The organism is Rathayibacter tritici (assembly GCF_002932875.1).
GTDB classification, from domain to species: Bacteria; Actinomycetota; Actinomycetes; order Actinomycetales; family Microbacteriaceae; genus Rathayibacter; species Rathayibacter tritici.
The window spans coordinates 1-55,401 of record NZ_PSWS01000066.1 but is presented as its reverse complement, the minus strand read 5'-3'; the positions used below and the strand labels follow the sequence as shown (position 1 = coordinate 55,401).

The window sequence follows — 55,401 nt, the reverse complement described above, 5'->3', positions numbered from 1 at the left end:
TCCGGATCCATCTGGTGGCGGGCATGATCGAGGCCGTCGACGGCCGCCGCATCGCCAACACTCTCGTGGCGCTCGACCCCGAGGGCGCCCTCGTCGCCCGCTATCGCAAGCTGCACCTCTACGACGCGTTCGGGCAGACGGAGTCGGAGTGGGTCGCGCCGGGCGAGATCGCGGAGCCCGAGACGTTCGAGGTCGGCGGCCTCCTCGTCGGGCTGCAGACCTGCTACGACCTGCGCTTCCCCGAGGTGAGCCGCTGGCTGGTCGATGCCGGGGTCGATGTCATCGCGGCGCCCGCCGAGTGGGTGCGCGGTCCGCTGAAGGAGGCGCACTGGCGAACGCTGGTCACCGCACGCGCCCTGGAGAACACGGTGTACGTCGTCGCGGCCGACCAGACGCCGCCGATCGGGGTCGGCACGAGCATGGTCGTCGATCCGATGGGCGTTGAGATCGCGACCCTCGGCGAGGTCGAGGACGTGGCGGTCGCCTGGGTCTCACGTGAGCGGATCGATGCGGCACGCGAGAAGAACCCGGCGCTGTCGCTCCGACGCTTCCGAGTGCAGCCGCTCTGACTCCTCGCCGGCGCCTCGCGGCCTCAGCGCGCCATCGGCGCCAGGCCGGCGACAGCCGCCTCCAGCACCTCGAACCGCTTGCAGAACGCGAAGCGCACGAGCGAGCTGTATGCAGCGGCGTCCTCGGGGCGGCAGAACGCCGACACCGGCACCGCCACCACTCCGGCGAGCCCCGGGAGTGCCCGGCAGAGCGCGACGCCGTCGTCGTAGCCCAGCGGCGCGGCGTCCGCGACGACGAAGTAGCCGCCCGAGGACCCCGCGACTCCGAGTCCCGCCGCTGCTAGGCCCGAGGACAGCAGGTCCTTCTTGACCGAGAGGGTCTGCGCGACCCCGGTGAAGAAGGAGTCGGGGAGCCCGAGCCCCAGGGCGACGGCCCCCTGGAACGGCGAGCCGCTGACGTAGGTGAGGAACTGCTTCACCGCGAGCACGGCCGTGATCAGCTCGCGCGGGCCGGTCACCCAGCCGATCTTCCACCCCGTCGTACTGAAGGTCTTGCCCGCGGAGGAGATCGAGAGCGTCCGGTCGAAGGCCCCGGGGAGTGTCGCGAGCGGGACGTGCGGGGTGTCGAAGCGCAGGTGCTCGTAGACCTCGTCCGTCACGATCACGGCGTCGTGCCGCTCGGCGAGCCGCACGATCAGCTCGCGGGTCTCGGCCGGGAGGACGGCTCCGGTCGGGTTGTGCGGGTCGTTCACCAGGATGACGCGGGTGCGGTCGGTCACGGCAGCGATCAGCTCGTCGTGGTCGACCGCGAACGAGGGGCCGCGCAGGAGCACGGTGCGGTGGACCCCGCGGGCGCGAGCGATCAGGGCACCGTAGGCGTCGTAGTGCGGGGTGAAGGTGACGACCTCGTCGCCCGGTTCGAGCAGGGCCAGCAGCGCGGCGGCGAGGGCCTCGGTCGCGCCCGTTGTGACCAGGACCTCGCCGTCGGGGTCGAGGGCGATCGCGCCGAAGCGCAGCTGATGTGCGGCGATGGCCTCGCGCAGGACGGGGAAGCCCGGCCCCGGCGGGTACTGGTTCAGCCCGGATGCGATGGCGTCGCGAGCGGCGTCGAGGATTTCGCGCGGGCCGTCCTCGTCCGGGAAGCCCTGGCCGAGGTTCACTGCTCCGGTGCGCAGGGCGAGGGCGCTCATCTCGCTGAAGATGGTGGCGGCGACCTCGCCGTCGGGGGCGAGAAGACCCGCTCCTGCGGCGGCACGGGTCCAGGATCCGGGAATGCTCACGCCACCAGTGTGCCCGGTCGGGCGGCGCGACCGCTTTCATTTCCCGCTCGCAGGTCGGTCATAAGAAACCACCAGGTACGATCGCCAAGCTAACCTCGCTTGGAAGGAGCAGCACCCATGACCGAGAGTCACGAGGGTCCTCGTCAGCCGGAGGAACCCACCACGCCGACGGAGTCCGGCGCCCGAGAGGCGTCCGAGCGCACCCACGGCGAGAGCTCCGGAGCGTCGTCCTCGACCACCGGGCCCACCGAGCCGATCCACCAGGGCGCAGCGCACCGCGAGGGTGAGAACCCGACCGTCCCGTACCCCTCCTCCTCCGCCCCGCAGCCGCCGTACACGCCGAACGCGACGGCGGGCAACGAGGCGCAGCCCGCCCGCTACGGCCAGTTCGCGCCGCCCGCCGCGAGCACGTTGCACGGCTCCGAGGAGCCGCCCCGCTCGAACTCCTTCGGGCCCGCTGCCGAGTACACGCCGGCTCCCACCGCCACCAAGCGACGGGCCGGAGTGGGCGTCGTCGCGGCGCTCGCCATCGGTGCGGTCGTCGGAGGAGTCGCCGGAGCCGGTGTGTTCGGCCTCTGGTCCGCGTCCAACGGCTCGGCCACCCGCGTGGTGTCCTCCGGCGGCTCGCAGACGATCACGGTCAACAACGCCGACGCCGCCACCACCGCCACCGCGGTCGCCGCCAAGGCCACTCCGAGCGTCGTCACCATCGCGGTGAGCGGCAGCTCCTCCGCCGGTACCGGCTCGGGCATCGTGCTCTCGAAGGACGGCTACGTCCTCACCAACACGCACGTCGTCACGCTCGACGGGGAAATCTCCAACGGCACCGTCTCGGTCACCACCAGCGACGGCCGGATCTTCGACGCGACCGTCGTGGGCACCGACCCGACGCTGGACCTCGCCGTGATCAAGCTGAGCGGTGCGACCGACCTCAGCCCGATGACCATCGCGGACTCCACCACGATCAACGTCGGCGACACGGCCGTCGCTATCGGCGCTCCGCTCGGACTCTCCGGCACCGTGACCGACGGCATCGTCAGTGCGCTGAACCGCAGCATCCAGGTCGCTTCCTCGGCCGCTCCCCAGCAGCCGGGTGACAGCTCGAGCGGCAGCACCGACAGCCCGTTCAACTTCGACATCCCGGGACAGCAGCAGCCGACTCAGGCCAAGAGCACCATCTCGCTCCCGGTCATCCAGACGGACGCGGCCATCAACCCGGGGAACTCCGGAGGCGCACTGCTCAACAGCGACGGCGAACTGATCGGCGTGAACGTCGCGATCGCGAGCGCCGGCCAGTCCTCCTCGAGCGGGCAGTCCGGCAACATCGGAGTCGGTTTCGCGATCCCCAGCGCGCTCGCCGAGCGCATCGCGAAGGAGATCATCGCCGACGGTTCGGCATCGCACGGGCTGCTCGGCGCGAGCGTCTCCAACTCCACCGCCGGTGTGCTCGGCGCGCGCATCGAGGAGGTCTCCGGCGGTGGCGCCGCTCAGGCCGCCGGCCTCGCCAAGGGCGACATCATCACCGCGATCGGTGGCACTCCGATCACGAGCGCGTCGGACCTCACCGCGCAGGTCCGCGCGCTGGCCGCGAACTCCGAGGTCGAGCTGACCTACAACCGCAGCGGCCAGAGCTACCAGGCGAAGGCGACGCTGGGCCAGATGGCCACCAGCTGAGCCGCAGCACCACCCGCAGCCCCCGAGGATCCGTCCCCGGGGGCTGTTGCGCGTGCGGGGGCCGGGCGCGCCCCCGCTGATAGTGTGGTGGGTCCCTGCGCCCGCGCTCCTCCCGCACGAACTGGACCCATGCAGCCCGAGACCCCGACGGACGACCTCTCCGATCTGCCCGGCGTCTCCTACGTGGTGCCCGTGCTCAACGAGGTCACCCACGTGCGCGCCGCGGTCGATTCGCTGCTGCACCAGGATTACACCGGGCCCTTCGACATCGTCCTCGCCCTCGCCCCGAGCATCGACGGCACGGAGGAGCTCGTCGCCGAACTCAGCGCGGCCGATCCGCGGATCAGCGTCGTACCGAACGAGGCCGGCTCCACTCCGGCGGGCCTGAACGCGGCGATCCGCGCATCACGTCATCCGGTCGTCGTGCGGGTCGACGCGCACTCCATTCTGCCGCCCGAGTACGCGCGGACGGCCGTCGAGGTGCTGCGGCGCTCCGGCGCGGCCAACGTCGGCGGAGTGATGGCGGCGGAGGGGCTCACCGCGTTCCAGCGCGCCGTCGCCCGCGCATACGGCTCGCGGATCGGTCTGGGCGGCACGCCGCACCACGTGGGCGGCGAGGAGGGTCCGGCCGACACGGTGTACCTGGGCGTCTTCCGCCGCTCGGCTCTGGAGAGCGTGGGCCTGTTCGACGAGCGCTTCAAGCGCGGGCAGGACTGGGAGCTGAACCGGCGGCTGCGCGAGCACGGTGACGTGGTCTGGTTCACTCCGCGGCTCACCGTCACGTACCGCCCGCGGCCATCGATGCCTGCCCTGCTGCGGCAGTTCCTCTCGACGGGGATGTGGCGCGGCGAACTCACCCGGATGTTCCCCGCGTCACGCTCGCTGCGGTACTTCGCTCCGCCTCTGCTCGTGATGCTGCTCGTGCTCGGGCTGCTGGCCGGGCTGGCCGGAGTCGTGCAGGCACTCGGAGGAGCAGCGCCCTGGCTTCTGCTCGGCTTCGTGGCTCCCGCCGGGTACCTCCTCCTGGTGGCCACCGCGACGCTTGCGATCGCGCGGCGGGACGGCGCGCGTGCCATGCTGTGGTTCGCCGTGGTCATCCCGGCGGTCCACCTGGCCTGGGGGACGGGTTTCGTGCTCGGCTTCGCTGGGCTGACCAGCACCATTTCCGCCCACCGCCACCAGCCGCGGTCCGACTCGCCGAGGGGCGCATGACCACGACGACGAGACCCCGCTCCCTCGCCGAGCTGCGCGCCGTCGCGCAACCGCCGGAGGTGCGCGGGCGCCGCAACGCCGAGCACTGGACCGCCTCGCTCTACCTGCGCCGCTTCTCGCCGTACCTGACCTGGCTGCTGCTGAAGACCTCGATCTCGGCGAACGGCGTCACTGGTCTGATGATCCTGGTCGGGTGGAGCGCAGCCGCTGCGCTGCTGATTCCCGGCATCGGCGGGGCCGCGCTGGCGCTCCTCCTGGGTCAGCTGCAGATGCTGGTGGACTGCTGCGACGGAGAGGTCGCGCGCTGGCGCCGCACGTCGTCGCCGGCGGGTGTGTTCCTGGACAAGGTCGGGCACTACACGACTGAGGCGCTGATCCCGATCGCCCTGGGCGTGCGGGCAGCCGGTGCGCCCTTCGACGCGCCGGAGGATTTCCTCTGGACCACGCTCGGCTTCGCGCTGGCGCTGGTGATCGTGCTGAACAAGGCGCTGAACGACATGGTGCACGTGGCCCGAGCGAACGCCGGCCTGACGAAGCTGGCCGACACGAAGGGCGAAGCCGTTCCGTCCTCGTCGGGTCTCGCGCGCCTGCGCCGTGCAGCGCGCTTCCTGCCGTTCCACCGCCTCTATCACTCCGTCGAGCTGACGATGCTGGCCTTCGCGGCCGCGCTGGTCGGCCTCGTGGTCGGTGCGGGCACCGCCGACCGCGTGCTCGTGGGGGCTCTGGTCCCGCTCGCCCTGCTCGCAGTAGCGGGCCACTTCGTCGCGATCATGGCCTCGAAGCGTGTCCGCTCCTGAGCCACGGGTCGGCGTCGTCGTCCTCACTCAGGGGACCCGGCCGGAGGACCTCGCCGCCGGCCTCGCAAGCGTTCTCGCGCAGGAGGGGGTCGCGCTCGACGTCGTCTGCGTCGGCAACGGCTGGGAGCCGGAAGGACTGCCGGACGCGGTCCGCGCGGTCGCGCTCCCTGAGAACCTCGGCATCCCGGCCGGGCGAAACGCGGGCGTCGATGCCGTCGAGGGGGACTACCTCTTCTTCCTCGACGACGACGCCCGGGTGCCGTCTCCCCGCTTCCTCCTCGACGCGGTCGCGTTGCTCTCCTCGAACCGCCGCATCGGGCTGGTGCAGCCCCGGGTCGACAGCACCGACGGCTCGCCGAGCCCGCGGCGCTGGATCCCGCGCATCCTCAAGGGCGACCCGCGCCGCTCCGGCCCGGTCTTCTCGGTCTGGGAGGGAGCGGTCGTGCTGCGCCGCGACGTGTTCACGCGGGCGGGCGGCTGGGCCGCTCCCTTCTTCTACGCCCATGAGGGCATCGAGCTGGCCTGGCGAGTATGGGACACCGGTCGCGCCGTCTGGTACGCGGGCGAGTTGGTGGCGCAGCACCCGGTGATCCAGCCGACCCGCCACGCCGACTACTACCGGTTGAACGCGCGCAACCGCGTCTGGCTCGCGCGGCGGAACCTCGCCGTGCCTCTGGCCGTCGCCTACGTGGCCTCCTGGAGCGCGATCCAGTGCCTCCGCTGGCGCGGCGACCCCGTCGCCCTGCGTGCCTGGTTCGCCGGCTGGCGGGAGGGCTGGCGCCGGGATCCAGGAGGCCGCCGCGTCCTCTCGCCCCGCACGGTGCTCCGGATGGCGTTCGCCGGGCGCCCGCCGATCGTCTAGCATCGGGGAATCCGCCCCCGCCGGGGCCCCGAAAGGACGACGGTGTTCGATTCGACCCAGCTCTCCCCGCCCGAGCGCGTTGAGGCGGAGTCGCCGCCCGCCGGGCCGGACCTCCTCGCGACGGTCCGCGGGCGCCTCTGCGCCGTCGACGACGAGTTCGCCGAGCGCCTCGACGCGCACCTCCCGCGACTCGTGGAGCTGCTGTCCACGGTGTACGCCGGCCGCGCCGACCTCGTCGATCAGCTCGTCGCGATCGTCGAGGTGGCTGCCGCCTCGTGGGAGGAGCGACCCGAGGAGCTGCGCGCACTCGACCGCACTCGGGAGCAGCACCCGACCTGGTTCCTCTCGAACAAGGCCCTCGGAGGCGTCTGCTACGTCGACCGCTTCGCCGGCGACCTCGAGGGCCTGCGCGCCGAGATCCCGTACTTCCGTGACATCGGACTGAACTACCTGCACCTGATGCCGCTCTTCGACGCCCCGGAGGGGGAGTCGGACGGTGGCTATGCGGTATCGAGCTACCGGCGCGTACGCCCGGACCTGGGCGACATGGAGCAGCTGCGCACTCTCGCCTCGGAGCTGCACGAGCACGGCATTGCGCTCATGGTGGACTTCGTCTTCAACCACACCTCGAACGAGCACGAGTGGGCGAAGCGGGCTCTCGCCGGCGAGCACCGCTTCGAGGACTACTACTGGATCTACCCCGACCGGGAGCAGCCCGATGCGTTCGAGCGCACCACCCGCGAGATCTTCCCCGACGACCACCCCGGCTCCTTCGTGCAGCTGGAGGACGGCCGCTGGGTCTGGGCGACCTTCCACCGCTATCAGTGGGACCTCAACTACGCCAACCCCGAGGTCTTCCGTGCCATGACGGGCGAGATGCTCTTCCTCGCCAATCAGGGCGTCGACGCCCTCCGGATGGACGCGGTCCCGTTCATCTGGAAGGAGCTGGGTACGAGCTGCGAGTCGCAGCCGGAGGCGCACCTGCTGGTGCGCGCGTTCAACGAGGTCTGCCGCCTGGCTGCTCCGGCGCTGCTGTTCACGTCCGAGGCAATCGTGCATCCCGACGAGGTGATCGAGTACATCGACGTCCGGGAGTGCCAGCTCTCGTACAACCCCCTGCAGATGGCGCTCACCTGGGAGGCGCTCGCCACCCGCGATGTCCGCCTCCTCGCGCAGGCGCTGGAGCGCCGCCATGCGCTGCCGGAGGGGACGGCCTGGGTGAACTATGTGCGCGGGCACGACGACATCGGCTGGACCTTCGCCGACGAGGACGCGGCCGAACTGGGCATCGACGCGGCCGGCCACCGCCGCTTCCTCAACGACTTCTACACCGGCCACTTCGACGGCACGTTCGCCCGCGGAGTGCCGTTCCAGGAGAACCCGCGCACCGGCGACCGCCGAGTCTCGGGCACGACCGCCTCGCTCGCGGGCGTCGAGGCCGGCGACCCCTACGGCATCGACCGGGTGCTGCTTGCACACTCCATCGCGCTGAGTACCGGCGGGCTGCCGCTGCTCTACCTCGGCGACGAGGTCGCACAGCTCAACGACCACGGGTACCTGGACGATCCGACGACGGCCGGCGACTCGCGCTGGGTGAACCGGCCGCGCCGCCCCACGGAGCGCTACGACGAGCGGGAGCTGCCGGGTACCGCCGCGAGTGAGGTCTTCGGGGGGTTGCTGCACCTGATCGCCGTGCGCAAGGCCACTGCGCTGTTCGCGGGCACCGAGCTGTGCGTCTTCGACCCGGTGAACAACCAGGTGTTGGGCTACCAGCGCCCCGGCGACGGGGAGGCGGTGCTCGTGCTCGCCAACGTGTCCGACGAGGTGCAGGAGGTCGCGGCTGAGCGGTTCGGTGCCTTCGCGGCGGACGCGGTCGATCTGGTGACCGAGATCGCGGTCGACCTTCGCGAGGGCTTGTGGCTCGCTCCGCTGCAGTTCCTCTGGCTGCGGGTGTCCGCCGCCTGATCCGCGGTCGGCGACACCCCCCGGTCCGGGGGTGGTCGCCGCTACCCTGGAGCGGATGACTCCCGCTCCCCGTGCCCTGCTCGCTCGCCTTCGCACCGACGCGCGACTCACGCGGACGGTCGGCGGTGAGCTGCTCGCGGCCCGCCGAGCCCGTCGCGCGGTGACCCGCCTGCTCACCGAGCGCGGCGCGCTGCCGGAGGGCCGCTTCGAGATCGGCGTCTACTTCGCGGACGGCGACATCAACCTGTACCAGCTGCGGCAGTGGTACCGGCCGCTCGCCGAGCTGGCGCAGACGCATCCGGTGGTACTGCTCAGCCGCAACGCGAGCGCGGCCGAGGTGCTGCTGCGCGAGAGCCCGGTGCCGGTCGCCTACGTCCGCTCGGTCGCCGATCTCGAGAGCACCATTGCGAGCCAGCCGCTGCAGATCGTGCTCTATGTGAACCAGAACGCCCGCAACTTCCAGATGATGCGCTACGGGCGCCGCTGGCACGTCTTCGTCAACCACGGCGAGAGCGACAAGATGTACATGACGACGAACCAGTTCAAGGCGTACGACTACAGCCTGATCGCCGGGGACGCCGCGCTCGCCCGACTGCACCGCGTGCTCTGGGACTACGACTTCGACAAGCGTGCCCTCGCGATCGGGCGCCCGCAGGCCGACCACTTCGCCGCAGCCGTGCCATTCACCCCCGACGAGCGCCGGGTCGTGCTCTACGCGCCGACCTGGGAGGGCGATCGTCCGGCCGCCGGTTACGGCTCGATCCGGAGCCACGGCGTCGCACTCGTGCGGGGCCTGCTGGCCGATCCTCGGTTCCGGCTCGTCTACCGGCCGCACCCGCGGAGCGGGGCGGTCGACGCCGAGTACGCAGCGGCGGACCGCGCGATCATCGCGATGATCGCCGCGGCCAACGCCGCCGATGCGCGCGCCGGCCATGTCCACGACACCGGCGCCGAGCTGGGCTGGCAGCTCGCCGCCGCCGACCTCGCGATCGTGGACGTCTCGGCGATGGTCTACGACCGGCTCGCCACCGGTCGGCCGCTGCTGGTCACCCGCCCGGCGAGCCCCTGGGTCGAGGTCGACGAGAGCGGCTACCTGGGCGATGCGGAGTGGCTGCGCGCCGAGGACGCCGCGGCGATCGTCTCGCGGATCGACAGAGCCGAGCACGACCCGGAAGCGGTCGAGCGGCTGGAACGCTGGGTGCGCCGCTCCTTCGGCGACACATCCCCGGGAGCGTCGACGCGTCGCTTCCACGCGGCGATCGAGCATCTGCTCGAGCAGTGGCAGCGGCACGCCGCCCTGCACCGGAGCGATGCGGCGGTCGACGACCACGATCCGGACGGCTGATGTCGTCGGGAGCGCTACTCCCGCACCGCCGCGTCAAGGGCCGTCGTCGTCGCCAGGAGGCCTGCGAGCGTCCCGCTACGCTCGATCCATGATCACACCGCGCGCCTTCGCCCGCTCCCGCCGGCGCCGGTCGGTTGCCGCTCATCCCGCGGTCGAGCCGGACATCGTGGTCTCCGCCGACCGAGAGAAGCCGGTCTTCACCATTCGCTCGTTCCGCATCGGCTTCTTCGGCGCGCTCGGCGTTCTGGCGGCGCTCGTGCTCGGCGGGCTCCTCGTGCAGCTGGGTACGGTGCTGACCTACATCTTCGTGGCGGTGTTCTTCGCGCTCGGCCTCGATCCGCTCGTCTCCTGGCTCGAGAGCAAGCGTCTGCCCCGGCCGCTGGCGATCACCGCGGTGTTCGCCGCGGTGGTGCTGCTCTTCGCCGGGCTCCTGGTCTACATCATCCCGATCCTGGTCGAGCAGCTGACGCTGTTCGTCACGAGCGCCCCGCAGATTGTCACCGACATCGCCTCCCAGAAGTGGGTGCTCGACCTCGAGCAGCAGCTGCGCGGCGTAGTCGACATCGACGAGCTGATCCGGAGCGTCCAGACCTTCATCGGCAATCCCAACAACCTGCTCTCACTGGGCGGCGGCCTGATCGCCGTGGGGACCGGCATCGCCACTGGTGTCACGGGCGCCGCCATCGTGCTGATCCTGACGCTCTACTTCCTCGCTTCCCTGCGCTCGATGAAGGCCGTCGCATACCGCTTCGCCCCCGCCTCGCACCGGGCGAAGGCGCACGAGGTCGGGGACGAGATCACGGGCGCGGTCGGCCGCTACGTGGTCGGCCAGGTCTCCCTCGCCGGCGTGAACGGCGTGCTGACCTTCATCCTGCTGCTCGTGATCGGCGGGCCGGTGCCGGCGCTGCTGGCCTGCGTCGCGTTCCTCGGCTCGCTGATCCCGCTGGTCGGCACCCTCTCGGCTGCGGTGATCATCTCGCTCGCCTGCCTGCTCGCCTCACCGCTGACCGCGCTGATCGCCGCGATCTATTACCTCGTCTACATGCAGGTCGAGGCGTACATCCTCAGCCCGCGGATCATGAACCGGGCCGTTTCAGTGCCCGGCGCTGTCGTCGTGATCGCTGCGGTCGGGGGCGGCACGATCGCGGGCGTGCTCGGCGCGCTGGTCGCGATCCCGGTCGCCGCCTCGGTGATCATCGTCGTGCAGAAGGTCGTCTTCCCGCGTCAGGACGCGAAGTAGCGGCTCGCCCGCTCGCGTGCGGTCGGCTGGCTCGGCGCCGTGCACCGCGGGTCGCTGGTCGTCCGTGGTATTTCTGTCCGTGGTATTTCTGTCCGTGGTATTTCTGAAGGATGACCCGAGACTCCGCCCTGCATATCACCGACGATCCCCATGCCGACGCCCTGCTGAGCCGCGACCCGCTCGCCCTGCTGATCGGGATGCTCCTCGACCAGCAGGTCGCGATGGAGACAGCGTTCTCGGGGCCGCGCAAGATCGAGGAGCGTCTGGAGGCGGCCGGCTCCTCCTTCGACGCCGCGTCCATCGCCGGCGTCGACGAGGATGCGTTCTCGGAGCTCTGCCGCACTCCGCCCGCCGTGCACCGGTACCCGTCGAACATGGCGGGCCGCGTCCAGGCGCTGTGCCGGGCGCTCGTTGACGACTGGGACGGCGACGCGTCGGCCCTCTGGACCCGCGATGACCCGGATGGCCGCACCGTCCTCGCCCGCCTGAAGGCGCTGCCTGGCTTCGGTGAGCAGAAGGCGCGGATCTTCCTCGCCCTGCTCGGCAAGCAGCGCGGCTTCACGGGGGAGGGCTGGCGCGAGGCCGCCGGTGCCTACGGGGAGGAGGGCTCGTTCCGCTCGGTCGCCGACATCGTTTCGCCCGAGTCGCTGACGAAGGTCCGCGCGACCAAGCAGGCCGCGAAGGCCACGGCTGCGGCGAAGAAAGAGGGCCGGCCGCGTCGGGATGACGACCGGCGCGCGCCGTGACGGAGGCCGCGATCTCGCCACCGGCCGGTGCAGGACCGGCAGCCGGTATCGGACCGAGGTCGAGCGTCCTGCTCCCAGCACCGAGGGCGGGAAATTGAGCATTCGACCTCAGTGATGGACGCCCTCCGAGCGGGCCCGCGACCGCCGGCGGGTAGCCTGCTGCGGATGCTCCCCTCCGCCACCGCCCGGCTGCGCTTTCGCGAGATGACCGACGCGGACCTCCCCCTGATGGCGGATCTGCTCGGCGACCCCGTCGTGATGCAGTACTACCCCGCGCCGAAGAGCCGCGAGCCGTCATTATGAAGGCTGAGCGCCCGAAATCGCGCCCCAGGGCGCAGATCCTCTCGCTCAGCCTTCGTTGTGCAGGCCTGGAACGCTAGAGCCGATCGTTTAGTGCCGCGATCAGCGCCGCGCGGTCCTCGCGCAGGATCGACGCGCCGCCGCCCGGCACGCTCCGCACCTCGGCGCCGCGGCCCGCCACCACAGCGCCCAGCGAGCCGTGACCCAGCGGGTCCTCCGGCAGCACCGCGAGAGTGGGCACCGGGAAGGTGTCGGGCGCGTCAGCCGCGCCGCGCGCCGTGAGCCCGTCGGCGGAGTCCTGATCCCAGAGCGCGTACGCCGACACATCGAGCTCGATCTGCTCGTCGGTCCAGATCGGATGGCGGTGGCGGAGGGAGTCGGCGTCGCCCTTCTCGACATGCGCGACCGAGCCAGCGCGGTGCAGAGCTCGGGTCACGCCGCGCGCGTCCGAGAAGGCGGGGTCGAGCAGGATCAGCCGGTCGGCGCGGTACTCCGGAGCGAGCCGGGCGGCGACGACGGCGCCGAGACCGTGTCCGATGATCAGGTCGGGGGTCTGCAGCACCGAGGCTCGCACGTCTGCGGCCCAGCGCTGCGGCGAGTACACCGGCGACATCGGGGACCCGCCGTGGCCCGCGAGGTCGGGCGCCAGCACGCGATAGCCGTGCTCGTGCAGCGTGGGCACCAGGGCGTACCAGATCCGGGAGTCGGCGCCGAGCCCGTGCAGCAGGAGCGCGACCCGCTCGCCCGTTCCGCCGTAGTCGCGGACGAAGAGCGCAAGCGGTTCTGTCGGTGCCGCAGCCAGCGCCGTGCGCTCGGCGCGCGTCGGTTCGAGCACGAGCGTGTTGCCGAACGCCTGCGGTGCGGGCCCGAACGCGTCGCGCGCGCTCTGGATCACCTTGCGGCCGAGCATCGCGTTGCCGACTCCGCCCAGCGCCGCCCCGATCCCGAAGGGCATCGCTCGGCCGACCAGCCCCGCGCCCTGCTGCGCCAGGAAGTGCTTGGTGAATGACTTCTTCGCTCGGTCGGCCAGCTCGCCCACCAGGAACGACGGCAGCCCCTTGGTCACCACCGAGCCCCAATACTGGTTGAGGCCGGTGCCCCCGCCGACGGCCTGACCTGCCACCTGTCGCACCATCTCGCTGCCGGAGGACCCCATCATCAGCGTGAGGACGAGGGCCCGTGCGCGGTCGGGATCCTCGAGCGGGATGCCGTGCACCTCCGTCACCGACTGTGCGAAGAGGGCGCTCGCCTCCAGGAAACCCGCGGCGCCCGCGCCGGAGAGGGCTACCGAGGCGGCCGTGCCGATGCCGGGGACGACGGCCGTCGCTCCGATCGCCGCGCCGCCCGCGGCCACGCTCGAGAGGTACTGCCGTTCGAGCGACGTGATGATCTGCTCCGGTGTCGCCCCGGGCCGTCGCCGACGCAGCAAGCGGATGTTCGCCAGCACGGCGGGGCGCTGCACCGAAAGGAGCCGGTCGAGCATCTTCGCGAGCTGTGCGTTCTCGGATCCGTCGGTCGGCTCGAGTCCGCCGGCTCTCTCGACGGCGCGCTCGCGTTTGCGGTCCTTCTGGGCCATGTCCTGCACTCCTGCGTCCTCGGGTGCCGAGCGCGGGAGTGGTCAGTCGTCGGAGACGGAGACGGACACAGTGCCCTGGACGGGCAGGTCCTCGGCCGGCGCCGCGCTGCTCCGCGGTGTCGGCGCGTAGTCCTCAGCGTAACGCGTGAGCACCTCCTCGATCGGCGCGTCCAGCACCAGGCGGCCCTTGTCGAGGTAGAGGCCGCGGCTACAGAAACGGCGCAGGTCCCGCTCGTTGTGCGAGACGAAGAAGAGGGTGCGGCCGGAGGCGAGCATCTCCTCGATCCGCGCGTAGCACTTCTCGCGGAAGGCTTTGTCGCCGACCGCGAGCACCTCGTCGACGAGGATGATCGGCTCCTCGAGCCGGGAGACAACTGAGAACGCGATGCGCACCTTCATCCCGCTGGAGAGGTGCTTGTAGGGGGTGTCCACGAAGTCGCCGATCTCGGCGAACTCGATGATCGAGTCGAAGCGCGCGTCGACCTCGCGCTTGGACATCCCGTGCAGCCCGGCGGTGAGGTAGACGTTCTCGCGGACGCTGAGGTCCGCGACGAAACCGCCGGTGATCTCGATGAGCGGAGCGACGCCACCGCGCACCTGCACCGCGCCCTCGTCCGGCAGGACCACTCCGGCAACCAGCTTGAGCAGCGTCGACTTACCCTGCCCGTTCCGGCCCACGACGCCGATCGCCTCGCCGGCGCGCACCTGCAGGTCGAGGCCGCGCAACGCCCAGAACTCGCCCGGCCGGGAGCGGCGGGAGCGCCCGGCGAAGAGGTCCTTGAAGGAGCGGCGGCCCCGCCGGTTGCGACGGAAGCGGATTCCGAGGCCGCGGCACTCGATCACCACGGGAGTGTCGGTCATCACAGCTCCTTCAGCATTGCGCGTTCGCAGCGGCGGAAGACGACCAGGCCCAGTGCCAGCATGAGGATCGAGATCCCCGCCGAGGCGAGGATGAGCGGAATGTCCAGTTCGCTGTCGAAGAAGGCGGAGCGGTAGAGCGCGACGATCCCGCTGAGTGGGTTGAGCGCGGCGAGCGGTCGGATCTGCTCGGGCAGATCAGCGGTGGAGTAGATGATCGGCGACGCGTAGAAGAGGAATCGCAGCAGGAGCTTCACCGCCCGCTCCAGGTCGCGGAAGAACACCACGAGCGGAGCGACGAGCAGGCCCACCCCGACGGTGAGCACTGCCTGGAGCAGGATCGCCACGGGGAACAGCAGCACCGCCCAGGTCAGCTGGGCACCGGCGATCACGGCGAACAGCGCCAGCACCGGCAGGCTTGCCACGAACTCGATGCCCTTCGAGAGCACGATCCGCCCCACCCAGATCGTGCGCGGAATCGACGTCGAGCGCACCAGCTTCGCCTCGCGGAGGAACGCGCGGGTGGCGTCGGAGGTCGCCTGGTTGAACCACATCCACGGGAGGAGCCCGGCGAGCAGGAAGACAATGTACGGGTCCTCGCCGACGGTCCGCTGAAACACGACGGTGAAGACGAAGAAGTAGATCCCCGACATCACGAGCGGGTCGAGTACCGACCAGACGTAGCCGAGTGCGCTCGTCGCGTAGCGGACGGTGAGGTCGCGCTTGGTGAGCAGCCAGAGGGAGTGGCGGTAGCGCCAGGCTCCGGAGCGGCGGTGTCGCAGCTCCGGCTCGCTCGCGAGAATAGCGGCCGTGCTCACTGCGCGACTCCTCCCGACCGGCTCCGACCGAGCCGCAGAGGAGCCGTGAGCGTCAGACGAAGAGGTTCGCCCGCTCGAGGTCCTCGGCGAAGTCCACTTCGACGGCGTAAAGATCGGAGATGTCCATCGGCTCGACAAGCATTCTGTCCTGCTCGATCGCCAACTCTATGCCACGCTCGAAGTAATCCTGGGCGTCGACTCGGGCGAGCTGACGCACCAGCGCGGCCTTATCGGCGGCGGACACATAGTTGATCCCGACCGCCTCGCCGAGGCCGCCGCGCACCGTCTTGGACAACTCCTGGATATAGCCCTCCGCGCTCGTCGTGTACTTGACCTCCTCGTCCGACACCTTCGCCGTGTTGACGGTGACGAAAGAGACGTCCTTCGCGATGAGGCCGGCCGCGCGATCGAGGATGCGCGGGTCGAAGACGACGTCGCCATTCATCCAGAGCACGCCCCCGTGGCCGCCGGAGTGCAGCGCGCGAAGCAGGCTCTTGGAGGTGTTGGTCTGGTCGTACTGCTCGTTGTAGACGAACGTCGCCGAGGGAAAAGCCTCGATGATGTGCTCGAGTTTGTAGCCGACGACGATGCTCACCGGGATTGTCGTGCCGAAGGCGTGGTGAATGTTGTCGAACTGCTGCTGCATGATCGAGCGGCCGTCGTTCAGCGGAGTGAGCGGCTTAGGGAGGGAGCGGCCGAGCCGGCTGCCCATCCCCGCGGCGAGGATGACGACGGTGGCGGGGGTGTTGCTCGTCGAACCTGTGTGCACCATCATCTGTTCCCCTCGATTTCACCGCTGCGTCGCGGCCGGATCGACTCCTCGGTTAGAGACTTAGTGTACTGTTCCCGCCTTCCGGGGCTCGGGTGGTTGACCTTTCGACGTGTCGTCGGCGGTCGGCGCGGCGGCGGCGGGCCGCGAGTGAGTTGGTACCGTAGCCGGATGACGTCCGCGACGAACGCCGAGCCCGCGCAGGGCATCGCGGATCCGGACGGCTCCTCGCCCGTCGTCTTCGAGCTGCACCAGGTGACCCGCACCTTCGGGCGGACGGTCGCGGTGGACCGCATCGACCTGGCCGTGCGCGCGGGAACCTTCTACGGCATCATCGGCCCGAACGGCGCGGGCAAGACGACCACGCTGTCGATGATGACGGGTCTGCTGCGCCCCGACACCGGACGCGTGCTCGTGCACGGCGTCGACGTCTGGAAGGACCCGAGGGCCGCGAAGCCGTTGATCGGGGTCCTGCCCGACCGCCTCCGCCTGTTCGACCGGCTCACCGGCGCGCAATTCCTCGCCTACTCGGCGGCGTTGCGCGGCATCGACCTCGCCACCGCGAAGCAGCGCACGACAGCGCTGGCCGAAGCGCTGAGCCTCACCGACGCACTGGAGCGCCTGATCTCGGACTACTCCGCCGGCATGGCGAAGAAGGTGGCCCTCGCCGGGGCGATGATCCACGCCCCGCGCGTGCTGGTCCTCGACGAGCCGTTCGAGTCGGTCGACCCGGTCTCCTCGGCCGCCGTGATCACCGTGCTGCGCCGCTTCGTCGAGGGCGGGGGCACCGTGGTCCTCTCCAGCCACGGCCTCGACTTCATCGAGCGCGTCTGCGACGACGTGGCCGTGATCGTCGGTGGGCGGGTGCTCGCCTCCGGGCCGGTCGCCGAAGTCGCGGGCACCGCGACGCTGGAGGAGCGCTTCCTCGAGCTCGCGGGAGGCAAGCAGATCGCCGAGGGGCTTCAGTGGTTGCACGACTTCTCCGGCTGAGGATCGACGTCCTCCGCGGCGCGTTCCGCTCCGGACCCGCGCGCTCGGCAGGGGCGGTGCTCGGCGTGCTCGTGGTCGTCGCGGTGACGGCGCTGCTGCTCGGGGCGCTCGGTGCGCTGCGCTCCTCCGACACGGCCGGCGGCGCCGTGGTGACGGCCGGCGGGCTGGTGACGGTCGGCTTCCTGGTGCTGCCCTTCCTGCTCGGCCCGCTCGACCCGATGGATCCGCGCGCCTTCCGTCTCTTTTCGCTGCCGCCGCTGCGGCTGGCGGGCGCGCTCGCCCTGGCCGGTCTGGTCTCGGTGCCGACGCTCGCTCTGCTGGTGGTCGGGCTGGCCACTGCCGCTCTGTTCCCCAGCGCCGGCGCCTTCGCCGTGATCGGTCCGCTGCTCGCGGTGGCGACGACGTCGCTGCTCGCGCGGATCGGCCTCGCCGCCTCCGCCGCGCTCGTACCCTCCCGGACCGCCCGTGAGCTGCTCGCCGTGCTCGGCCTAGTGCTGCTACTCGGCGGCCCCGCCTCCCTCGCTGCCGCAGCGCTGCTCGATACGGGGGACACCCCGGTGCTCGAGCGCTGGGGTGCGATGATGGGAACCACTCCGTTCGGCGCCGCCTGGGCGCTCGCGCCGGCCGCCCAGACCGGCGACCCGCTCGGTGCGCTTCTGCTCGCCCTGCTCACGCTCGTGGCCGCCGGCGCGCTGTGGTGGCTCGTCGTCCGCACGCTGACCGGGCGCCCCGAGCGTACGCACCGACCGCCGCGCGGACTGCGCCTGGGCTGGTTCGACCTGCTCGCCTCGACCCGAACCGGAGCGATCGCGGCGCGCAGCATCACCTACTGGCTGCGGGACCCCCGCTACCAGGCGTCGCTCATCGCGGTTCCGGTGTTACCGGTTGCGGCCCTGCTTCTGCTCGCCGTTGTCGGCGTGCCCTTCCCGGTGCTCTCGCTGCTCCCGGTGCCGTTGGTCGCGCTGTTCCTCGGCTGGTTCCTGCACAACGATGTCGCTTACGACGGATCCGCGTTCTGGCTGCACGTCGCGGCCGGCGTCCGCGGCTGGTCCGACCGGCTCGGCCGCGCCTTCCCGACGCTCCTGCTCGGCGTCCCGGTGGTGGTGTTCGGCTCGCTGATCAGCAGCGCGACCGCGGGGCTGCCCGAGGCGCTGCCCGTCGTGCTCGCGGTGAACTTCTGCCTCCTGCTCGTACCCGCCGGAGTCGCCAGCGCGATCTCGGCGTGGCTCGCCTATCCGGCGCCGCGCCCGGGGGACAGCGCGTTCGTGCAGCCGCAGGCGCCCGGATCCAGCGGCGCCGGACCGCAGTCGCTCGCGTTCGGTCTGGGTCTGCTGCTCTCGGCGCCGGCGGTGGTGCTCGGTATCCGGGCGCTCTTCGTCGACCCGGAGACGGCCGGCGGCGCCGTGCTCGTCGGCCTGGGCAGCGCGGTGGTCGTCTTCGCCCTCGGCGTGCTGCTCGGCGGATGGCTGTTCGAGCGCCGCGCGACCGAGCTGGTCGCCTTCACCAGCCGCTACTAGCGGCCCACGAGCGCCTCGAGCTCGACGACCACCAGGTCGGGACGGGTGAGGAACGGATGGTGGCCGGTCGGCACGTCCACCGAGCGTGTTGCGCGCTCCGCGTGGGAGCGCTGGAGCCTGACGCTCGTGCTCCGATCCTCGGTGCAGACCAGGTACGTCGAGTCCACGCCCTGCCATCCCGCCCGGGTGGTCGGAGTGGAGAAAGCGGCTGCCGCCTGCGCGCCGACCCGCTGCCACGCGCCCGCGCGGTCCTCCTCGTCGCCGTCCTGGAGGAAGCGGTCGGCGAAGGACCGCGCGTCGTAGCCGGTGATCTGCAGTGAGCCGTCGGGCAGCAGTCCGATGCGCACCGGATCCGGCTCGCCACTCATGATCGCTCCCTGAGAGAGGCCGGGCTCGGGAGTGTAGGAGGAAATCAGCAGCAGCCCGGCGACGGCGGGATGGCGGCCCGCCTCGGCGATGACGGTGCCGCCGTAGGAGTGACCGACGAGCACCGTCGTGTCGCCTCCGTCCAGCGCCTCCCGCAGTGCTGCGGCGTCGGCGGTGAGGCCGGGTTCCCCGTCGCCGGTCGACTCGGCGCAGGAGGGGAGCGCCAGGGCCCGGCTGCTGATGCCGGTCCGTTCCTCGAGCAGGGCGGCGGCTCGCCGCCACCACCAGTCGCCGTCGCGCACCAGCGCGCCGTGCACGAAGAGTACGTTCATCGGTTCTCCTTCTGCTCCGCTGCATCGACGCTAGCGTCCACGCGTAGGATCGACGGCATGATTCTGCGCGCCGAGAACAGCAGCACCGATCCCCTCGAGGGAGGCGGAGGAACCGCCACCCTCGACCGCGAGCTCGAGGAACTCCTCCATCAGGACACCATCGAGCCGGGCGACCACGAGCGCTTCTCCCACTATGTGCCGAAGGACAAGATCCTCGAGAGCGCGATCACCGGCAAGCCCGTCCGAGCGCTCTGCGGCAAGAAGTGGCTCCCGGGCCGCGACCCGGAGAAGTTCCCGGTGTGCCCGGCCTGCAAGGAGATCTACGCGACGATGAAGTGACCTCCCTCCGCGCTCACTCGTAGCGGGTCGGGATGACGGGCTCGCCGCGGCCGAGCCGGAGCGCATCGAGTGGCAGTTCGAGGACCGCGTTCGCGTGGTGCTCCCGGGCGGCCGCCACTCCCTCACGACCGAGGTGCTCGGGGCGGATCACGCCGTCCTCGATCAGCGGGAGGAGCAGCGCCCGCTCGCGCTCGCCGAGAGCACCCTCGGGGCCAGCTCCGACGTGCACGACCTCGGCCTCGGCGACGCCGTCCTCCGAGAGGAGGCGGCCCGCGCCCTTCCGCCCGCCGATCGACGCCTTCGAGACCGACTTCTTGGCCACCGCGACCCAGTCGCCCGCGTCGTCCTCGTGCGCGACCAGCTTGTAGACCATGCCCGCTGTCGGGTGGCCGGAGCCGGTCGCGACCGAGGTGCCCACTCCGTAGGAGTCGACCGGGGAGGCGGCGAGCGCGGCGATCCCGTGCTCGTCCAGGTCGTTGGTGACGGTGATGCGAGTGCCGGTCGCGCCGAGGGCGTCGAGCTGCTGCCGGACGGCGGCCACTTGCTGCGGGAGGTCGCCGGAGTCGATCCGCACTGCACCGAGGCCGGTGCCCGCCACGCGAACGGCCAGGTCGACGGCGGCTGTCACGTCGTAGGTGTCGACCAGGAGGGTTGTGCCGGGGCCGAGCGCCGCGACCTGCGCGCGGAACGCCTCCTCCTCCGAGTCGTGCAGGAGGGTGAAGGAGTGCGCCGAGGTGCCCATCGTGGGCACGCCGAAGCTGCGGCCCGCCTCCAGGTTCGAGGAGGCGCTGAACCCGGCGATGTACGCGGCGCGGGCCGCGGCCACGGCCGAGCGCTCGCCGGCGCGGCGCGAGCCCATCTCGGCGAGCGGGCGGCCGTCGGCGGCCGAGACCATCCGGGCTGCGGCGCTCGCCACGGCGCTGTCGTGGTTGAGGACGCTGAGCACCAGGGTCTCCAGCAGGACGCCGTCGGCGAAGGGCGCCTCGACGATCAGGACGGGGGAGCCCGGCAGGTAGACCTCGCCCTCGCGGTATCCCCAGACATCGCCGCGGAAGCGGTAGTCGGCCAGCCAGTCGAGCGTGCGGGAGTCGACGACGCGGTTCTCCCGGAGCCAGGACAGCTCCTCGTCGCCGAAGCGGAAGCGGGAGATCAGTTCCAGGAGGCGTCCGGTGCCGGCGAGCACGCCGTAGCGGCGTCCGGGCGGGAGGCTTCTGGCGAACACGTCGAACATGCAGCGGCGATCGGCGGTGCCGCTGCCAAGGGCGCCCTCAACCATCGTGAGCTCGTAGCGGTCGGTGAGGAAGGCCGTCGAATCCATCCGGACAGTGTTCCACGACGACGGCGGTCGGAGGAGGGGGGCCTGCGCGTGCCCGGCCGACGATTCGCCGGTGTCGCCCCGAGCCGGTCGCCCGGGGCGCGGGTAGGCTGTTCCCCCGTGACGGACGCACCGCTGGGCATCTTCGACTCCGGAGTCGGCGGGCTCACCGTCGCCCGCTCCGTGATCGATCAGTTGCAGAACGAGTCGATCGTCTACCTCGGCGACACCGCGCACTCGCCCTACGGCCCCAAGCCGCTCGCCGACGTCCGCGCCTACGCCCTCGACACGCTCGACACGCTGGTCGATCAGGGGGCGAAGCTGTTGGTCATCGCCTGCAACACCGCCTCCGCCGCGATGATGCGCGACGCGCGCGAGCGCTACACGCTGGGCCGTGGCATCCCCGTGATCGAGGTCATCCAGCCCGCCGTGCGCAGCGCCGTGCGCGACACCCGCAACCGCCGCGTCGGCGTGATCGGGACGGTCGGCACCATCCGCTCCCGCGCCTACGACGACGCCTTCGTCGCCGCCCCCGACCTGCAGCTGTTCACCGCCGCCTGCCCGAGATTCGTCGAGTTCGTCGAGGCGGGAGTCACCTGGAGTGACGAGCTGCTCGCCGTCGCAGAGGAGTACCTCGCGCCGCTGAAGGCCGCGGGAGTCGACACCCTCGTCCTCGGCTGCACCCACTACCCACTGCTCCGCGGCGCGATCGCCTACGTGATGGGGCCCGACGTCCGGCTCGTCTCGAGCGCCGAGGAGACCGCGCTCGACGTCTACCGCACGCTCGTGGCGCACGGCCTGCAGCGCACCTCGGCCGAGCTGCCCGCATACCGGTGGGAGGAGACGGGGTCGAGTGACTTCGTCCGCCTCGCCCGCCGCTTCCTCGGCCCGGAGGTCTCGAGCGTCCATCTCGTCGAGACCGGCACCATCAACCTGCGCGAGCTCGACCGGGCCGCGCTCCCGCACGATCGAGGGAGACCCGAGTGAGCGACAGCACCGCATCGAAGGCCACGCGCAAGGACGGGCGCGCGCCCGACGAGCTGCGCACCGTGACGATCGAGCGCGGCTGGAGCACCCAGGCCGAGGGCTCGGCGCTGATCTCGTTCGGGAACACGAAGGTGCTCTGCACCGCCTCCTTCACCTCCGGTGTGCCGCGCTGGCTGCAGGGCAAGGGCAAGGGCTGGGTCACCGCGGAGTACGCGATGCTGCCCCGCTCCACCAACTCTCGGATGGATCGCGAGTCCGTCAAGGGCAAGGTCGGTGGGCGCACCCACGAGATCTCGCGGCTGATCGGCCGGAGCCTGCGCGCCGTGGTCGACACGAAGGCGCTTGGCGAGAACACCCTCGTCCTCGACTGCGACGTCCTCCAGGCCGACGGGGGCACCCGCACCGCGGCGATCACCGGCGCTTACGTGGCGATGGCTGATGCGATCGAGTGGGCCCGCGGCAAGAAGTACGTGGGGCAGAAGGCGCAGCCGCTGATCGACAGCCTCTCGGCGGTGTCCGTCGGCATCATCGACGGTGTGCCCATGCTCGATCTGGCCTACGTCGAGGACGTCCGCGCCGAGACCGACATGAACGTCGTCGTCACCGGCCGTGGCCTGTTCGTCGAGGTGCAGGGCACCGCCGAGGGGGCCCCGTTCGACCGCCGCGAACTCGACGCGCTGCTCGATCTCGCTGTCGCCGGTGCCTCCGATCTCGCGCGCATTCAGGCCGAGGCGCTCGCCGCGGAGCCCGGCGCATGAGCCTGGACGTCGTCCTCGCTACGCACAACGCGGGCAAGGTGGAGGAGTTCCGCGCGATGCTGGCCGGCGCCCTCCCCGGAGTGGGCGTCCGCGCCTACGACGGTCCCGAACCGGTCGAAGACGGTGTGAGCTTCGCGGAGAACGCGCTGATCAAGGCGCGCGCGGCGGCGGCGCACACCGGCCTCGTCGCGCTGGCGGACGACTCCGGGATCTGCGTCGACGTGCTCGGCGGCGCCCCCGGCATCTTCTCGGCCCGCTGGTCGGGGCGCGCGCACGACGCGAGTGCCAATCTTCAGCTCCTCCTGGCGCAGCTGCACGATGTGAAGGCCGAGCACCGCGGCGCGCACTTCAGCTGCACCATCGCGCTCGTCGTGCCCGATTCGGTGCTCCCCGGGGGACGGGAAACGGTGGTCGAGGGTCGCTGGGACGGAGTGATCGCGACGGCTCCCCGCGGCACGAACGGCCACGGCTACGATCCGGTCTTCGTCCCGGAGGCGGGTGCGCTCACCGCCGCCGAACTCGCTCCCGAGCAGAAGAACGCCCGCAGCCACCGCGCCCGCGCCTTCAGGGCCCTGCGCCCCGAACTAACCCCTCTCTCCACCCGCCTCTAACGCCCTGACTCCCGCCGCGAGATGCCACTTGGGTAGGCCTCCGTCGGCGTGTCGCCTACCGAAGTGGCATCTCGCGGGAGCGGAGCTCAGGGCTTCGGGTGCTCGTCGAGGGTGTCGGCGTCGAGGACGTAGGCGGCCGCCTCGGTCGCGTCGGTCTCGGGGTCGATGGCCGATGCGGCTCTGCGCCGCTGCAGGAAGAAGTGGCCGAGCGCGGGCACCAGCGCGAGCGCGACCGCGCCGATCAGGATCACGTCGATGTAGTGCGAGACGAAGTCGGCGACCGGCGGGATGAAGGCGAGCAGCCAGCCGACCAGGGTCACACCGCTGCCCCAGATCAGGGCGCCGATCAGGTTGTAGACGCTGTACTTGCGGTAATTCATGTGCGCCACGCCCGCCGCGATCGGCGCGAAAGTACGCACGACCGGCACGAAGCGCGCGAGGATCACGGCCAGGCCGCCGAAGCGCTCGAAGAACGCGTTGGTCCGCTTCACATTCTCGATGCTGAAGAAGCCCGACTCCTTGCGCTCGAAGATGCGCGGGCCGGCCTTGTGCCCGATCAGGTAGCCGACCTCTCCGCCGACGAAGGCCGAGAAGCCGATGGCGAGGCAGATCAGCCAGATCGGGACGCCGAGGCCGCCCTTGGACGCATTCTCGTGCGCTAACAGGCCCGTGATGATCAGCAGCGTGTCGCCCGGGAAGAGGAAGCCGATCAGCAGCCCGGTCTCGGCGAAGACGATGAGGCAGACCACGAGCACGCCCCAGGGGCCGAAGGAGGTCAGGATCGTCTCCGGATCGAGCCAGGGGACGAGGGCGGCGTGGTTCAACGGATCTCCAGTCGACAGGTGCCGGTGGCCGGTGGGCGGTCACGCGAGCGCGCTCAGCGTACCGGCCGATCCCGTGCGGAAGGAGGGACTCGAACCCTCACGCCTCTCGGCACAGGAACCTAAATCCTGCGTGTCTGCCATTCCACCACTCCCGCGTGCGGGCTCCAGTGTAGGAGAGAGGTCGCAGCGCCTCAGCCGCGAGGGGCGGTCGGCGGCAGAGAGCGCGGGATCCCGCGGGCAAGAACACCGGCCCGCCGAGTTCGAGCACGCCCATCGCGACGGCGGCGAAGGGGAGTGACACCAGGGCCGTGAGGGCCGAGACCACGATCGGAGCGGCGGCGTTCCCTGCGTCACCCGTGAATCGGAACGCGCCGAGGAACGGAGCCGGATCGGCGGCGAGCAGCGAGGCGGCGAGCGCCAGGTGTCCCAACCCCGACCCGATCATCGAGGGGATCGCGGTGGCGGCCCGGCCGAAGCGGTCCATCAGCTGCCCGCCGAAGAAGAACAGGGCGAAGTCGAGGGCGCCAGCGATGCCGACGATGATCGCGATGCCAGTGTCGGCGAGCCCGATGCTCACCGCCCAGAGCGGAAGGATCAGCGTGCGGCTTGCCCGCAGCGCCCCGATCACGGCAGCACCGGAGCCCATCCACGCGAGGACCCCGCGGTGCTCGCGCTGCGCCCGCCGCAGCACCGTCGCCGGGTCCGGCACCAGCAGCAGCACCACGACGGCCGCGACGCAGCAGAGGAGGTGCACCCAGAACACCGACTCGACGGATCCGGTGAGGTGTATCGCTCCCGCCGAGAGGAATGGCCCGATCAGCCACCGCGCCCGCGCGCTGAGCGCACTCGCGGGGGCGTTCAGGGCTGACCCCGCCACGAGGCCGGCCAGTGCTAGCGTCGCGCCGAGGTCGCCGGCGGCGGCCGGCAGCAGCGGGATGATCGCGCCCTCGCCGATCGAGAACAGCAGGGTGGGCAGGAAGGTCGACAGCAGCAGCGGCCCCACGGGAAGGGGAGCGAAGCGGTGCTGGTCACCGTCCTCAGCGTACGCCCGAGCCTCAGGGCGGCCGCCGGCCCCCGGTAGTCTGGGCTCACCATGCTGGACAACGATTTCACCGAGCACATCACTGCTCTCCGCTCCACTTTCGCCGACATCCGCGCCGTCATCGATGTGGAGGGCCTGCGCTCGAAGATCGCCGAGCTGAGCGAGCAGGCGGGCGTCCCCGACCTCTGGGACGACACGGCCAACGCGCAGAAAGTGACGAGCGCGCTCAGCCACCGTCAGTCCGAGCTCGCGCGGATCACCGCGATCGACCGGCGCCTGGACGACCTCGAGGTGCTCGTCGAGATGGCGAACGAGGCGGAGGATGCGGAATCCGAGCAGGAGGCGATCGCCGAGCTCGCGTCGCTCCAGAAGGTCATGGGCGAGCTCGAGGTGCAGACCCTGCTCGACGGCGAGTACGACGACCGCCCGGCCGTCGTCACCATCCGCGCGGGAGCGGGCGGCGTGGACGCCTCCGACTTCGCCGAGATGCTCATGCGGATGTATCTGCGCTGGGCCGAGAAGCACAAGTACGCCGCGACCGTGATGGACGCCAGCTATGCGGAGGAGGCGGGCATCAAGTCGGCCACCTTCCAGATCGACGCGCCGTACGCCTTCGGCACGCTCTCGGTCGAGGCCGGCACCCACCGCCTGGTGCGGATGAGCCCCTTCGGTGCCGCAGGCAAGCGCCAGACTTCCTTCGCTGCCGTCGAGGTCATCCCGCTCATGGAGGAGACCGAGGCGATCGAGATCCCGGACAACGACATTCGCGTCGACGTCTTCCGCTCCTCCGGCCCTGGCGGCCAGTCGGTGAACACCACCGACTCCGCCGTGCGCCTCACCCACCTACCCACCGGCACCGTGGTGTCGATGCAGAACGAGAAGAGCCAGATCCAGAACCGCGCGGCGGCGATGCGCGTGCTCCAGTCGCGGTTGCTGCTGTTGCAGAAGGAGCAGGAGGCGGCCACCAAGAAGGAGCTGGCCGGCACCATCACCGCGAGCTGGGGCGACCAGATGCGCAGCTACGTGCTCGCTCCCTACCAGATGGTCAAGGATCTGCGCACTGACCACGAAGTCGGCAACCCCTCGCACGTGTTCGACGGGGACCTCGACGGCTTCATCGCCGCGGGGATTCGCTGGCGCAAATCGGCGTAGCGCGCCACGTGCGCGTCTGCATCGACGCGCCGCACGCGCTCTCGGCGGACTCTTCGGGATCGTCGCTTACCCTCGTACCGACATGATTCGCTTCGACAACGTCTCCAAGCAGTATCGGGGCGGCACGAGACCCGCCCTCAACGCCATCGATCTCGAGATCCTCCGGGGCGAGTTCGTCTTCCTCGTCGGCGCCTCCGGCTCCGGCAAGTCCAGCTGCCTCCGCCTGATCCTCAAGGAGGAGCGCCCCTCCACCGGGTCGATCCACGTGCTCGGGCAGAACCTCGGCAAGATTTCGAGCCGCAAGGTGCCCTACTTCCGCCGCAACATGGGCGTGGTGTTCCAGGACTTCCGGCTTCTGCCCAACAAGTCCGTCTTCGACAATGTCGCGTTCAGCCTCCAGGTGATCGGCAAGTCCAAGGGCTACATCCAGGAGGCCGTCCCCGACACGCTCAAAATGGTCGGCCTCGCCGGCAAGGCGTCGCGTCTGCCGCACGAGCTCTCCGGCGGTGAGCAGCAGCGCGTGGCGATCGCCCGCGCCGTCGTCAACAAGCCGGCGGTCCTCCTGGCCGATGAGCCCACCGGAAACCTCGACCCCACCACGAGCGCCGGCATCATGGCGCTCCTCGAGCGGATCAACGCCGGCGGCACCACCGTGATCATGGCCACCCACGAGGCCGGCATCGTCGATCAGATGAAGCGCCGCGTGATCGAGCTCTCGGCCGGCAGCATCGTCCGCGACGAGAGCAAGGGTGGCTACGGTCAGACCGAGAGCATCACGGTCGTCCACGACGGCGTCGTGGTCGTGGCGGCCGACGACCACGCGGTCCCCGAGCACCCGTCGCCCCCGGCGATCATCGACAGCGAGCTCGCGCCTACCGAGGTCCCCGAGCTCGACCTGCGTCAGGAGGCGCCCGTCGCGGCGCCGGAGCCGGCCTACCTCTCGCAGACCGCCGCGCAGCCCCGCGTCCCCGAGGGTCGCCGCTCAGCCGCCGTCCCGGCAGAGCCCGAGCACGAGCCGGAGCCCGCTCAGGAGAGCCCGACCACTGCCCGCGTGGTCGAGCTGCAGAGCCAGACCGGTCCGATCTTCCTCCCCGCCGACACCGGCGCCCTGCCCGAGGAGTCACTGGCCGCGCGCCTGGGCCTCCGCGCACACGCGGGCGAGGGCGACGAGACCGGCGACGACCAGCAGAACGTAGGACCCGTCAAGTGAGATTCGCACTGATCTGGTCGGAGGTCGCGAGCGGCCTCCGTCGCAACATTTCCATGGTCGTTTCGGTGATTCTGGTGACCTTCATCTCCCTCACCTTCGTCGGCACGGCGATCCTGCTGCAGATGCAGATCGGCCAGATGAAGAACTTCTGGTACGACAAGGCACAGGTCGCGGTCTATCTGTGCACCGCTACCTCGGGCGGCTCGAACTGCAGCGGCTCCGACGCCACCCAGGAGCAGATCGACTCGGTGCAGAGCCAGCTCGAGGGACCGACACTCGCCCCGTACATCGACCGTTCCTACTTCGAGAACCACGACCAGGCCTACGCGAACTTCCAGCAGCAGTTCGCGGGCAATCCGGTCGCGGAATACGTCACTCCCGACCTGCTCAACCAGACGTTCTGGGTGAACCTGAAGGACCCGACCCAGTCGGAGGTGATCGTCGAGAGCCTCTCCAGCGTCTCCGGAGTCGAGAGCGTCACCGATCAGCGGCGGTACCTCGACCAGATCTTCTCGATCCTCAATGCGGCCAGCTACACCGCGATCGGCATCGCGGTGCTGATGCTTGTCGCGGCCGTGCTGCTCATCGCCACCACGATCCGCCTCTCGGCGTTCTCGCGGAGACGGGAGCTGGGCATTATGCGGCTCGTGGGGGCCTCGAACCGATTCATCCAAACCCCGTTCATCCTCGAGGGGGTCTTCGCCGCACTGGTCGGTTCGGTCCTCGCGGGGGTCGCGGTGGTCGGGATCGTGCAGTTCTTCGTGCAGGGCTTCCTCGCGTACCGGATCCCGCTCACCTCATTCGTGGGTCTGGACGATGCGCTCGTCGTCGTGCCGATCCTGATCGTGGTCGGGATCATCCTGGCTGCCGTCTCGGCGAACGTGGCGATCGCGCGGTATCTGCGGGTCTGATCCGCCTCGGGACGTATACTGGTGGGCTGTCCCGTTCGGGGCGGCCCACCGGTGCATCACCCCGATGATGCCCGCCCCACTTCATCCGCTCGCGACCCGAGGAGCAGCCGTGCCCAGAGAACAGGGACAGAAGGTCGTCGCAACCAACCGCAAGGCGCGGCACGACTACCTCATCGAGGACACCTACGAGGCAGGCCTCGTGCTCACCGGCACCGAGGTGAAGTCTCTCCGGGCCGGCCGCGCCTCGCTGGTCGACGGCTACGCGTTCGTCGACGGGGGAGAGGCCTGGCTCGACGCCGTGCACATCAACGAGTGGGCGCAGGGCACCTGGACGAACCATCCGCCGCGCCGCAAGCGCAAGTTGCTGCTGCACAAGGCGCAGATCCTCAAGATCCACAACAAGGTGAAGGAGGGCGGGTACACGCTGATCCCGCTCTCGCTCTACTTCAGTGACGGCAAGGCCAAGGTCGAGCTGGCCGTGGCCAAGGGCAAGAAGGACTACGACAAGCGCCAGGTGCTCCGCGAGCGCCAGGACCGCCGCGAGGCGGATCGCGCGATGGCGACCCGCCGCCGCCTCGGCGACTAGGGGCGCCGTCCGGACGATGTCCGACGGGTGTGGCGCAAGCCTCTCCGTTGCGCCTGTCTCTTTGAGACACTGGATTTCGTGTGTCCTCCCGAAATCAGTGCCCCCGCCGCCCTGAGCGCAGCCGACGAGAAGACCCGCTGGCGCGCCTTCGCGGTCAGCGTCGGCGTGGCGGCGATCACGATCCTCGACCTCTCGAAGGTCAACGTCGGCCTGCCGTCGATCGAGCGCTCGCTCGGCGCGGACGCCAGCCAGCTGCAGCTGATCGTCGCGGGCTACGCGCTCGCCTTCGGCCTGGCCCTCGTGCCGGCCGGTCGGCTCGGTGATATCCGCTCGCGGCGGCTCCTGTTCCTGATCGGGTTGAGCGCGTTCACCATCACGAGCCTGCTCTGCGCGGTCGCCCCCTCGATCGAGATGCTCGTCGTGGCGCGCTTTCTGCAGGGCGTCGCCGCGGGCATCCAGATGCCGCAGGTGCTCGGGCTGGTGCAGCAGATGTTCACCGGGGCCGAGCGCGCCCGGGCCTTCGGGGTCTTCGGCGCGACTATCGGCCTCTCGACCGCTTTCGGCCCGACGCTCGGCGGTCTCCTGATCGCGATCGGCGGTGAGCAGGACGGCTGGCGCCTGCTCTTCTGGATGAACATCCCGCTGGGGATCGCGGCCCTCGTCTTCGCGTGGAAGCTCATCCCGACGAAGCGCTCGGCGCCGGAAGGCGACAGGTCTCTGGATCCGATCGGGCTGCTCCTGCTCGCGGTCGCGATCTTTGCGTTCATGCTGCCGTTCCTTCTCACGACCGGCTCCTCGAGCGACTCGCCGTTCCGCTGGTTCTGGCTGGTTCTCGCCGCGGTGGCCGCTGCCGTCTTCGTGCGCTGGGAGTCGCACTACGCGGCGTCGGGGCGGACGCCGGTCATCGACTTCCGGATCTTCCGGACCAGCTCGTATCGGAACGGCATCCTGGTCGCGACCTCCTACTTCGCCGCGATCCCGGCGACCTTCCTCCTCACGACGCTCTTCCTGCAGCAGGGGCTCGGGCTCGAGCCAGTGTTCGCGGGCATGGTGAGTATCCCGTTCGCGCTGACCTCGGCGGTGACCGCCTGGTACGGCGGCAAGCTGGTGCAGCGCTACGGACGTGCACTGGTGGTGCTGGGCATTGTGCTGGTGGTCATCGGATTCACGCTGGTGCTGCTCGCCGCCGAGCTCCTACCGGCCGAGACCGCGGCCTACGGCATGGGCGCCGCCATGCTGGTCGCGGGAGCCGGCGGCGGTTTCGTGGTGTCGCCGAATCAGACGCTCACTCTCGCCGAGATCCCGCCAGCGCAGGGCGGCGTCGCCGGCTCCGTCGGCCAGCTCGGCCAGCGGGTAGGCACTGCGGTCGGCACCGCCTGCGCCTCGGCCGTCTTCTTCGCGACGCTGGCCAGTGAGCAGGGGATGGCCGAGGGCCTGGACCGGTACCACGACGCCTTCCGCAACGGCTACATCGTCACGCTCGGACTGATCGCCCTCGCCCTGGTACTCGGTCTGATCGATCTGCGCCGGCTCCGGGTGAGCGCCCGCGGAGCTGAGGTAGACTGAACTCGTAACTCCACAGTGTGCGACGAACGACCCACTCCAGTGGCCCTCCGGCCGCCGAGTGCTCGCGGGGATGATCGGTTTCGACATTGCCTGCGAAACTGCGAGAAGCGGGTCGAGGATCCAGGGTTATCTCGTTAACGATCTCTGGAAAACACAGGTGCCGAACAGAAGCGCACCGACTTCGCTCTCGCTGCCTAAGCCAGAGTAGATAGTCCGTCAGCCCGTGGGTGCGTCCTCGCCCCGGATCCTGGCGTCATTAAGAGGACTTGCTGCGTCGTTACGCCTGAGGGCGACGCGGGACTCGAACTCGGGCTGGGCCCGTCGACCGATGCGCCGGTGGTAACGGTCGGGGCCGAGCAGAACGCTCTCATCGGCTACACCCGTAGAAGGCGCAGAATCACAGCGATGGACGGGGGTTCGATTCCCCCCATCTCCACCATCGGTCGTCGTCGCACATTGGGAGTTGTGGTCCGTCCCGCCTACGAAGGGCGCACGTCGAGCTGCCGGACCCTGCCGTAGAGCGTGAGCAGCGCGAGGCGGTCGTCGTCATCGTGCACGGGGGCGAGGGCCAGCGGGGGTGCCCAGGCGCGGTAGAAGGTGCCCGGAGCGAGGACGGCTACGGCGGCCCCCGCCGGGTAGGGCGCACGGCGATCCACCGCCAGTTCGGCGAAGGCATCGGGCAGGTGCTGGTGCAGCACATCGAGCAGTGGGCGCAGCCGTGTGGCACGCGCGTCGTCCACGGTGAGAGTCACGGCGTTCATCGCTGCGAGTGCGGCCACCAGGTGCTCGGCGGCGGTGTCGTCGTCACAGCGCTCCGTGACCAGCAGCGAGACGACTCCGCGCGGCTTCAGCCAGCCGAGGGTCGCCGCCTCGGCGTCCCCATGCACCGAGACGACCCGGTCGGAGGTGCGGGTGTAGTCGCGGAGGAGCCGCGACCACACGTGGCTCGTCCCGTCGGCCAGGGCGTCCGCCGCTGCGAGTAGCGCGCGCTGCCGGTCGAGCCGCGGCAACAGGCTGTCCGCGGGGCCCCAGTGCCGCTCGGCCGTGCGAGAGCGCTCGAGGGGGTCCTGGTCGTGCTGGTCCTGCATGTCGACTCCTGAGCCGCCGGTGTCTGCGCCCCGTTGCGCCACCGGTCGTCCCTCAGAGTGCACTCGCGCAGGTCGCCTGTCAATCTGCTGAACGGCTACCCAGGCAGGCCGGGTGAGCGCGCGGAGCCGAAGAGGCTGCCGGTGGTGGAGTCGTGGTCCGGGTCGAAGACGGCGCAGACGATGCTGCGGTCGCCGTGGCGCCAGCCGACCTCGGACGGGACCATCGAGCGGTACTCCAGAGCGGAGTCGCCGTAGGCGATGCCGATCACCGCACCGAACTCGGGCTCGCAGCTCGCATCGGCCTGCGCGAGCAGGGTGGTGCGGCTGGTATAGCGCTCGCCCGGCTGCGCGAACGAGTGGAAAATCTCGAGCGCGTGCTCCTCGGAGCACGGGACGACGTCGACGTCAGCGATCCGGTTGTCGCCGGGGTCGTCGAGGCAGTCGCCGCGTCGGAGGGAGAACACGTCGGTGACACCGGCCACGGTCACCGTCCCGCCCTCGTCGCGGACCGCCTCCGGACCGTCGGGGCCGACGACCGAGGAGCAGCCGGACAGGAGCAGGAGGAGCGCCGCACCGGCAAGTGCCGCCGTCCGACTCCTCATCGCCGCGCCACGATCGCGAGCACCGCGTCGTGCAGCAGACCGTTGGTCGCGACGGCGCTGCCGTGCCACGGACCGTCCTCGCCGTCGGCGGAGCTGAAGCGCCCACCCGCCTCCTGCACGATCGGCACCAGGGCGGCGAGGTCGTAGGGCTTCACGTCGAACTCGCCCGCACCGTCGAGGAGGCCCTCGGCGACGAGCATGTAGGGCCACGCGTCTCCATAGGCCCGATCCCGCCAGACGGCTCCGGCGAGTTCGAGCAGCTGCGGGAGCCGGCCCGCGCCGTCCCACTGCTGGATGCTGTTGTAGCTGAAGGTCGCGGAGGAGAGGGAATCGATGCCCGAGACGTGGAGCGGGCGCGGCTCGACGTCGGCGCCCAGCTCGACGGCCCACGCCCCGGAGCCCTTTGCGGCCCACCAGCGCGTGCCGAGAGCGGGAGCGGAGACCACGCCGACCACGGGGACGCCGTCGACCGCGAGCGCGATCAGGGTCGCCCAGATCGGCACGCCGCGCAGGAAGTGGGCCGTGCCGTCGATGGGGTCGAGGATCCACTGCCGCGAGGCTTCGCCCGAGGTACCGAACTCCTCGCCGAGGATCGCATCGGCCGGACGTTCGGCCGCGAGGAGCGAGCGAATCGCCTCCTCGACGGCTCGGTCGGCGTCGGTGACGGGGGTGCGGTCGAGTTTGGTGTCCACGACGAGGTCGAGAGCGCCGAACCGGTCCCGCGAGATGGCATCCGCGGCGTCCGCGAGGCGGAGGGCGAGGCGGAGGTCGTCATCGAAGCTCGGGTCAGCGCTCTGCGGGGTCACACGCCCACGATACCGGTGGGCCCGCCGCTCACGAGGGGCCCCGAGGCTCTCGATTTGACGGGACGGGGGGACTCGCTGGTAGTGTGATCCCTCGGTTCGGCACGCACGATCAGCCGACCGGAACGCACCTCTAGCTCAATCGGCAGAGCAACTGACTCTTAATCAGTGGGTTCTCGGTTCAAGTCCGAGGGGGTGCACGATCAGCCCTGATATTACGCGGAGACGCGGGTATCGGGCCTTCGTCGTTTTGGGGCTGACGGCAGTGGTGACGGCAACGGGGGCGTCTGGCGCGCTGGATATCGAAGGACGGCCGCATTCTTGACGGTAGCCTCGGCGCTGTGAGGGACGAGGTCGCGACGATTGCCAGGATCCGCGGACGCGTGTCCCCTGAGGCGATCGCCACTGTTGAGCTAGCCCGGCGGCTCGGCGGCCTCTTCGTCTTGTACGAGGTCGCGGACAGTGATCCGCAGTACGACCTGCGCTACCGGTGCTCGGGCTCCGCCACTTCGCAGAGCCCGCGGCTGTGGCGGAGAGTGAGCATGCCGCTGCTTACCGAGAGCGGCCGTCGGTGCTGGGTGTCGCTCGACCGCGACTTCGCCGATGACGCCAAGGCCGTGAGGGCGGTGGGCGGTGACGAGGTCGCGGTCGAGGTGCCCGCATCGTGGCGAAGGCGCTATGCCGTACTGGGCCAGGAGTTCGATGCCTAAGGAGTCCCCCCAGGTCCCTTCGACTGGGACAGCCGCCCGGCGAGCAAGCCCTAGCCGTCGGGATCGGTAGCCGCGGGTTTCATTGGTTCAACCGTTGTGGTTACCTTGGTGGGTGCCACACAAGGAGGATCTATGGACCCGTTTCTGACCGCGATGATTGCCGCAGGTGCATTCGCTGGGAAAGACCTCGTTAAGGTCGGCTCGAGGCTTGCGGAGAGGGCCTTCGGGCCTGCGGCAGATGACTTGGGCGAGCAACTTGCGTCGTGGGTCCCGTGGCGACAGGAGAACGCTGGCAGGATCGCTGGCAAGGCGAGGCGGAAGGCTGGCGCTGAAGCCGGGCCAGCGGAGGCGCGAACGGCCAAGCGAGTGCTCGAAGAGGGATCCTACGCAGATGACGAGCTTATGGCCGAGTACTTCTCGGGCGTCTTGTCGGACAGTATGAAGGTCGGTACCGATCAGGCTGTGCCTTGGGCTGCTCTGGTAGCCGATATGAGCGCAAGCCAAATTGCCCTGCACTACGTCTTGTACCGGGCTTGGGCGGCCCTGCTTCACGATAGGGACGACGTCGATCTCGGGCAGAATGCCTATCGGGATAAGCTCGAGCTCAAATGTGATCTGAACGAGATGCAGGCGTTGCTTGGCGATGAGTTTCCCTGGCACCACGCGCTAATTGGTCTTGTGCGACTCGACCTAATCGGGGCGCCCTACGCGATTGAGTCTGCGCCGGATGACGGCAGCGCCCCGTTCTTCTTGGCGATGCTTACGTTGCCTGGACTTGAGCTCTACAGCGTGGCGACCGGTAACGGTGTCGAGGTCGTTAGGAACTTCTCCTCGATCGGTGTTCGAGAAGGCACGTACGCGGGGCTGCGCGCCCTGGAGTCAGCACGCCTGCCGAACTTGCAGTGAAGGGAACTGGCGCCCGCGGATGACAGAGAGGGCGGTCTGGCTAGCCTGCTCGGCCCGCCTGATCTCGGCCTGGGCGCTGGTCGGCTGTTCGCGGTCGCGGGCGAGGGCCTGTTCGACCGTCATGCCGGCGCGCTCGGCGGCGCGGGTGTAGACGGTCTGCTCAGTGGGAGAAAGCTCGGCGATGGAGTAGCGCGGCTGAGCGGCGGTGGTGACGCTGCGGACGATTTCGTCGATGGTGGACACGGTGCTCCTAGGAGGCGAGGAGGATCGGGCCGGAGCCCTTGACCTGAGCGGCGAGCTTGCGGACGAGCGCGTTGCCGTGGAGTTCGGGCTCCACCTCGGCGCCGGAGGCGGCCTCGGTCACGCGCTGGACGTCGAATCCGTCGACGCGCTGACGGAGGGCAAGAAGCGCCAGCCGCTGTGCGTCGCCGGATTCGCCAAAGGTGTTCGCGCGCCAGGAGCGGCCAGGCTGTCCTGCCAGAACCCATGCGGCGTCTACGCGGTCGATCGTGGCCTCAAGTTCCGTCATCGCGGCGTCGGCGCGGGCGTGGTACTCCAGAGCGCGCTGAGCGGCTTCGATGCGAATGGCGTCGGTGGATCGTCCGGCATCGACGGCTCGCTCGAAGCGGATTCGAGCCCGTTCTGAGGCCTTCTCGGCCGCGTCGAGGGCCCGCTGCGAGGCCGCAGTCTGCCGTGACGTGTCTTCGATCTCGTGCGAATGGGGCTGGGTCTCGCGGAGAGCAGTTCCTTCACGGATCCGATCGCGGACTGCGACCTTCGCATCCTCAACGGCGGGAAGCGTTGCTTCGTACTCGTCGCGAAGCTCCTGGGCACCGGGGACGAGGCCGACGATCCAGTCGGCGTAGCGCTCGGCGGTGAGGGCGGGGGTGCGGATCATGGGTAGTACCTTTCATCGCCGAGAGGGCGAGGTCAGTCATCGGATGCCAGATCACTGGCGGCGAAGAGGGGGATCCATTTGTCCGACGGGATGCCGTCGGCTTGGACGCTGGGGATGTAGATGGTTCCGGCGATCTCGACCCGGCCGTCAGCGGCGCTGGTCACGCAGCGAGGGCCGCTCGAGCGCGCCGGGCAAGCGTGGCGGCGGCGGCCGGGTCGGCAGCGGCAGCGTCGAGGTAGCCGAGAGCGGTTTCGACGCGCGCACGCTCTCGCGTACGGTGCCGCCGTACACGGCACCGGCCTGAGCCGGTCTCCTGTCGGCCGGTGAGTGTGGCGCTGCATTCAGGGCATCGCATAGGGAGCCTCCGTTACTAACGCTTGAGGGCAAAAGAGGGGGAGGCAGGAAGCCCGCTCCGCTCGGACTTCCTGCCTCACTAGAGGAGAGGGCCACGCCGCCCGCGAACCTGAGAGCCGCGCCGCCGAGACCCACGTCGTTCTGCGGATCCTGGCGAGGCGGCGGGTCTGACATCCAGCGACTTGGCAGTCAGCGACGCTCCTAAGAAGCTTTGCGGCGCGATGCGAGGTCGATCACTGGAGCACCGACGGCGCTGGCTTGAAGCGTCAGCGCCGCGGCACGCTCGCCACGCTCCATGAGCGACGAGATCGCGGCGCGGAAGTCGCCGCCATGCTCCTCGAGGACTTCGTCGGCAAGGCGCGCGACGACCCGGTCGAGCACTGCGGTTGCGATATCCATTTCGGGTCCTCCTTGAAGGATGCGGTGAAACGGAGGGACGTCATCGCGGTCACTCGGTGGGCAGCGTGGTGGACGACGCACCGACCAGCGGCAGAACGCCTCGGAAGTCGACGGTCGTCGATCGGATTCCGACGTCGAGCGCGGCGGAGGCTTCGGCCTGGTCCTCGGCGGCGGCGATCAGGCTCAGCGCAATTCCCGTCTGCGTGAAGGTTCGCGCGACGGTGGTCCAGGCGAGGTCGTCGTCCGAGGCGATGTCGGCGCGCAGCGCGTCGACGGTGCCGCCGCCGTCGAAGGTCAGTGACGCCGGCTGGATGTCGCCCAGAGGTCGGGACGTCTCGATGGCGTGCCGGGTCGCGTCTTCGTCGCTCACCGCAGGGTCGTTGTCCCGGACGCGCTGCTGAACGACCAGGAGCGTCGTTCCCGCGTCGTCGCGGAAGAGCCAGTGTCCGGTGGACGGGTCGGTACCCGAGTCGACCGCCCGGAATCCGGCCGCCGTGAGCGCGGCCTGGTCCAGATTCCAGTAGGCGGTGTTGTCGGGGGAGAACGCTGCGCCCGCCTCGAAGGTGAAGGCGCTCGCCCCGGCGAGCACGCCGGCGATCTTCTTGAGCGTCTCCGGGTCGTTCAGGTCCGAGCCCGGATCACTGCTGAACTGGGCTGCTGCGGACGTGGGCGCTGCCGAGGGGGTGGGCGACGCGGACGGCGACGGGTCGACTCCCGCCGCGGTGCAGCCCGCGAGCGCCAGAGCGACGGCGACGGCGACCACGGGAACGGAGGTGGAACGGATGGACATGACTCTCCCTCGGCTTCGGTGCTGAGACGCTAACAGGTGCCTGAGCATCCGCACGGCGTCCGGCGCAGAATGCGGCAGGGCCCCCGTTCGCGTGGCAAAATCTCCGTTCGCTTCCGTCACCAAAACGGCGACCGTCCGGAATACGCCCTGCCTCGCAAAGAGCCGTTCTTCAGCAGCCGGCGCGACTACCGCAGCACGAGGCTGAGACGGTCACGAGCACGGCAGTCCCGAATCCAACCCACGCCCCGAGAACGATCGCTCCGAACCATGCAGCACCTCGTAGTGTCACCCGCCTTCGTCGGGGCGTCGTCGTCACTGCAACGGCTAATGCGATCAGGGGCGCGAGTACGGGAACTGCCCGAACGACGGCCGTACCCAGGTCGAATCCGCACGTGTCGTACTCGCCGGAGATTCCCGGGGACAACAGGACTACACCGAGAAAGAAGGCGGATCCGACCAAGAAGGCGGCAATGACTAGCGCCGCCGATGTCGCTCCCCGAACATTTTCGTACGACTTTTCGGCTCGTCGCGTGACCCACAGCCATAGAAAACAGGAAATGAGCGTCAGAGCAGCCGCGACGGCTGACTCGCCTAGAATTGCTCCGACATGCATCCCTCCGCATGGTCGCCATCCACGAATCGCATCGAGCTGCAGGAAAGTGGAAAAGAGCATCGTTGATACGGCCGCGGCAGCGTACGTTGACGAACGATCTCGCCCGGGCGATTGCTCTCGCTTCATGCTTGTTCCCCGATTCCTGCCTGTTCCCCGATTCCTGCCTGAATCCCGATTCAGCGTTCCGTCCAGCTCATTGCTGCAGTGACGGCATCTGCGAAGCCTTCGGCGACGTCGTTGAGTTCGCTGGCGAGGATTGTGGCCGAGGGACTGAATTTCGGTGCCGATGTGCCTGGATTGCGAACTTCGATGAAGTGGTCTTTCGGCCAGGCCGTCATCGGCCACGGGTCGGTGAACACGTGTTTCACGGCTGCGATGAGTACGGCGTGAGTGCCGAAACGCAACGCAAAGAACTGCTTCGCAAGCCATCCCGGGCGTCGAGTTCGAAGCCGTGCTCGCTCAGGATTGACATCTTCATGGTCCAGAACGGTTCGCCTGTGGCATGCACTGCGGCTCCATCGGTGAAAGTGGTGGGGTTAGTGCCGGTTGAGGTGTCGGCGGCTCCGTCGGTGGCTGAGGAAGCGCTCGGGTCGGGTGCTGCTGGCGCGGCAGGGAAGGAGAACGACGGCGTGACGGCAGTCTCCGCGGCGGTCTCGTCTCCCGGGCTGGCGGTCCCCGGGCTCGCGCAGCTCGCGAGGGCGAGGACGGTGGCCACGACCACAAGTGTGCGGGACAGGGGTCGGATGGTCATGGCTCTCCCTTGGTGTGGTGCTCGGACGGTGGTGCTCGGTCAGTGGTCGCTCGGGGCGGGGGTGGGGCCACCCACGAGGGGCAGCACGCCGTGGAATCCGACGGTGGTCGACCGGACCGCGAGATCGAGCGCGTCGTCTCCGCGGGGGACAGCGCGGCGCGCAGAGCGTCGATCGTTCCGCCGCCCTTCACGGCCAGGGAGACGTGCTGCACCTCCCCCTGAGGACCCGAGATATCGATCACATGCTGGCTCGCGGCCTCATCACTGACCCGCGGATCGTTGTCCTTCACGCGCTGCTGGATGATCATGATCGTCCTTCCCGCGTCGTTGCGGAAAGTCCGGTAGCCCTTCGCGGGATTCGTACTCGAGGTGTCCGCCTGGAGGCCGGCCGATGAGAGTGCTGCCGTGTCGGTGTCCCAGTTCGGCGTGTTCTCGGAGGAGAGGGCGGCGCCGGCGTCGAAGGTGAGGGCGCTGGTACCCGCGAGCGCGGCGGCGACTCCCTCGAGTGTGGCCGGGTCGTCGAGGCCCGCCCCGTCCGTTCCCGCGAAGCGCTGGCTCGCCGAATCCGTGGCCGTTGGTGCGGCCGGGAACGAGAACGAGGGGGAGGGAGTCTCCGCCGGAGTCTGGCCTCCTGCTCCGGAACGGCCCGTGAGGACGGCGGTGGCCGCGATCAGCGCGGCAATCGTGGATGACTTTAACATGATTCGCCCTCGCGTTCGATGCTGGGACGCTAGCAGGCGCGCGACGACAGGCGCCTCGTCCGGCGCGCGACGACGACCGCCGCGAGGTACCAGTGGGGTAAGCGAGACGCCGACAAAGCTGCACCCAAGAGGCATCTCACGGGGCCAGGTTCCGGGTCTGGACGTTGGCGCAGCATTGGGGAGGGGAACCGGACGGGCTTCCGGATTCGTGGAAGGCTTATGTGTTCGATCCGCTCGATGGTGCGCGCTTGTCTCCCGCCAACGAAAGGACACCTGTGCCTGAAGACGTCCTCCCCGAGATCGGTTCGATCGCGTTCGCCGTGGTGATCGCGATCGTGATTGCCGTCGTAGCGACCGCCCTCGCCGCTCTCGTCCTCCGCTCGATCGGCAGACGCAAGACCTGGGCGCGCCTGCTCATCCGCCGAATACGGGTCCCCCTGCGGGTCCTCCTGGTGACGATTGCCGTCTGGACGGCCCTGGCCGCGACGGTCTCAGGCGACGTCTGGCCGGGGCTCATTGAACGAACGTTCCAGATCGCGACCATCGGGGCGGCAGCGTGGGTGATCGGGGCGCTGTTCGTGTTCCTCGAGGATCTGGGTGCCGAGCGCTATCGGACCGATACGGCCGACAACCGGCGCGCCCGTCGCCTCCGCACGCAGATGACGATCATCCGGAGGGTCGCTGTGGCGGCCGTCGTCGTCATCGCGATCGGAGCCTCGCTGCTGACCTTCCCGGAGGCGCGGACCGCCGGCGCAAGCCTGCTGGCGTCGGCGGGCGTGCTGTCGATCGTGGCGGGCCTCGCGGCCCAGTCGAGCCTCACCAACATCTTCGCCGGGATGCAACTCGCCTTCAGTGATGCGATCCGGCTGGACGACGTGGTGATCGTCGAGAACGAATGGGGTCGGATCGAGGAGATCACGCTGACCTACGTCGTCGTCCACCTCTGGGACGACCGCCGGCTGGTGCTGCCCACGAACTACTTCACGACCCAGCCGTTCCAGAACTGGACCCGCACCGGTTCCGAGTTGCTCGGTGCGGTCGAGCTCGACCTCGATTGGCGGGTGAGCCCCGAGCAGATGCGCGACGAGCTGCACCGCCTGCTGGCGGAGACCGAGCTGTGGGACGGGCGCACCAGCGTCCTGCAGGTCACCGATGCGACGGGCGGCTTCGTGCGCATCCGGGTGTTGGTCACCGCGAAGGACGCGCCCACGCTCTTCGACCTGCGCTGCTATGTGCGGGAGCGGCTCGTTTCGTGGCTGCACGAGAGTGACCCGGTCGCCCTGCCACGCCAGCGCGTCGAGATGGAGCGGGAGCCCGCGCCGACCGCGACCCCGCGCCGACACTCCTCCTCGGCTCCCGACAATCTGTTCTCGGGCGACGAGCGCTCGAACGAGCGGGGCGCGCTCTTCACCGGTCTGATCGACCTGCGCGACACTCCGAAGCGCGACTAACTCCCGCGAGATGCCACCTATGAGAACGACACGCCGGGGATGCGCGTCATAGGTGGCATCTCGCGGGAGGGGAGCTCAGCGGTTGACGGAGCTCATGTCGGCGTACCGGTCGCCGACGGGGGCCTCGAGCGAGCCGAGGGTGTCCAGCTGCTGCGGAGTGAGCACAAGGGCGTCGGCGGCGGCGTTCTCCTCGATGCGCGAGACCCGCTTGGTGCCGGGGATCGGAGCGATGTCCTCACCCTGCGCGAGCAACCAGGCGAGCGCCACCTGGGCGGGAGTCGCGTCCGCCTCGGCCGCCACGCGGTCGACGGCCTCGACGATCCGGAGGTTCGCCTCCAGTGCTCCGTCGGCGAAGCGCGGATTGTCGCGGCGGAAGTCGTCGCTGCCCAGTTCGTCGACCGAGCGGATGCTGCCGGTGAGGAAGCCGCGGCCCAGCGGCGAGTACGGCACGAAGCCGATGCCGAGTTCGCGGAGCACCGGCAGCACCTCCGCCTCGGGGTCGCGGGTCCAGAGCGAGTACTCGGACTGCACCGCAGTGACCGGGTGCACGGCGTGCGCGCGGCGGATGGTCGCGGTCGCCGCCTCCGAGAGGCCGTAGCCGCGCAGCTTGCCCTCCTGGATCAGCTCGGCGAAGGCTCCGGCGGTCTCCTCGACGGGGACGCCGGGGTCCATGCGGTGCTGGTAGTAGAGGTCGATGCGGTCGGTGCCGAGGCGCTGCAGCGAGCCCTCGACGGCGAGCCGCAGGTTCTCGGGGGAGCCATCGAGCCCGCGGCTCCCGTCGCCGCGGTGCTGGATCATGCCGAACTTGCTCGCCAGCACGACCTGGTCGCGGCGGCCGGCCAGCGCTCGACCCAGCAGCTCCTCATTCGTATACGGGCCGTAGATCTCGGCGGTGTCCAGGAACGTGACGCCGAGCTCGAGGGCGCGGTGCACGGTACGGATCGACTCCGCGTCGTCGGTGCCGGCGCCGGTGTAGAACGCCGACATGCCCATCGCGCCGAGGCCGAGGCGCGAGACCTCGAGGGCGGCGACGTCGGATCCGAGGGTGATCGTCTTCATCTAGGTGGTGGTCCTCTCCTGATACGCCGCGATCTTGATGTCGATCGCGGCGAGGCTGGTGTGTGTCCGGGCGAGCTGCGCCTCGACCTCCTCGCGGTGCCTCCGGAGCAGCGCGAGGCGCTCCGGCTCCGTGTCGGGCCCGACCCGGAGGAGCCGGGCGTACTCGCGGATCCGCGCGATCGGCATGCCGGTCGAGCGGAGCTTGGTGAGGAAGTCGACCCAGCCGACGTCGGCCGGCCGGTAGCGGCGGTGCTGCGACGCGGCGCGCTCGACCGGGTCGAGCATCAGGCCGGCGCGCTCGTAGTAGCGCAGGGTGTGCACGGTGAGACCAGTGACGGCGGCGACCTGCGAGATCGACAGCGCCTCCGGCTCGGCCGGGGCGGCGGTGGCGGTGGCGGTGGACATGGCGTCAACCTACGACGTCGAGTGCGCTCGAGGTCAAGCGGGGCCGTTCTTTTCAGCCGAGCTCGCGGCTGAAGTTCAGGAGAGCGTCCGCGAGGTGGGCGTCCGCCTCCTCGTGGCCGATGCACGACCCGCCGACGCCTCATCCCGCTGCCGCGATCGCATCCGCCGCCTGCACGAGGGCGAGGTGCGAGAGGGCCTGCGGAGTGTTGCCCGCGTGCCGGCGGCCCTCGACGTCGTACTCCTCCGCGAGCAGGCCCACGTCGTTGCAGAGTCCGACCAGGCGGTCCATCAGCGTCCGCGCGTCGTCGATCCGGCCGGAGTCGGCGTACTGCCGCACCAGCCAGAAGGAGCAGGCGAGGAACGGGTGCTCACCGCCGGCGAGGCCGTCGACCGAGGACTCGGTGCGGTAGCGGTGCAGCAGGCCGTCCTGCAGGAGCGCGCGCTCCAGCTCGGCGACGGTGCCCAGCATCCGCGGGTCGTCGGCCGCGACGAAGCCAACCATCGGCAGGACCAGGAGTGACGCGTCGACCTCCGGAGAGCCGTAGGACTGCACGAAGTGGCCGCGTTCGGCGTCGTAGCCCTGCGCCTCGATCTCGGCGCGCACCTCCTCGCGCAGGCGCTCCCAGGTTTCGACCGGGCCCGGCAGGCCGCTCTCGCGCACGGCACGGACGCCGCGATCCAGCGCCGCCCAGATCATCACCCGCGAGTGCGTGAAGTGCCGCGGCTCGCCCCGGATCTCCCAGATGCCGTTGTCCGGACGCTGCCAGTTGGTCTCGACGAAGCCCAGCAGGGCGCGCTGGAGCGGCCAGGAGAATTCGGTCTCGTCCACTCCAGCCATGCGCGCCTCGTGCAGAGCGACCATCACTTCGCCGATCACGTCGGCCTGGTACTGGTCGACGGCGGCGTTGCCGATCCGCACCGGGGACGCGCCGTCGTAGCCGGGCAGGCTCGGCATCTCGCGCTCGGGCAGGTTTCGTTCACCCGCGAGGCCGTACATGATCTGCACGTCCTCCGGCGAGCCGGCCACCGCCCGCAGCAGCCAGGCCCGCCACTTCTGCGCCTCCCGCTCGAACCCGTGCGCGAGCAGCGCCTGCAGGGTGAGCGAGGCGTCGCGGAGCCAGACGTAGCGGTAATCCCAGTTGCGGCCGCCGCCGAACTGCTCGGGGAGCGAGGTGGTCGCGGCGGCGACGATACCGCCGGTCTCATCGTCGGTGAGAGCCCGGAGGGTCAGCAGCGAGCGGACGACGGCGTCGCGGTGCGGGCCGTCGTAGCTGATCGCCGACGCCCATTCGGACCACCAGGCAAGAGTCCGCTCGAGCGCGCGGTCCACGTCGAGGCGCTTCGGCGCGCGCTGGTGCGAGGGGAACCAGGCCATCGAGAGGTCGATGACCGCGTCGGATGCGACCTCGAACTCGGCACTGTGGGCGTGATCGACGGCCTTCAGGCGGACCCCGCGCACGACGACCGCGTCGGGGCCGGCGACGGCGACGAGCAGCGGGTCCTCGTCGGTCCCCTCCTGCCGCATCCACGGCATGGTGCGGGCATAGTCGAAGCGGATCCGCAGCTCCTGCCGCATCCGGACCGTTCCCGAGACTCCGCGTACCCGGCGCACCAGTTCGGCGCGCTCGTCGCGCAGCGGCATCACGTCGACCACCTCGACCACCCCGGTCGGAGTCGTCCAGCGGGTGACCAGCGCCAGAGTGTCGCCGAGGTAGTGGCGCTCGCTCGTCGCCCGGCCGTCCACGGGCCGCAGCGACCAGCGACCCTGGTCGTCACCACCGAGGAGGGCGCCGAAGACGGAGGCGGAGTCGAAGCGGGGCAGACACAGCCAGTCGATCCCCCCGTCGCAGGAGACGAGAGCGGCCGTGCGGCAGTCGGAGAGGACGGCGTAGTCCTCAATGGGGGAGACCATGCGGTGATCCTCTCAGGTTCCCCTGTCCTCTCCCAGTCAAGGCGGAGCGGAGCTCTTCGGCGCCGCCGTAGGGTGAGCCGCATGGTACAGACTGTCTCGACCCTGCTCATCCTCGGAGCGACGGGAGACCTGTCCTCGCGGCTGCTCCTGCCCGCCGTCGGCCAGCTTCTGGCCCGCGAGAGCGACCGGCGCGTGCATCTCGTCGGTGCCGGGCGCGAGGACTGGACCCAGGAGCACTGGCGCGAGGTGCTGACCAGCTCCTTCGCCACCGTCGAGGCGACCGGCGCGGGAGTGGACGCGCTTCGCTCCGGCACGCGCTACCAGCAGGTCGACGTGACGGATCCGGAGGCGCTCGCCGCGCTGCTCGCGAGCTGCGAGGGGCCCGTCGCGGTCTACTTCGCGCTGCCGCCGGCAATCGCGGCGAAGGCCTGTGAGGCGCTCGCCGCCCACGACCTGCCCGAGGGCACCGTGCTGGTGCTCGAGAAGCCGTTCGGCACCGACCAGCCCAGCGCCCACGCACTGAACGAGCGCCTCGCCGCGCTCGTCCCCGAGGACCGCATCCACCGCGTCGACCACTTCCTCGGCCGCGCGACGGTGATGAACGTGCTCGGACTACGCTTCGCGAACCGGATCCTGGAGCCGCTGTGGTCGGCCGAGCACATCGCGAGCGTCGAGATCGTCTACGACGAGCAGCTGGCCCTGGAGGGACGGGCGAGCTACTACGACACAGCGGGCGCGCTGACCGACATGATCCAGAGTCATCTGCTGCAGGTGCTCGCGGTGATCGCGATGGAGCCGCCGTCGACGCTCGACGCGGCCGACCTGCGCGATGCGAAGTCGATCGTCCTGCGCGCCACACGCCTGCACGGCGATGACCCCGCGTCGAGCTCGCGTCGCGCCCGGTACACGGCGGGGACGATCGATGGGCGGGAGCTGCCGTCCTACGCGGACGAGAAGGGTGTCGATCCGGCGCGCACGACCGAGACGCTGGCCGAGCTCGTCGTCGAGATCGACACCTGGCGCTGGGCGGGCGTGCCGTTCACGCTCCGCTCCGGGAAGGCGCTCGGGGAGCGGCGACGCGAGGTGGTCATCCGCTTCAAGCCGGTGCCGCATCTGCCCCGCGGCTTCCACGGCGCGGAGGAGCCGTCGGTGCTGCGGCTGTTCCTCGCGCCCGACAAGATGGCGCTCGAACTCAGCATCAATGGCCCCGGAGATCCGTACACCCTCGAGCGCGCCTCGCTGGAGGCCGTCTTCGGCGCGGGCGAGCTGCTGGCGTACGGCGAGGTCATCTCGGGGATTCTCGACGACGATCCGTCGCTCTCGGTGCGCGGCGACGCGGCGGAGGAGTGCTGGCGGATCGTGCAGCCGGCGATCGACGCCTGGCACGCCGACGCGGTGCCGCTCGACGAGTACCCGGCCGGCAGCGACGGGCCCGAGGGGTGGCCGACGGTGTGACACGGGATCGCGGGTCGGCGGACACTGCCGACCCCTCGATCGCGGGAAAAGGGTCAGGGGCGGGTCGCGACGGGGGTGTCGGCCGCGAGGTCGGCGGCGGACGGCTCGGCCCAGACGGCGATCGGCTGCGGATCCCAGGTGAGCGCGGCCGGCTCGACCGGAGGTGTGGCGGCGCGCATCGCCGGGATCGCCGCAGTGAGCGGGGATGAGGTCCGCTCGGCGCCGGCGCGCAGCTGCTCCTCCTGGATTGCGGCAGAGAGCTCGTGGGCGAGCGATCGCGCGAGCATGCCGTGGAAAATCGGGTCGCGGTCGTCGTGGCTGCGACGCGTGACGACCCAGGAGCCCTCGGAGCCGACGAACGCGGCGAGGCGCTCGTGCACCACGGCGAAGAGCTCGTCCTGACTGAGTACGGGGGCCACCGCGACGACCTCGGGGGCCGGCTGGCGGCGCCTCAGACGAAACCTCATGACGAACCCCGTTTCCCGTGCAAGCAGCGACTGCGACCAGTGTCGCCGTGAGCACGCTTGACGAGCGGCTGACACGCCGCCCCGCGGGGAGGCGACGTGCCAGGAGGGGGCCTAGCGGTCGCGCTTCTTGCCGCGCTCCTCCTTGACGATCTCCTTCGAGTCGTAGGAGACGGAGCCGAGGGCGACGGTGACCGAGATGACCCAGCTGACCCACTGCAGGGCCAGACGCCAGTCCCGCGGCCCCTTGCGCGTGGTCTGCAGGATCGACCACCCGCCGACGATCGCGCTGATGACGCTGGAGTTGAAGATGAATTTGCGCATGCGTGTGCCTCCCGTGTTCCACTCCGACGCTAGCGGGTGCGGAACCTCTCAGAGGAACGCTTGACAGTACGGAGGGGTTCTCCCGCTACGGTGGACCGCCGCCGGGACCTGAGTCCTCGTGCCGGGGCTCGCCGAAGAGAACGGGAACGACATGCGCACGGCTGTGATCGGAGCAGTGCTGCTCGTCGTCGGAGCGGCGGCCGTTATCGCCGGGGTCCTCCCGATAGACGCGCTGGGAGAGCTGGTCGAGCGGACGGCGCCGATCCTGGGCTTCGTTGTCGCGGTGACGGTGGTCGCCGAACTCGCCTCCGAGGCGGGGGTGTTCACGGTGGTCGCCGAGCTCTCTGCCGTATGGGGGCGCGGGCGCACCGCGGTGCTGTGGCTGCTGGTCGTAGCGATGGCACTGGTGAGCACGGTCTTCCTCTCGCTCGACACGACCGCGGTGCTCCTGACTCCGGTCGTGGTGCTGCTCGCGGCGCACGTGCGGGTCTCACCGCTGCCGTTCGCGATGGCCACGGTCTGGCTGGCGAACTGCGCCTCTCTCCTCCTGCCCGTATCGAACCTCACCAACCTGCTCGCCCAGCGGCGCCTGGGGGTCGAGGGCCCCTTCGCCTTCGCCGCGCTGACCGCTGTGCCCGCGCTCGTCGCGGCCGCTGTGCCCGTGCTGATCCTCGCGGTGCGCTACCGGCGCGAACTCGCCGGGCGCTACACGCCGGGGGAGCGGACGCCGGTCGCGGACCGGGTGCTGCTCGTCGGCGCAGGGACCGTGGTGGCTCTGCTCCTGCCCGCGCTCGTCTCGGGTCTGGAGGTGTGGATCCCGGCGACCGTCGCCGCGCTGGCGCTGATCGTGCTCTTCGCGATGCGTCGACCCTCTGCGCTGAAGGCTTCGCTCCTACCCTGGCAGCTCGTCGTCTTCGCGGCGGGCCTCTTCGTGGCGATGGAGGCGGCGCACCAGCTCGGGTTGGGCGCGGCGCTCGCCGTGGTCGCGGGCGAGGGGAGCGGGACGCTCGACCTGCTGCGCCTGGCCGGCTCAGGAGCGGTCGCTTCGAACCTGGTCGACAACCTGCCCGCGTACCTTGCCCTCGAGCCGGTCGCCGCGGATCCGCTGCGGCTGGTCGCCCTGCTGATCGGCGTGAACGCCGGACCGCTGATCACACCGTGGGCCTCGCTCGCGACCCTGCTCTGGCATCAGCGGCTGACCGCGCTGGGCGTGCACATCTCGTGGCGCCAGTACGCGCTGCTGGGCCTGGTCGCGGTCGTCCCGACGGTCGGCGGAGCGACGCTCGCGCTCGCCCTCGTGCAGGGCTGATTCCGGCCCCCGTCGGGGGCGGGCTGGTAGCCTCGACGGGCACGACGACGGCTCGACCGACGATTGGGACCACCATTCCTCCGCACTCCGCTTCCTCTTCCTCCTCCGCTGACGGGATCGATGCCGAGGCCTCGGGAGGGACCGAGCGCAACTCGTTCGTGGTCGTTTCGAACCGCCTCCCGGTGGACCGCGTCGTGGCCGAGGACGGCACCGCCTCCTGGAAGACCTCGCCCGGCGGGCTCGTCACGGCGCTCGAACCGGTGATGCGAGCGAACGAGGGCGCGTGGGTCGGCTGGCCCGGTGTCGCCGACGAGGAGGTCGCTCCGTTCGTCGACAACGGCGTGCAGATCGTGCCCGTCGCCCTCAGCGCTCAGGAGCTCGAGGACTACTACGAGGGCTTCTCCAACGACACGCTGTGGCCGCTCTACCACGACGTGATCGCGCCGCCCACCTATCACCGTGAGTGGTGGGACGCCTACGTTCGGGTCAACCAGCGCTTCGCCGAGGCAGCCGCGGCCGTGACGGAGCACAACGGAGTCGTCTGGGTGCAGGACTACCAACTCCAGCTCGTCCCGAAGATGCTCCGGGAGCTGCGCCCCGACATCACGATCGGCTTCTTCAACCACATCCCGTTCCCGCCCTACGGGATCTTCGCGCAGCTTCCGTGGCGCCGGCAGATCGTCGAGGGCCTGCTCGGCGCTGACGTGATCGGCTTCCAGCGCCAGGGCGACGCGGGCAGCTTCCTGCGCGCGGTCCGGCGCCTGCTCGGCTACGACACCCGCAGCACGGTCGTCGAGGTCCCGGTCGAGGAGGACGCCGTCGGCGGTACCCGCCGAGTGAACCGCTCCCGGCGCGGGGCGAGCGTGCGCCCGGTCGTTGCCCGGCACTTCCCGATCTCGATCGACTCGGCCTCCTTCGAGGCGATGGCGCGGACCCCCGGGATCCAGGCGCGGGCCGCCGAGATCCGCGCCGAGCTGGGGAACCCCGCGACGATCATGCTCGGCGTCGATCGCCTCGACTACACCAAGGGGATCGGCCACCGCCTGAAGGCGTTCGGCGAGCTGCTCGCCGACGGCCGCCTCACCTCCGAGGACGCGGTGCTGGTGCAGGTCGCGAGCCCGAGCCGCGAGCGCGTGGACACCTACCGCCAGCTGCGCGATGACATCGAGTTGCAGGTCGGCCGGATCAACGGCGACTACAGCACGCTCGGGCATCCCGCAATCAGCTACCTGCACCACGGTTACCCGCGCGAGGAGATGGTGGCGCTCTATTTGGCCGCCGACGTGATGCTCGTCACGGCCCTGCGCGACGGGATGAATCTCGTCGCGAAGGAGTACGTCGCCTCCCGCTTCGACAACGACGGTGTGCTGGTGCTGAGCGAGTTCGCCGGAGCGGCGGACGAGCTCAAGCAGGCCGTGCAGGTGAACCCGCACGACATCTCGGGCCTCAAGGATGCGATGGAGGCGTCGGCGCGGATGCCGCGCGTCGAGCGCATGCGGCGCATGCGGGCGCTCCGGCGGCGCGTGCTCGAGAACGACGTGACGCGGTGGTCGGAGTCGTTTCTCGCGGCGCTTGCCGAGCACGCCGCCGGTCAGCAGCTCGCCGTGCGGCCCGCCGCTCGCGGCCCGGAGGCCCCACACGGTCAGGAGGCGGAGCATCGCGACGACGCGGCGCACGGCGAGGCGTCCGAGCTCGAGCGTGAGGCGGCCGACGACCGCGAGTTCGACGGCGGTGCACGGTGAGCGAGGGAGTGCCCGAGCGGCTCTCCGCCGCGTTGCGCGGGCTCGCAGCGACCGAGCGGCTCCTGGTCGCCCTCGACTTCGACGGCACCCTCGCGCCCGAGGTCGACGACCCCGCCCGGGCCCGGGCTCTCCCGGAGGCGCGCGAGGCCGTGTTGCGGCTGCTCGCCCTGCCCGCCACCCGGGTCGCCCTGGTCTCGGGCCGGGCGCTCGGGAGTCTGGAGGAGGTCTCGCAGCTGCCGGACGAGGCGCTGCTAGTGGGCTCGCACGGCATCGAGATCCGCCTGGACCCGGAGGAGGACGCGGTCCGCCTCGACGACGACGAGCGCGAGAAGGTCGGCGTGCTCGAGGACGTGCTGAAGGGCATTGCCCGCGGGATCGACAACGTCTGGATCGAGGACAAGCCCGCCGGTTTCGCCCTGCACACCCGCCTCGCGACCGAGCGCCACAGCCGCGTCGCCCACGTCGTCGCCCTCTCCGAGGCGCGCGCCGAGGTGCGGGGAGTCACGGTGCGCGAGGGCAAGAACGTCCTGGAGTTCTCGGTCCGCTCCACCACCAAGGGCGAGGCCGTGCAGCACCTGCGCCGCTACACCGGCGCGACCGCCGTGCTCTACGCCGGCGACGACGTGACGGACGAGGACGCCTTCGCCGTCCTCGGCCCCGGCGACGTCGGTATCAAGAGCGGCGAGGGCACCACCGCCGCCGCCTACCGGGTCCGCGGCCCCGAGCAGATAGCTCACGCCCTGCGCCTGCTCGCCGACCTGCGCTCGACGTAACCCGGACCTCCCCGGCCCGACCGGATGTCCAGGGGGACGGAGCGCGAGGCGGTAGCCTCGTCGCATGCCGGAAATCGATTGGAAGCCTCGCTCGCGCACCGTCACGGACGGCATCGAGGCCACGACGTCGCGCGGGATGCTGCGGGCGGTCGGGATGGGCGATGACGACTGGGAGAAGCCCCAGATCGGCATCGCGTCCTCCTGGAACGAGATCACCCCCTGCAACCTCTCGCTCGAGCGTCTCGCGCGCTCCGCGAAGGAGGGCGTGCACTCCGGCGGCGGCTACCCGCTCCAGTTCGGCACCATCTCGGTCTCGGACGGCATCTCGATGGGCCACGAGGGCATGCACTTCTCGCTCGTGTCCCGCGAGGTCATCGCCGACTCCGTCGAGACCGTGATGATGGCCGAGCGTCTCGACGGGACCGTCATGCTCGCCGGCTGCGACAAGTCGCTGCCCGGCATGCTCATGGCCGCGGCCCGCCTCGACCTGGCCGCCGTTTTCGTCTACGCCGGCTCGATCGCGCCGGGCTGGGTCAAGCTCTCGGACGGCACCGAGAAGGACATCACGATCATCGATTCGTTCGAGGCGGTTGGTGGCGTCAAGGCCGGCATCATGTCGGCGGAGGACGCCAAGCGGATCGAGTGCGCGTTCGCCCCGGGTGAGGGCTCGTGCGGCGGGATGTACACCGCCAACACGATGGCCAGCGTCGCCGAGGCGCTCGGGATGAGCCTCCCCGGCTCCGCCTCGCCCGCCGCGGCCGACCGCCGCCGCGACTACTTCGCTCGCAAGTCCGGCGAGGCGGTCGTCGAACTGCTGCGTGCCGGCACCACGGCGCGCGACATCCTCACCAAGGAGGCGTTCGAGAATGCGATCGCCGTGGCGATGGCGTTCGGCGGCTCGACCAACGTCATCCTGCACCTGCTCGCGATCGCCAACGAGGCCGAGGTCGACCTCACGATCGACGACTTCAACCGCATCGGCGACACGATCCCGCACATCGGCGACCTCAAGCCCTTCGGCACGTACGTGATGAACGACGTCGACCGCCACGGCGGCGTCCCCGCCGTGATGAAGGCGCTGCTGGACGCGGGGCTCCTGCACGGCGACTGCCTCACCGTCACCGGGAAGACCGTCGCCGAGAACCTCGCCGAGATGGACATCGCGCCGTTGGACGGCGAGGTCATCCGCACCCTCGACAATCCGATCCACGCGACCGGCGGCCTGACCATCCTCAAGGGCTCGCTCGCGCCGGAGGGAGCGGTCGTCAAGACCGCGGGCTTCGACGCCTCCGTCTTCGAGGGCCCGGCCCGCGTGTTCGAGCGCGAGCGCGGCGCGATGGACGCGTTGACCGAGGGCCGGATCGAGAAGGGCGACGTGGTGGTCATCCGCTACGAGGGTCCCAAGGGCGGCCCCGGTATGCGCGAGATGCTCGCCATCACCGCCGCCATCAAGGGGGCCGGGCTCGGAAAAGATGTACTACTGTTGACGGACGGGCGATTTTCAGGCGGCACAACCGGCCTGTGCATCGGCCATATAGCTCCCGAATCGGTGGACGCAGGTCCGATCGCATTCGTTCGTGACGGAGACCCGATTCGGGTCGACATCGCCGCTCGCTCGATCGACCTACTCGTCGACGAGTCCGAGCTCGCCGCCCGCCGAGAAGGCTGGGCCCCCCTTCCCCCGCGCTACACCCGCGGTGTTCTCGCCAAGTACGCCAAGCTCGTCCGCTCGGCAGCCGAGGGCGCCGTCACCGGGTGACCCGGCCCGCTCCGGCCGGCCCCGCATCCGCGTCTCCCGGGCACTCGCCTCCGGCCCCTGCTCGCCGCCGCACCACCTCGTGAAGGAACAGACACCCGCATGACTCCGGATCCGTCCGCCGTGCAGCCCGCACCGACGCCCCAGCCGCCCCGTCCCGCTCCTGCCCCGGGGGCCGCGCCCGCGGCCGAGGTCCTTACCGGAGCGCAGGCGGTCGTCCGCTCGCTCGAGATGCTCGGGATCGAGGACGTCTTCGGCTTGCCCGGCGGCGCGATCCTCCCGGTCTACGACCCGCTGATGGACTCCTCGAAGGTCCGGCACATCCTGGTCCGCCACGAGCAGGGCGCTGGCCACGCCGCCGAGGGCTACGCCTCGGCGACCGGCAAGCTCGGCGTCTGCATCGCGACCTCCGGCCCCGGAGCGACGAACCTCGTCACCGCGATCGCGGACGCCTATATGGACTCGGTTCCGATGCTCGCGATCACCGGTCAGGTGTTCTCGACGCTGATGGGCACCGACGCGTTCCAGGAGGCGGACATCGTCGGCATCACCATGCCGATCACCAAGCACTCGATCCTGGTCACGCGCCCCGAGGACATTCCCTCGGCCCTCGCCTCCGCCGCGCTGATCGCGACCACCGGCCGACCCGGACCGGTGCTGGTCGATATCACGAAGGACGCGCAGCAGGAGCAGGCGCCCTTCCTCTGGCCGCCGAAGATCGACCTGCCCGGCTACCGGCCGGTCACCAAGGCTCACGGCAAGCAGATCCAGGCCGCCGCGCACCTGCTGACGGAGGCGAAGAAGCCGGTGCTGTACGTGGGTGGCGGCATCATCCGCGCCCGCGCGGCTGCCGAGCTGAAGGCGTTCGCCGAGGCGTGCGGGGCCCCCGTGGTGACCACGCTGATGGCGCGCGGGGCGTTCCCCGACTCGCACGAGCAGCACCTCGGCATGCCGGGGATGCACGGCACCGTTCCCGCGGTGCTCGCACTGCAGGAGGCCGACCTGATCCTCGCGCTGGGCTCGCGCTTCGACGACCGGGTGACCGGGAAGGCCGCGCTCTTCGCGCCCCACGCCAAGGTCGTGCACGTCGACATCGATCCGGCAGAGATCTCGAAGATCCGGGTTGCCGACGTGCCGATCGTGGGCGACCTCAAGGACGTCCTCCCGGATCTCACCGAGGCGTTTGCCAAGGCCTCCGCCGAGGGACGTGCCGACACCGCAGAGTGGTGGAGCTACCTCACGGGCCTGCAGGCCGAGTTCCCGCTCGGCTATACCGAGCCCGAGGACGGCCTGCTCTCTCCGCAGTATGTGATCAAGCGCATCGGTGAGATCACCGGCCCCGAGGGCGTGTTCGCCTCCGGAGTCGGCCAGCACCAGATGTGGGCGGCGCAGTTCATCCAGTACGAGCGGCCCAACTCGTGGCTGAACTCCGGCGGGGCCGGCACGATGGGCTACTCCGTGCCCGCGGCGATGGGCGCGAAGGTCGGCGAGCCCGATCGCACCGTGTGGGCGATCGACGGCGACGGCTGCTTCCAGATGACCAATCAGGAGCTGGCCACCTGCACGATCAACGAGATCCCGATCAAGGTCGCGGTGATCAACAACTCCTCGCTCGGCATGGTGCGCCAGTGGCAGACCCTGTTCTACGAGGGCCGCTACTCCAACACCGACCTCAACACGGGCCACGACACCGTCCGGGTGCCGGACTTCGTGAAGCTCGCCGAGGCGTACGGCGCCCTCGGTATCCGGGTCACCAAGCCGGAGGAGATCGACGACGCCATCCGCCTCGCCATCGCCACCAACGACCGGCCCGTGGTGATCGACTTCGTCGTCAGCCGCGACTCGATGGTCTGGCCGATGGTCCCGCAGGGCGTGTCGAACAGCTACGTCCAGTACGCCAAAGACCACAGCCCGACCTGGGACGACGAGGAGTAGATCCGCATGACGCACCACGTTCTCTCCCTGCTCGTCGAGGACAAGCCGGGACTTCTCACCCGTGTCGCCGGACTCTTCGCCCGCCGAGGCTTCAACATCGAGTCGCTGGCGGTCGGGCCGACCGAACTGGACGGACTCTCGCGCATCACGGTCGCCGTCGATGTGGAGGACCTGCCGCTCGAGCAGGTCACGAAGCAGCTCAACAAGCTGATCAACGTGATTAAAATCGTCGAGCTCGACACCGACCAGTCGGTCCAGCGCGAGCACCTGCTCGTCAAGGTTCGTGTCGACAACGTCACCCGCTCGCAGGTGCTCGAGGCCGTGACGCTCTTCCGCGCCCGCGTGGTCGACGTCGCGACGGACGCCCTGGTGATCGAGGTCACCGGCGACACGGGCAAGACCAACGCGTTCCTGAGGGTGATCGAGCCCTACGGCATCAAGGAGATCGCGCAATCGGGCCTGCTCGCCATCGGGCGCGGCTCGAAGTCGATCACCGAACGCGTCTTCAAGAACTGACTGCGAACTCTTCCCACTACAGAACGCGAACACTCCACTACAGAAAAGGACTCACCACGTGACCGAGCTCATCTACGACGCCGACGCCGACCTCTCCATCATCCAGTCCAAGAAGGTCGCGATCGTCGGCTACGGCTCGCAGGGCCACGCGCACGCGCAGAACCTCCGCGACTCCGGCGTGCAGGTCGTCGTCGCGCTGAAGGAGGAGTCGAAGTCCAGGGCCAAGGCCGAGGACGACGGCTTCGAGGTCAAGAGTGTCGCCGACGCCGCCGAGTGGGCCGACCTGATCATGATCCTGGCGCCGGACCAGCACCAGCGCGCGATCTACAGCGAGCAGATCGCCTCCAGGCTGACGGAGGGCAAGACGCTGGCGTTCGCGCACGGTTTCAACATCCGCTTCGGCTACATCGAAGCGCCCGCCGGAGTGGACGTCATCCTGATCGCGCCGAAGGCCCCGGGCCACACCGTGCGCCGCGAGTTCGTCGCCGGTCGCGGCATTCCGGACATCATCGCTGTCGAGAACGACGCGTCCGGCACCGCCTGGGAGACTGCGAAGTCCTACGCGAAGGCCATCGGCGGCACCCGCGCCGGCGTCATCACGACGACCTTCACTGAGGAGACCGAGACCGACCTGTTCGGCGAGCAGGCCGTGCTCTGCGGCGGCACCTCGCAGCTCGTCCAGTACGGATTCGAGACCCTCGTCGAGGCGGGCTACCAGCCCGAGATCGCCTACTTCGAGGTGCTGCACGAGCTCAAGCTGATCGTCGACCTGATGTGGGAGGGCGGCATCGCCAAACAGCGCTGGAGTGTCTCGGACACCGCTGAGTACGGCGATTACGTCTCGGGCCCGCGCGTCATCGATCCGCGCGTGAAAGAGAACATGAAGGCGGTCCTCGGCGACATCCAGAGCGGTGCCTTCGCCAAGCGCTTCATCGCCGACCAGGACGCCGGCGCGCCCGAGTTCCAGGAGCTGCGTGCCCGCGGCGAGAAGCACCCGATCGAGGAGACCGGCCGCGAGCTGCGCAAGCTCTTCGCCTGGAAGCAGACCGACGAGGACTACACGGACGGCAGCGTCGCGCGCTAGCCACTCGCTAGCCACTCCGCCGCGATCGAGGGAACCTCGGTCCGTCGAGGGAACCCGCACTTGCGGGATCCCTCGACGGACCGGGGTTCCCTCGATCGCGGCGGAGTGGCTAGCGAGTGGCTAGCGCGCGACGCTGCCGTCCGT

At 70.1% G+C, this 55,401-nt stretch carries 56 protein-coding genes, 2 tRNA genes and 1 other RNA gene (1 of these 59 only partly in view); 34 read left to right on the top strand and 25 right to left on the bottom strand.

All coding sequences use genetic code 11. The features are described 5' to 3' along the window. Positions 1-569 carry the 3' portion of a carbon-nitrogen hydrolase family protein gene (locus C5D07_RS13465; RefSeq protein ID WP_104259550.1) on the top strand. The gene continues 235 nt to the left of window position 1, outside the view, so 569 of the gene's 804 nt are visible here — the last part of the coding sequence; its start codon lies beyond the left edge, outside the window; the stop codon is at positions 567-569. A gap of 23 nt (positions 570-592) precedes the next feature. On the opposite strand, the gene C5D07_RS13460 is transcribed toward C5D07_RS13465, so the two are convergent. Continuing rightward, positions 593-1,789 carry an aminotransferase class I/II-fold pyridoxal phosphate-dependent enzyme gene (locus C5D07_RS13460; RefSeq protein ID WP_104259549.1) on the bottom strand — a complete coding sequence of 399 codons (1,197 nt, stop codon included), beginning with the start codon at positions 1,787-1,789 and terminating at the stop codon, positions 593-595. Positions 1,790-1,906: 117 nt separating this feature from the next. Here C5D07_RS13460 and C5D07_RS13455 point away from each other — a divergent pair, with 117 nt between their 5' ends. The 9 genes from C5D07_RS13455 (at position 1,907) to C5D07_RS13415 (ending at position 11,933) form a co-directional block, all read left to right on the top strand. Next, entirely contained in the window at positions 1,907-3,463 is a 1,557-nt protein-coding gene (locus C5D07_RS13455; protein ID WP_104259548.1) for a S1C family serine protease, read from the top strand. 129 nt (positions 3,464-3,592) lie between these two features. Then, the gene (locus C5D07_RS13450; RefSeq protein ID WP_104259547.1) at positions 3,593-4,675 is read left to right on the top strand and encodes a glycosyltransferase family 2 protein; all 1,083 of its coding nucleotides are present in this window, start codon (positions 3,593-3,595) and stop codon (positions 4,673-4,675) included. Further along, positions 4,672-5,472: a CDP-alcohol phosphatidyltransferase family protein gene (locus tag C5D07_RS13445; protein ID WP_068252076.1), complete on the top strand. Its 801-nt coding sequence runs from the start codon at positions 4,672-4,674 to the stop codon at positions 5,470-5,472. The genes C5D07_RS13450 and C5D07_RS13445 overlap by 4 nt, the downstream gene beginning before the upstream one ends. Further along, entirely contained in the window at positions 5,459-6,334 is an 876-nt protein-coding gene (locus C5D07_RS13440; protein WP_068252079.1) for a glycosyltransferase family 2 protein, read from the top strand. The genes C5D07_RS13445 and C5D07_RS13440 overlap by 14 nt, the downstream gene beginning before the upstream one ends. Positions 6,335-6,376: 42 nt before the next feature. Beyond that, positions 6,377-8,299 carry an amylosucrase gene (locus C5D07_RS13435; protein WP_104259546.1) on the top strand — a complete coding sequence of 641 codons (1,923 nt, stop codon included), beginning with the start codon at positions 6,377-6,379 and terminating at the stop codon, positions 8,297-8,299. Positions 8,300-8,354: 55 nt separating this feature from the next. After that, positions 8,355-9,644 carry a hypothetical protein gene (locus C5D07_RS13430; protein WP_181134343.1) on the top strand — a complete coding sequence of 430 codons (1,290 nt, stop codon included), beginning with the start codon at positions 8,355-8,357 and terminating at the stop codon, positions 9,642-9,644. 88 nt (positions 9,645-9,732) lie between these two features. After that, on the top strand, positions 9,733-10,884 hold the full coding sequence (locus C5D07_RS13425) for an AI-2E family transporter (protein WP_084415820.1): 1,152 nt from the start codon (positions 9,733-9,735) through the stop codon (positions 10,882-10,884). 110 nt (positions 10,885-10,994) lie between these two features. Continuing rightward, complete coding sequence (locus C5D07_RS13420; RefSeq protein ID WP_104259545.1) at positions 10,995-11,630, top strand: HhH-GPD-type base excision DNA repair protein; 636 nt, start codon at positions 10,995-10,997, stop codon at positions 11,628-11,630. Positions 11,631-11,795: 165 nt separating this feature from the next. Continuing rightward, positions 11,796-11,933, top strand: coding sequence for a GNAT family N-acetyltransferase (locus tag C5D07_RS13415; RefSeq protein WP_181026379.1), 138 nt, complete (start codon positions 11,796-11,798; stop codon positions 11,931-11,933). Between the two features lie 73 nt (positions 11,934-12,006). Here C5D07_RS13415 and C5D07_RS13410 read toward each other — a convergent pair whose 3' ends face one another. The 4 genes from C5D07_RS13410 to C5D07_RS13395 are packed head-to-tail and all read right to left on the bottom strand — an operon-like array spanning position 12,007 to position 15,954. Further along, complete coding sequence (locus C5D07_RS13410) at positions 12,007-13,506, bottom strand: alpha/beta fold hydrolase (protein ID WP_068252093.1); 1,500 nt, start codon at positions 13,504-13,506, stop codon at positions 12,007-12,009. A gap of 42 nt (positions 13,507-13,548) precedes the next feature. Further along, complete coding sequence (locus C5D07_RS13405) at positions 13,549-14,367, bottom strand: ABC transporter ATP-binding protein (RefSeq protein ID WP_068252096.1); 819 nt, start codon at positions 14,365-14,367, stop codon at positions 13,549-13,551. Then, positions 14,367-15,182, bottom strand: a complete 816-nt coding sequence (locus tag C5D07_RS13400; protein WP_373408358.1) for an ABC transporter permease — start codon at positions 15,180-15,182, stop codon at positions 14,367-14,369. The genes C5D07_RS13405 and C5D07_RS13400 overlap by 1 nt, the downstream gene beginning before the upstream one ends. A gap of 52 nt (positions 15,183-15,234) precedes the next feature. Further along, the gene (locus C5D07_RS13395) at positions 15,235-15,954 is read right to left on the bottom strand and encodes a phosphocholine cytidylyltransferase family protein (RefSeq protein WP_104259556.1); all 720 of its coding nucleotides are present in this window, start codon (positions 15,952-15,954) and stop codon (positions 15,235-15,237) included. Between the two features lie 168 nt (positions 15,955-16,122). Between C5D07_RS13395 and C5D07_RS13390 the strand changes: the two genes are divergently transcribed. Further along, entirely contained in the window at positions 16,123-16,941 is an 819-nt protein-coding gene (locus C5D07_RS13390) for an ABC transporter ATP-binding protein (protein ID WP_068252098.1), read from the top strand. Continuing rightward, positions 16,917-18,458 (top strand): ABC transporter permease, encoded by a 1,542-nt coding sequence (locus C5D07_RS13385; RefSeq protein ID WP_104259544.1) that lies wholly within the window; start codon positions 16,917-16,919, stop codon positions 18,456-18,458. The genes C5D07_RS13390 and C5D07_RS13385 overlap by 25 nt, the downstream gene beginning before the upstream one ends. Here C5D07_RS13385 and C5D07_RS13380 read toward each other — a convergent pair. Continuing rightward, the gene (locus C5D07_RS13380; RefSeq protein ID WP_068252107.1) at positions 18,455-19,156 is read right to left on the bottom strand and encodes an alpha/beta hydrolase; all 702 of its coding nucleotides are present in this window, start codon (positions 19,154-19,156) and stop codon (positions 18,455-18,457) included. The two genes, C5D07_RS13385 and C5D07_RS13380, sit on opposite strands and share 4 nt — an antisense overlap. Positions 19,157-19,213: 57 nt before the next feature. On the opposite strand from C5D07_RS13380, the gene C5D07_RS13375 reads away from it, so the two are divergent. Next, positions 19,214-19,495, top strand: coding sequence for a DUF3039 domain-containing protein (locus C5D07_RS13375; protein ID WP_068252108.1), 282 nt, complete (start codon positions 19,214-19,216; stop codon positions 19,493-19,495). A gap of 13 nt (positions 19,496-19,508) precedes the next feature. On the opposite strand, the gene C5D07_RS13370 is transcribed toward C5D07_RS13375, so the two are convergent. Then, positions 19,509-20,813 (bottom strand): nicotinate phosphoribosyltransferase, encoded by a 1,305-nt coding sequence (locus C5D07_RS13370; RefSeq protein WP_104259543.1) that lies wholly within the window; start codon positions 20,811-20,813, stop codon positions 19,509-19,511. Positions 20,814-20,930: 117 nt separating this feature from the next. Between C5D07_RS13370 and murI the strand changes: the two genes are divergently transcribed. The 3 genes from murI to rdgB are packed head-to-tail and all read left to right on the top strand — an operon-like array spanning position 20,931 to position 23,166. After that, entirely contained in the window at positions 20,931-21,797 is an 867-nt protein-coding gene (murI, locus tag C5D07_RS13365) for a glutamate racemase (RefSeq protein ID WP_068252112.1), read from the top strand. Further along, positions 21,794-22,555 carry a ribonuclease PH gene (rph, locus tag C5D07_RS13360; RefSeq protein ID WP_068252114.1) on the top strand — a complete coding sequence of 254 codons (762 nt, stop codon included), beginning with the start codon at positions 21,794-21,796 and terminating at the stop codon, positions 22,553-22,555. Before murI ends, rph begins: the two co-directional genes overlap by 4 nt. After that, positions 22,552-23,166, top strand: a complete 615-nt coding sequence (gene rdgB / locus C5D07_RS13355; RefSeq protein ID WP_104259542.1) for an RdgB/HAM1 family non-canonical purine NTP pyrophosphatase — start codon at positions 22,552-22,554, stop codon at positions 23,164-23,166. Before rph ends, rdgB begins: the two co-directional genes overlap by 4 nt. Before the next feature lie 86 nt (positions 23,167-23,252). Here the strand turns inward: rdgB and C5D07_RS13350 are convergent, their stop codons facing one another. Then, complete coding sequence (locus C5D07_RS13350; protein ID WP_104259541.1) at positions 23,253-23,990, bottom strand: DedA family protein; 738 nt, start codon at positions 23,988-23,990, stop codon at positions 23,253-23,255. 74 nt (positions 23,991-24,064) lie between these two features. Then, a tRNA-Leu gene (locus C5D07_RS13345) sits at positions 24,065-24,145 on the bottom strand. 938 nt (positions 24,146-25,083) lie between these two features. On the opposite strand from C5D07_RS13345, the gene prfB reads away from it, so the two are divergent. From prfB to ssrA, 6 genes are all read left to right on the top strand, one after another. Further along, a complete protein-coding gene (gene prfB, locus C5D07_RS13335; protein WP_104259540.1) occupies positions 25,084-26,184 on the top strand; it encodes a peptide chain release factor 2 in 1,101 nt (366 codons plus the stop codon). 82 nt (positions 26,185-26,266) lie between these two features. Further along, positions 26,267-27,394 carry a cell division ATP-binding protein FtsE gene (gene ftsE, locus C5D07_RS13330; RefSeq protein WP_068252124.1) on the top strand — a complete coding sequence of 376 codons (1,128 nt, stop codon included), beginning with the start codon at positions 26,267-26,269 and terminating at the stop codon, positions 27,392-27,394. Continuing rightward, positions 27,391-28,305 carry a permease-like cell division protein FtsX gene (gene ftsX, locus C5D07_RS13325; RefSeq protein WP_068252127.1) on the top strand — a complete coding sequence of 305 codons (915 nt, stop codon included), beginning with the start codon at positions 27,391-27,393 and terminating at the stop codon, positions 28,303-28,305. Before ftsE ends, ftsX begins: the two co-directional genes overlap by 4 nt. 109 nt (positions 28,306-28,414) lie before the next feature. After that, entirely contained in the window at positions 28,415-28,891 is a 477-nt protein-coding gene (gene smpB, locus C5D07_RS13320) for an SsrA-binding protein SmpB (protein WP_068252130.1), read from the top strand. A 78-nt stretch (positions 28,892-28,969) separates the two neighbouring features. Next, positions 28,970-30,457 carry an MFS transporter gene (locus C5D07_RS13315; protein WP_104259539.1) on the top strand — a complete coding sequence of 496 codons (1,488 nt, stop codon included), beginning with the start codon at positions 28,970-28,972 and terminating at the stop codon, positions 30,455-30,457. Positions 30,458-30,523: 66 nt separating this feature from the next. Further along, positions 30,524-30,896, top strand: a transfer-messenger RNA (tmRNA) gene (ssrA, locus tag C5D07_RS13310). 40 nt (positions 30,897-30,936) lie between these two features. Here the strand turns inward: ssrA and C5D07_RS13305 are convergent. The 3 genes from C5D07_RS13305 to C5D07_RS13295 form a co-directional block, all read right to left on the bottom strand. Further along, positions 30,937-31,545 (bottom strand): hypothetical protein, encoded by a 609-nt coding sequence (locus C5D07_RS13305; protein WP_104259538.1) that lies wholly within the window; start codon positions 31,543-31,545, stop codon positions 30,937-30,939. 95 nt (positions 31,546-31,640) lie between these two features. After that, positions 31,641-32,147, bottom strand: coding sequence for a septum formation family protein (locus C5D07_RS13300; protein ID WP_104259537.1), 507 nt, complete (start codon positions 32,145-32,147; stop codon positions 31,641-31,643). Further along, entirely contained in the window at positions 32,144-32,953 is an 810-nt protein-coding gene (locus C5D07_RS13295; protein WP_068252139.1) for an inositol monophosphatase family protein, read from the bottom strand. Before C5D07_RS13295 ends, C5D07_RS13300 begins: the two co-directional genes overlap by 4 nt. A 124-nt stretch (positions 32,954-33,077) precedes the next feature. On the opposite strand from C5D07_RS13295, the gene C5D07_RS13290 reads away from it, so the two are divergent. The 3 genes from C5D07_RS13290 to C5D07_RS13280 all read left to right on the top strand — a co-directional run bounded on the left by C5D07_RS13290 (position 33,078) and on the right by C5D07_RS13280 (position 34,566). Then, a tRNA-Lys gene (locus C5D07_RS13290) sits at positions 33,078-33,150 on the top strand. 141 nt (positions 33,151-33,291) lie between these two features. Then, positions 33,292-33,660, top strand: coding sequence for a hypothetical protein (locus tag C5D07_RS13285; protein ID WP_104259536.1), 369 nt, complete (start codon positions 33,292-33,294; stop codon positions 33,658-33,660). Positions 33,661-33,792: 132 nt separating this feature from the next. Beyond that, entirely contained in the window at positions 33,793-34,566 is a 774-nt protein-coding gene (locus tag C5D07_RS13280; protein ID WP_104259535.1) for a hypothetical protein, read from the top strand. On the opposite strand, the gene C5D07_RS13275 is transcribed toward C5D07_RS13280, so the two are convergent. The 8 genes from C5D07_RS13275 to C5D07_RS13255 all read right to left on the bottom strand — a co-directional run bounded on the left by C5D07_RS13275 (position 34,540) and on the right by C5D07_RS13255 (position 39,072). After that, positions 34,540-34,809: a hypothetical protein gene (locus tag C5D07_RS13275; protein WP_104259534.1), complete on the bottom strand. Its 270-nt coding sequence runs from the start codon at positions 34,807-34,809 to the stop codon at positions 34,540-34,542. The genes C5D07_RS13280 and C5D07_RS13275 overlap by 27 nt on opposite strands. Before the next feature lie 7 nt (positions 34,810-34,816). Continuing rightward, positions 34,817-35,464 (bottom strand): hypothetical protein, encoded by a 648-nt coding sequence (locus C5D07_RS13270; protein WP_104259533.1) that lies wholly within the window; start codon positions 35,462-35,464, stop codon positions 34,817-34,819. Positions 35,465-35,496: 32 nt separating this feature from the next. Continuing rightward, entirely contained in the window at positions 35,497-35,628 is a 132-nt protein-coding gene (locus C5D07_RS16270; RefSeq protein ID WP_258061955.1) for a hypothetical protein, read from the bottom strand. Positions 35,629-36,019: 391 nt separating this feature from the next. Then, positions 36,020-36,217, bottom strand: a complete 198-nt coding sequence (locus tag C5D07_RS13265) for a hypothetical protein (protein WP_104259532.1) — start codon at positions 36,215-36,217, stop codon at positions 36,020-36,022. 49 nt (positions 36,218-36,266) lie between these two features. Next, entirely contained in the window at positions 36,267-37,007 is a 741-nt protein-coding gene (locus C5D07_RS13260) for a hypothetical protein (protein WP_104259531.1), read from the bottom strand. A gap of 789 nt (positions 37,008-37,796) precedes the next feature. Continuing rightward, positions 37,797-37,988 (bottom strand): hypothetical protein, encoded by a 192-nt coding sequence (locus C5D07_RS15475; RefSeq protein ID WP_146076700.1) that lies wholly within the window; start codon positions 37,986-37,988, stop codon positions 37,797-37,799. After that, entirely contained in the window at positions 37,985-38,335 is a 351-nt protein-coding gene (locus C5D07_RS15470; protein ID WP_146076701.1) for a hypothetical protein, read from the bottom strand. The genes C5D07_RS15475 and C5D07_RS15470 overlap by 4 nt, the downstream gene beginning before the upstream one ends. Positions 38,336-38,367: 32 nt before the next feature. Next, on the bottom strand, positions 38,368-39,072 hold the full coding sequence (locus tag C5D07_RS13255; protein ID WP_104259530.1) for a hypothetical protein: 705 nt from the start codon (positions 39,070-39,072) through the stop codon (positions 38,368-38,370). Between the two features lie 275 nt (positions 39,073-39,347). On the opposite strand from C5D07_RS13255, the gene C5D07_RS13250 reads away from it, so the two are divergent. After that, positions 39,348-40,523, top strand: coding sequence for a mechanosensitive ion channel family protein (locus C5D07_RS13250; RefSeq protein WP_181026376.1), 1,176 nt, complete (start codon positions 39,348-39,350; stop codon positions 40,521-40,523). A gap of 75 nt (positions 40,524-40,598) precedes the next feature. Here C5D07_RS13250 and C5D07_RS13245 read toward each other — a convergent pair whose 3' ends face one another. The 3 genes from C5D07_RS13245 to C5D07_RS13235 form a co-directional block, all read right to left on the bottom strand. Continuing rightward, positions 40,599-41,582 (bottom strand): aldo/keto reductase, encoded by a 984-nt coding sequence (locus C5D07_RS13245; protein WP_104259529.1) that lies wholly within the window; start codon positions 41,580-41,582, stop codon positions 40,599-40,601. Further along, positions 41,583-41,987 carry a MerR family transcriptional regulator gene (locus tag C5D07_RS13240; protein ID WP_104259528.1) on the bottom strand — a complete coding sequence of 135 codons (405 nt, stop codon included), beginning with the start codon at positions 41,985-41,987 and terminating at the stop codon, positions 41,583-41,585. It lies immediately after the preceding gene. A gap of 139 nt (positions 41,988-42,126) precedes the next feature. Continuing rightward, on the bottom strand, positions 42,127-43,899 hold the full coding sequence (locus C5D07_RS13235) for a glycoside hydrolase family 15 protein (RefSeq protein ID WP_068252157.1): 1,773 nt from the start codon (positions 43,897-43,899) through the stop codon (positions 42,127-42,129). Between the two features lie 81 nt (positions 43,900-43,980). Between C5D07_RS13235 and C5D07_RS13230 the strand changes: the two genes are divergently transcribed. Further along, a complete protein-coding gene (locus tag C5D07_RS13230) occupies positions 43,981-45,354 on the top strand; it encodes a glucose-6-phosphate dehydrogenase (protein ID WP_181026375.1) in 1,374 nt (457 codons plus the stop codon). A gap of 53 nt (positions 45,355-45,407) precedes the next feature. On the opposite strand, the gene C5D07_RS13225 is transcribed toward C5D07_RS13230, so the two are convergent. Both C5D07_RS13225 and C5D07_RS13220 read right to left on the bottom strand, forming a co-directional pair. Continuing rightward, complete coding sequence (locus C5D07_RS13225; protein ID WP_146076702.1) at positions 45,408-45,821, bottom strand: hypothetical protein; 414 nt, start codon at positions 45,819-45,821, stop codon at positions 45,408-45,410. Between the two features lie 111 nt (positions 45,822-45,932). Then, positions 45,933-46,142, bottom strand: a complete 210-nt coding sequence (locus tag C5D07_RS13220) for a hypothetical protein (protein WP_068252165.1) — start codon at positions 46,140-46,142, stop codon at positions 45,933-45,935. Between the two features lie 151 nt (positions 46,143-46,293). Between C5D07_RS13220 and C5D07_RS13215 the strand changes: the two genes are divergently transcribed. The 7 genes from C5D07_RS13215 to ilvC all read left to right on the top strand — a co-directional run bounded on the left by C5D07_RS13215 (position 46,294) and on the right by ilvC (position 55,257). Then, positions 46,294-47,451: an ArsB/NhaD family transporter gene (locus C5D07_RS13215; protein ID WP_104259554.1), complete on the top strand. Its 1,158-nt coding sequence runs from the start codon at positions 46,294-46,296 to the stop codon at positions 47,449-47,451. A 116-nt stretch (positions 47,452-47,567) separates the two neighbouring features. Next, entirely contained in the window at positions 47,568-49,193 is a 1,626-nt protein-coding gene (locus C5D07_RS13210) for an alpha,alpha-trehalose-phosphate synthase (UDP-forming) (protein ID WP_170063553.1), read from the top strand. After that, on the top strand, positions 49,190-49,966 hold the full coding sequence (gene otsB / locus C5D07_RS13205; protein WP_068252168.1) for a trehalose-phosphatase: 777 nt from the start codon (positions 49,190-49,192) through the stop codon (positions 49,964-49,966). Before C5D07_RS13210 ends, otsB begins: the two co-directional genes overlap by 4 nt. A gap of 64 nt (positions 49,967-50,030) precedes the next feature. Then, on the top strand, positions 50,031-51,725 hold the full coding sequence (ilvD, locus tag C5D07_RS13200; RefSeq protein ID WP_068252171.1) for a dihydroxy-acid dehydratase: 1,695 nt from the start codon (positions 50,031-50,033) through the stop codon (positions 51,723-51,725). A gap of 99 nt (positions 51,726-51,824) precedes the next feature. Next, entirely contained in the window at positions 51,825-53,657 is a 1,833-nt protein-coding gene (locus C5D07_RS13195) for an acetolactate synthase large subunit (protein WP_068252173.1), read from the top strand. Positions 53,658-53,663: 6 nt separating this feature from the next. Beyond that, positions 53,664-54,173: an acetolactate synthase small subunit gene (gene ilvN, locus C5D07_RS13190; RefSeq protein WP_097166525.1), complete on the top strand. Its 510-nt coding sequence runs from the start codon at positions 53,664-53,666 to the stop codon at positions 54,171-54,173. A gap of 58 nt (positions 54,174-54,231) precedes the next feature. Continuing rightward, a complete protein-coding gene (ilvC, locus tag C5D07_RS13185) occupies positions 54,232-55,257 on the top strand; it encodes a ketol-acid reductoisomerase (protein ID WP_068252178.1) in 1,026 nt (341 codons plus the stop codon). Positions 55,258-55,401: the final 144 nt, after the last annotated feature.

Excerpts from the sequence above, each read along its gene's own strand:
- C5D07_RS13455 (WP_104259548.1), top strand. The coding sequence starts at position 1,907 with ATGACCGAGAGTCACGAGGGTCCTCGTCAGCCGGAGGAACCCACCACG.
- C5D07_RS13450 (WP_104259547.1), top strand. The coding sequence starts at position 3,593 with ATGCAGCCCGAGACCCCGACGGACGACCTCTCCGATCTGCCCGGCGTC.
- C5D07_RS13445 (WP_068252076.1), top strand. The coding sequence starts at position 4,672 with ATGACCACGACGACGAGACCCCGCTCCCTCGCCGAGCTGCGCGCCGTC.
- C5D07_RS13430 (WP_181134343.1), top strand. The coding sequence starts at position 8,355 with ATGACTCCCGCTCCCCGTGCCCTGCTCGCTCGCCTTCGCACCGACGCG.
- C5D07_RS13425 (WP_084415820.1), top strand. The coding sequence starts at position 9,733 with ATGATCACACCGCGCGCCTTCGCCCGCTCCCGCCGGCGCCGGTCGGTT.
- C5D07_RS13420 (WP_104259545.1), top strand. The coding sequence starts at position 10,995 with ATGACCCGAGACTCCGCCCTGCATATCACCGACGATCCCCATGCCGAC.
- C5D07_RS13415 (WP_181026379.1), top strand. The coding sequence starts at position 11,796 with ATGCTCCCCTCCGCCACCGCCCGGCTGCGCTTTCGCGAGATGACCGAC.
- C5D07_RS13410 (WP_068252093.1), bottom strand. The coding sequence starts at position 13,506 with ATGGCCCAGAAGGACCGCAAACGCGAGCGCGCCGTCGAGAGAGCCGGC.
- C5D07_RS13405 (WP_068252096.1), bottom strand. The coding sequence starts at position 14,367 with ATGACCGACACTCCCGTGGTGATCGAGTGCCGCGGCCTCGGAATCCGC.
- C5D07_RS13395 (WP_104259556.1), bottom strand. The coding sequence starts at position 15,954 with ATGGTGCACACAGGTTCGACGAGCAACACCCCCGCCACCGTCGTCATC.
- C5D07_RS13390 (WP_068252098.1), top strand. The coding sequence starts at position 16,123 with ATGACGTCCGCGACGAACGCCGAGCCCGCGCAGGGCATCGCGGATCCG.
- C5D07_RS13380 (WP_068252107.1), bottom strand. The coding sequence starts at position 19,156 with ATGAACGTACTCTTCGTGCACGGCGCGCTGGTGCGCGACGGCGACTGG.
- C5D07_RS13375 (WP_068252108.1), top strand. The coding sequence starts at position 19,214 with ATGATTCTGCGCGCCGAGAACAGCAGCACCGATCCCCTCGAGGGAGGC.
- C5D07_RS13370 (WP_104259543.1), bottom strand. The coding sequence starts at position 20,813 with ATGGATTCGACGGCCTTCCTCACCGACCGCTACGAGCTCACGATGGTT.
- rdgB (WP_104259542.1), top strand. The coding sequence starts at position 22,552 with ATGAGCCTGGACGTCGTCCTCGCTACGCACAACGCGGGCAAGGTGGAG.
- prfB (WP_104259540.1), top strand. The coding sequence starts at position 25,084 with ATGCTGGACAACGATTTCACCGAGCACATCACTGCTCTCCGCTCCACT.
- ftsE (WP_068252124.1), top strand. The coding sequence starts at position 26,267 with ATGATTCGCTTCGACAACGTCTCCAAGCAGTATCGGGGCGGCACGAGA.
- C5D07_RS13305 (WP_104259538.1), bottom strand. The coding sequence starts at position 31,545 with ATGCAGGACCAGCACGACCAGGACCCCCTCGAGCGCTCTCGCACGGCC.
- C5D07_RS13300 (WP_104259537.1), bottom strand. The coding sequence starts at position 32,147 with ATGAGGAGTCGGACGGCGGCACTTGCCGGTGCGGCGCTCCTCCTGCTC.
- C5D07_RS13280 (WP_104259535.1), top strand. The coding sequence starts at position 33,793 with ATGGACCCGTTTCTGACCGCGATGATTGCCGCAGGTGCATTCGCTGGG.
- C5D07_RS13270 (WP_104259533.1), bottom strand. The coding sequence starts at position 35,464 with ATGATCCGCACCCCCGCCCTCACCGCCGAGCGCTACGCCGACTGGATC.
- C5D07_RS13265 (WP_104259532.1), bottom strand. The coding sequence starts at position 36,217 with ATGGATATCGCAACCGCAGTGCTCGACCGGGTCGTCGCGCGCCTTGCC.
- C5D07_RS13260 (WP_104259531.1), bottom strand. The coding sequence starts at position 37,007 with ATGTCCATCCGTTCCACCTCCGTTCCCGTGGTCGCCGTCGCCGTCGCT.
- C5D07_RS13255 (WP_104259530.1), bottom strand. The coding sequence starts at position 39,072 with ATGTTAAAGTCATCCACGATTGCCGCGCTGATCGCGGCCACCGCCGTC.
- C5D07_RS13245 (WP_104259529.1), bottom strand. The coding sequence starts at position 41,582 with ATGAAGACGATCACCCTCGGATCCGACGTCGCCGCCCTCGAGGTCTCG.
- C5D07_RS13240 (WP_104259528.1), bottom strand. The coding sequence starts at position 41,987 with ATGTCCACCGCCACCGCCACCGCCGCCCCGGCCGAGCCGGAGGCGCTG.
- C5D07_RS13235 (WP_068252157.1), bottom strand. The coding sequence starts at position 43,899 with ATGGTCTCCCCCATTGAGGACTACGCCGTCCTCTCCGACTGCCGCACG.
- C5D07_RS13230 (WP_181026375.1), top strand. The coding sequence starts at position 43,981 with ATGGTACAGACTGTCTCGACCCTGCTCATCCTCGGAGCGACGGGAGAC.
- C5D07_RS13225 (WP_146076702.1), bottom strand. The coding sequence starts at position 45,821 with ATGAGGTTTCGTCTGAGGCGCCGCCAGCCGGCCCCCGAGGTCGTCGCG.
- C5D07_RS13220 (WP_068252165.1), bottom strand. The coding sequence starts at position 46,142 with ATGCGCAAATTCATCTTCAACTCCAGCGTCATCAGCGCGATCGTCGGC.
- C5D07_RS13215 (WP_104259554.1), top strand. The coding sequence starts at position 46,294 with ATGCGCACGGCTGTGATCGGAGCAGTGCTGCTCGTCGTCGGAGCGGCG.
- ilvD (WP_068252171.1), top strand. The coding sequence starts at position 50,031 with ATGCCGGAAATCGATTGGAAGCCTCGCTCGCGCACCGTCACGGACGGC.
- C5D07_RS13195 (WP_068252173.1), top strand. The coding sequence starts at position 51,825 with ATGACTCCGGATCCGTCCGCCGTGCAGCCCGCACCGACGCCCCAGCCG.
- ilvN (WP_097166525.1), top strand. The coding sequence starts at position 53,664 with ATGACGCACCACGTTCTCTCCCTGCTCGTCGAGGACAAGCCGGGACTT.